This is a genomic window from Rhizobium mongolense USDA 1844 (assembly GCF_000419765.1).
Taxonomy (GTDB): domain Bacteria; phylum Pseudomonadota; class Alphaproteobacteria; order Rhizobiales; family Rhizobiaceae; genus Rhizobium; species Rhizobium mongolense.
On sequence record NZ_ATTQ01000003.1, the window covers coordinates 340,493 to 395,349 of the forward strand.

Sequence of the window (54,857 nt, forward strand, 5' to 3'; positions counted from 1 at the left end):
GTTCCAGCGATATAGAGGCGAATGCCCATGTGGGCGCTTGCCAGCAATCCCTTCAGCCGGAAGAGGAGCGTCGCAATCGTCGGCGCCGTCCAGAAGACATCTGTGCCAAGCTCGACTAGCGCTGTGTCATGGCCTTTGCCCTTCGACCCGCACGCGACATAGAGGATTTCGCTCCGTGACAGGATCGTTTCGTCGAGGGCCGGTTTCTGGTCGGTGAGCGCTGTCGCACCCTCACCCTCGAGCGCGAAGATATGCCGCTTGGCATGCGGCTCGATGGTCAGACCTTTGTAGACCGGACGGCTCTTGATGCCTGCAACGAGCATGGCGCGCTCCCTAACCCAAGGCGGTTCGCTTCTTCTTTTCCGGATCGTCAAAGGGAAGCGTATGCGCGCTGGCCATGGCCTTCACGCTCTTGCCGCGCACTTCGAGCTCCGTGCCATGAACAGCCTTGTCGACATCGAGGCGAGCGATCGCCATAGATTTCTTCGTCAGCGACGAATAGCTAGGGCATGTGATGATGCCGACTCGTTTGCCGTCGGCCCACACCTCATCGCCGAGATCAGCCGGGCCATCGGCATCGATCAGCATGCCGAAGATCTTGAATCGTTCCTTGCCTTTGAGGCGCGCGTGCTCCTCGGCACCGCGGAAGCCGGTCTTGCCGGGACTGACGGTAAAATCGAGGCCAAGTTCCCAGAGGCTGTCGCCGGGCGGCTGATCGGCAAAAGGATACATCTGCGAATTGTCATAGGGATAGAAGAGCAGATAGCTTTCGACTCGCAGCATGTCGAGCACGCTGAAGCAGCAGGGAACAATGCCCATTTCTTTGCCCTCTTCGACGATGCGGTCCCAGACCATGACGGCATCCTGGCCGCGCACGAAGATCTCGTAGCCGCGCTCACCGGTATAGCCGGTGCGCGAGATCATCACCGGAGCGCCGAAGAGCGTCCCTTGCACGTGATGGAAATATTTGAGGTCGCGGATACCAGGCACATATTTGGCGAGGTAGTCGACCGCCAAAGGTCCCTGGAGCGAGAGGTCATGCAGATCGTCGTCGAAGAGCACTGCACAATTGCGGCCCGCCGCCTGCTTGACGACCTCCTCGTGACCGGACCCGGAGCCATGCACCAGCATCCAGGAATTCGGGCCCGTGCGGTAGACGATGCAATCGTCGGTGAAATGACCGCGATCATTTAGCATCGTGGCATAGACCGAGCGTCCGGGATAGATCTTCGTCATGTCGCGGGTGGTGACGTAGTCAAGCACGGCGATGGCATGGGGGCCGACCAGATGCACCTTCTTCAAGCCGGAGACATCCATGATGCCGGCCTTGGTGCGGACGGCGACGTGCTCTTCCGACATGTCCTTCTCATAGGTCCAGGCGGTTCCCATTCCGCTCCAGTCCTCAAGCTTCGATCCGAGAGCGCGATGCCGATCCGCCAAGGCGGAGAAACGCCAAGATAAAGCCATTCTCGTTCCCTTTTATTTCTTCTACGGAATATTTGTTTCCTCACTATATTCGTCTTTTGCGTCGTGGCAAGCCTGCCTGAGCAGGGATTCCTTCAAATCTTCAGCGGCGTCTGCCCTACCGCGCGTGGGCGGCGATGACGATGTTGGCCATCAGCATGGCGATGGTCACCGGTCCGAGGTTGCCCGGAAGCGGGTGATGGTGCTTGCGACCATTGAGGGAATTTCTCGACGGCGAGGTCACCGACGAGCCGGGGCCTTCGCCCTTGTCCGGTGCGCCAACAGGGTTGGTGCCGGGCGTCGACAACCGCGGCGAACCGGCTTGACTCGTAGCTGCCAGGGCTTGCCGGGAGGATCGGATTTCGTTCGCGTTCGGAAAGGACCAGCGGGGCTTCGTGGTAAACTTGTAAGAATAATTTGTTCTTTTGGAGTAACCTATTCCGTCTTGCCACGCTGAGGATAACAGATGATTGAGAGGTAGCGGCTCGGCAGTTTGACCAGCACTTCCGGCCCGTGCGGCGCATCGGCGTCAAAGAACAGGCTGTCGCCCGGCTGCATCGGAAAAAGCTGGTCGCCGTGGCGATAGACGACTTCGCCTTCCAGCATGTAGAGAAATTCCATGCCCTCATGCTGAAATGTCGGGAAGACGTCGGAATCGGCCGTCAGCGTGATGAGATAGGGTTCGACGATGACGCCGCTGGAATTGTTGTCGATATGTCCGAGCAGATTATATTGATGTCCCGCCCGCGTGCCGCGCCGCTCGAGCTCGATGCCTTGGCCGGCTTTGACGAAGACGGCATTATGCGGCTCCTCGTAACGCCGGAAGAAGGCGGTGAGGGGCACGCCGAGGGCGCGGGAAAGCGATTGCAGCGTAGTGAGCGATGCCGAGATATTGCCGTTTTCGATCTTCGAGAGCATGCCGAGTGAGATGCCGGTTGCGGCGGCAAGATCGGTGACCGTGATGCCGAGCCTCTTGCGATAGGCGCGAACCTCGTGGCCGATGGCCATTTCGAGGTTGTTTTCCTTCGGTTCGCGGACAGCATGCGGATCCTGGGAAAGGGCGATCCGGTTCCCGTGCGGCTGCTCCGCTTGGCTCAATTTGTCATCGGGCTTGGCCTTCATGCATCGACCTTTCGCGTTTTCCTCTCCCCGGAAATCCTATCGCCGTAGTGAAATTTTCTCAACCGTGAAGAAAGTCAGGATCCTATGAGTCGGCGGCTAACTGCATCCCTTTAGAGCACTGCGGCCCCGCGTTCGTCCTCTACCGAACAATCAAAAACCTTCACGGTCCCGTTCGCGCTTCATTATGTGGAACCTCGGCAGATACTGCTGAGATGGTCCGCGATGGCGCTTTCATCGATGTTCAATGCGCTAGAGCGTCCAGTCCTCCCAACTTTGGACTTCGCCAGCTTTATCTTCGCGGCAAATCGTTTCCAGCGCCAGCGAGGCACGACTAGAGTGCCGTTGTTTATGCCGCAGGATTGCAAATTGGCGGGACGGCAGAGGGAAGCGCGCCTTTACCAGCAGACCTTGCGCCAAGAGGGGCGCGGCCACGGCTCCCGACACGACTGTCGCACAGATGCCCTCTCTTGCCGCCGATATTACCGCCTCATTCGACGGCAGCTCAAGCGCAACAGCCAGGTCTGCAAAGCTTATTCCGGCATTGGAAATCGCGGTCTCGAAAGCCGATCGGGTTCCGGACCCCTTTTCTCGCATGACCCATTTTGTGCCCGAAACCAGGTCCGCTGGTGCAACCGGTTTGCCAGTTGCCCAAGGATGGCGCGGACCGACGACAACAAGAAGTTCGTCCTCGGCGAGAGACTGAAAAGACAGCGCCGGCTCCTCGACGCCGCCTTCGACAAAACCGACTTCGGCCAATCCATCGACAACCGCCCTTGCCACCGTGGTCGTGTTGCCGATCATGAGCTTTAGGTCGATGCCCGGGTAGCGGATCTTGAACCGCATCAGCATCGCCGGTAGCCAATAGCTCGCGATCGTCTGGCTTGCAAAAACGACGAGTTCACCCTTTTGCAACCCGCCGAGATCGGACAAGACGAGGGCTGCGGCCCTTGCGCGGGCGAGCGTAGCTTTTGCCTCTCCGAGAAACACCCGACCTTCATGTGTGAGCTCTATGCGGCGTCCGACGCGATGGAAAAGTTCGACGCCATAGGAGGCCTCGAGATTGCGGATTGCCGAGCTGACGGCCGATGGCGTGAGGCCGATCACGAAGGCGGCCTTGGTCAGATGCTCGCGTTCCGCAACAGCGACGAAAATGGAAAGCTGCTCGAAAGTCATGATTCCATCCGTTCGATTTTCCCGAACGAACTCTACTGAACTATTCAATAGAAGTCGATGATCGAGTGTGTGACAGTGTAGCCATTCCGCAAGGTCCTACCGATGCTCACGTCAGCCTCACGCTCCCTATCGCTTCCTTCAGCCCTCCCAGGACTCGTCCTTTGTGCCGCGGTCGCACTCGCTGCGCATTTCGTTGAGCAACTGCAGATGATGATTTTCGGTTTGCATTGGATTGAGAGCCTCGTGTTTGCCATTCTGGTCGGCATTGCCGTTCGCTCCTCGGTCCGCCTGCCGCAGAGTTTCATTCCCGGCATCCAATTCGCCGCCAAGACGCTTCTCGAGATTGCGGTTGTGTTGCTGGGCGCGTCGCTCAGCGTGGCTGCAGTCCGGCAGGCTGGACTGCCGCTTGTCGGCGGAATTGCCATTCTGGTTGCTCTGTCCTTGGCAGGCAGCTTTCTCATAGGGCGCCTCTTGGGGCTCTCGGCCAGCCTGGCGACGTTGGTTGCTTGCGGCAACTCAATCTGCGGCAACTCTGCGATTGTCGCCGCAGCGCCCGTGATCGGCGCCAAACCGGACGACATCGCGGCCTCAATCGCCTTTACCGCGCTGCTTGGCGTCGCTGCAGTTCTAACGCTGCCAGTTCTTCACGTGCTCTTTGGTCTCACCGCCGTACAATATGGCGTTTTCGCAGGGCTGACGGCCTATGCGGTCCCGCAAGTATTGGCGGCCACGGTCTCTGCCGGAGCCGTCAGTACCCAGGTGGGCACGCTCGTCAAACTGATCCGCGTGATGATGCTCGGACCCGTCATCCTTCTGCTTGGCGCAGTTCATGGCCGCCGACTTGGCGACTCCGCAGTCAATCTTCGCCATATTCTCCCATGGTTCATCATCGGTTTTGCAGCCATGGCGGCGCTTCGCTCCCTGGATGCCATCCCGGCCACGCTGCTTTCCGGGATGTCGGCTGCCTCCACCGCCTTCACCGTCACCGCCATGGCCGCTTTGGGTCTCTCCGTCGATATTCGGTCCAGCGCCCAGACCGGCAGCCGGGTACTGGCGGTGGCGGCGCTGTCGCTGTTGGCGCTGGCGGCTCTTGGTCTTTGTCTGATTGGGTTGCTGAAAGTTGCCTGATCGAGGCAACATGCCCAAAATACATGCAAAGATTCCGGTTGCCTTCGAAACGATCAGCGGCTAGCCTGTATATACAGGTGGGGCGGAAACAAGATCGTTCATGCGGGTCATCTCTTCACAACAAGCTGCGGATCTTCTCGAAGACGGGATGACTGTCGCGGCTTCGGGTTTTGGAGGATGCTGCCATCCTGAGGCCATCACGGCCGCTGTCGAGGAACGCTTCCTCGCCTCTGGAAAGCCCCGCAACCTGACCCTTCTGTTTGCTGCCAGTACGGGCGATCGTCAGACGCGCGGCATGGGGCACTTTGGCTATGAAGGCCTGGTCGCCTGCGTGATTGCCGGGGGATGGCGCGGAACGCCGCGTCTTGGAAGGCTTGCGGTCGAGGGAAAGATCGAAGCGCATTGCTGGCCGCAGGGCGTCATCGCGCAGCTCTATCGGGCGATCGCCGCCGGTCAGCCCGGTGTGGTCACCCATATCGGGCTCGGCTCTTTCATAGATCCGCTTCATGACGGCGGTCGCATGAATGCGACGACGCCGCGTGCACTCGTCGAGCGTGTGTCGATGCGCGGCAAGGAATGGCTGCTTTATCCGTCGATACCACTCGACTGCGTGCTATTGCGCGGAACGACAGCCGACGAAGACGGTAACATCACCCTCGAGGACGAGGCCTTCCCACTCGACGTGCTCGCCATGGCACAAGCAGGCCGAAATTCCGGTGGTATCGTCATCGTGCAGGTCAAGCGGATTGCTGCGCGTGGCTCGCTGCAGCCGAACGATGTTCGTATCCCGGCAATGCTGGTCGATTATGTCGTCGTCTGCGAAGATCCGGCCCAGCACGGGATCAGCTTCGTCGAGACCGACAATATCGCCTATACAGGGCGCGTCCGGATGGCGGTGAGCCGCCTCCAGCCGGCGCCGCTGTCGGTCGATAAAATTATTCAGCGACGTGCCTTCCTGGAGCTGGCGCCGCTGAATTTTCCGACGATCAACCTCGGCATCGGCATTGCCGCCGGGATCGGCCGCATCGCGAGCGAAGAGGCATTCGGCGATTATACGGTGACGATCGAATCCGGCGTCATCGGCGGCGTGCCGGCCGAGGAATTGTCCTTTGGCGCCGCCATCAATCCGACCGCCATCGTCACGCAGGCATCGCAATTTGACTTTTACGATGGCGGTGGTCTCGATATCGCCTTTCTCGGTATGGCCGAAGTAGATAGACATGGCGCGGTCAACGTCAGCCGCTTCAATAACTCTATCGTCGGGGTCGGCGGATTCACCAATATCTCGCAGACGACCAAGCGTATTGTCTATCTCGGTACATTTTCGGCTGGTGGCGCGCAAATTACTGTCACCGACGGAAGGCTCGACATCGTGCAGGACGGAAGCCTTTGCAAGATTGTCGATGATGTCGACCAGATCAGTTCGAGCCCAGCCTTTGCGCTGGAGGGCCAGTCGCAGCTCGTCGTCACAGAGCGGGCTGTCTTTCGTGTGATCGAGGGACGCCTGACGTTGACGGAGTTTGCCCCTGGTATCGATCTTGCCGCGCATGTTCTCGACCGTCTCCCGAAGGGCGTCGCGGTGTCGGACCAACTCAGGCAAATGGATGCGCGCCTGTTTTCGATCCACCCGATGAAGGATTTTGTCCCATGAAAATCGATGGAGCAGCCATCATTGTCACGGGCTCGGCAACCGGCGTTGGGGCTGCATGCGTGAAGCAATTCGCTGGGGGCGGTGCCCGGGTGGTCGTCAACTACAGCCGCAGCAGAAAAGAGGCCGACGAGACCGGCGATATCTGCCGCAGTCTGGGCGCTCAGGTCGAGGTCGTCCAGGCCGACGTTGCCGATGACACGGCTTGCCGCCGGATGGTCGCGACCGCCGTCAATCGATGGGGGCGGCTCGACGCCTTGGTGAACAATGCCGCAATGACGGTCAAGTCCGATCCTTTCGATCTGGAGACGCTGTCGGCCGCAGATTTTCAGAACGTTTTCGGTGTCAATGTCATCGGCGCTTATCAGATGTGTCGGGCGGCGGTGCCCGCGATGCGTAACAGCGGCGGCGGTGCGATTGTCAATGTCTCATCCAACGTTGCCTTTACCGGAGGAGGCAGCTCGCTTGCCTATACGGCCTCCAAAGGCGCGCTCAATGCGCTGACCTTGGCCCTGGCGCGCACCTGCGGTCCCGATATCCGCGTGAACGCGGTTTGTCCCGGCATCATCGATACGCGCTGGATGCGCGACACACTCGGGCCAGATACCTATGAAGCCGTTGCCAAGCGATTTTCGGAAACCGCGCCGCTCGGCCGTGTCGCAACACCGGAAGAGGTTGCAGGAGCCATTGTCTGGCTTGTTCAGGGTGCGGACTTTGTCACCGGCGAACTGCTTTCCGTTGACGGCGGAATCCGCCTGTCAGGTGGCGTTCGCAAACCCGATACATCCGGGGGAGCCGCAAAGTGACGATTTCGGCTCAATCCATCCTCGACTTTGCAATCCCGAAAGCGACACAAGTGGTTAGCGCAAGGGATGCCATCCTTTACGCCCTGTCGGTTGGCTACGGCACCGATGCGCTTGACGATCAGGAATTGAAGTACGTCTATGAACGCGATCTCGTGACCGCGCCGACCCTTGCCAATATCGTGGCGCACCCCGGCCCATGGATGCAGCAGACGGGCGTCGACTGGACGCGTTTGGTGCACTCCGAACATCGCCTGACGATCCACCGGCCGGTTCCCGTCGATGTGCCCCTAATCTCTCGTTCACGCGTTTTGTCGGTGTTCGACCGGGGCGTTGAAAAAGGGATGTTTGTCAGCTTCGAGCGCCTGATCGCAACCGCTGACGGTGATCAGCCAGTTGCGACGATCGTCCAGACAAACGCGTGCCGGAGCGACGGTGGATGCGGATCGGCTGGATCTACGCCTGAACCGCTGTCCAAGGTGCCGGACAGACCGCCGGACTTCGAATTCAATGTCGACATCCCGCAAAACGCCGCTCTGCTTTACCGCCTGAACGGCGATCTCAATCTGATGCATGTCGACCCGCAGGCAGCCCGCAAGAGCGGCTTTGCCCGGCCGATCCTGCACGGGTTATGCAGCTTCGGCTATGCGGGTTACGCCATTGTCGCTGCGATCGATCCAAGCATGGCTACGGGGTTAAGCTCGATCGCAGCACGTTTCAGCGCGCCGATCTTTCCCGGTGAAACGATCACCTTGCAGATGTGGCGTAACGATGCCGAGGTCCGCTTCAGGGGCCTCGTTGCTCTACGAGGCGCTACCATTCTCGACAATGGCATCGCGAGGTTGTCATGACGAAAGCGGTCAAACCGACAGCCGGCGAGGCGCGCCACTATATACGGATCAAGGAGCAGATCCTGGCTGAGATCGCCGAGGGCAAGCTTCAGCCGGGAGACCGGGTATCCTCTGAAAGCGAACTCGTGGCGGCATTCGGGGTCAGCCGCATGACTGCGAACCGGGCGCTACGGGAGTTGATGTTCGAGGGTGTTCTCAAGCGGTCGGCCGGGATCGGAACGTTCGTGTCGCCAAAGCACCTCGACGTGGATCTCCTGCAAATCCGCAACATAGCCGACGAAATACTTGAACGGGGTCACAAGCATAAGGCGGCGATCGTCGCGGTCGGCTTGATGAAGGCGGATGCCAACGTTGCTGACGCGCTTGAACTGACCCTCGGCGCCGAAGTGATGCATTCGCTGATCGTGCATATGGAAAACGACCAACCCATCCAGGTCGAGGAGCGCTACGTCAATCCCTTGGTCGCGCCTGACTATTTGTCGACCGACTTCCACAGCATGACGCCGCACGAATATCTGACGAAGGTGGCTCCGATAACGGCGTTCGAACATATCGTTCAGGCCGTCAAACCGGATACGGCGGTGCGCAAATATCTTGGCCTGAAGAACGATTACCCTTGCCTGCGGGTCTTTAGAAGAACCTGGTCGGGTGAGGCCGTCGTGACTTGTGCGCTGTTGTATTATCCCGGCGCGCAATACCGGCTGGAAGCACGGTCCACCAAGGGTCCTCCTAAGCCCGTCGCCATTCTCGGAGAGAAAAAGTGAGCGCCATCAACTCTCCATCCATAACGTTCAGCGCGGCACCGCCGACGATCGAGGACATCGCAGCGGTGGCCCGTCGTCACGCAAGGATCGAGATATCCGCCGATGTTGAGGCCCGGATTGCGGCCGCACGAGCCGTCGTCGATCGCTATACGGAAAGCGATCTGCCGGTCTACGGCCTGACAACAGGCCTTGGAGCGGGTGTCGATACGCGACTTGCAACGGACGATCTGGTGGCGTTCCAGATGCGTGTGCCGCAAGCCCGCTCGGTCGGTGTCGGAAAGCCGCTTGCAAAGGAATCCGTGCGCGCAATGATGGCCGTTAGGGCAGTCGGCCTGGCGGCGGGCGGTTCCGGCGTTTCGCCGAGCGTCTTCCACGGTCTGGTCGCCGCCATCAATGCGGGTGTTCACCCTGTCGTCCCGTCACTGGGTTCGATCGGTGCAGCGGATTTAGCTCCGCTTGCTCATATGAGCCGGGGGCTTCTAGGCTTTGGCGATGTCGAGCTCGGCGGCGAAGTGCTGCCGGCCGGGATCGCTCTTGAAAAAGCGGGCCTGAAGCCGCTCGAACTGGCACCGAAAGACGGGCATGCGCTCGTCGTGGCCAACAGCCTCTCCATCGGCCTTGCCTGCTTGGCGCTCGAAGACATCGAGCGGCTCTTCGGTTGGTCTCTTAAGGCGATTGCCATTAACTTTGAAGCGTTCCGGGCCAATGTCAGCGCCTTCGACGATCGTGCTTTGGCTGCCAGACCGGCCTTTGGACAGCGCCGTGTCGCCTCTGAGCTCATGGAGATTCTTTCGGGCAGCTCCTTGCTTGCTGCCGATGCAGCAAGGCGTCTCCAGGACCCCTTGAGCTACCGCTGCGCCCCGCAGGTCTGGGGCGCATTGAGGCATGCGATAGATGAGGCAAGGCAGGCGACGGAAATCGAGCTCGTCAGTTCCTCCGACAATCCTGTTGTCATCGCATCTGAGGGTGTCATCCTTTCCCACGGCAATTTTGACATGACCGCTTTTGTGCTCGCCTGGGAAAGGCTGGGCCAAGCCATGGCGCATTGCGCGGCAGGTACCGCGTATCGGATCATGAAGATCATGTCGCCGGGCATGTCCGACCTCCCACGCTTCCTGACGCCAATGGGCCAGAGCCGCACCGGTTTTGCGACCGTGCAAAAGACTGTCTCGGCTATGGAAGCCGAAATTCGCCATCTGGCGATGCCGGTTTCGCTCTCGCCCATTCCTGTTGCCGATGGCGTCGAAGACCAGGCGTCGATGGCTCCGAGCGTTTTGGCAAAGGCACAGGCGATCGTCGAGCGCCTTCGTTATCTGGTGGCCATCGAACTGATCGCATCGGTACAGGCCGTCGAGCTGCGAGGCGTCTCAGGCGAATTGGGCAAGGGATCGGCAGAAGCCTATGCCTTTGTGCGCAACTATGTCCCCGCGCTTGAAGAGGATCGCGCGCAGGCGCCGGATTTTGCGACGATTGCCGCATTGATCGGGCTCGGCCCGCAATAAGCCCGGTTCGCCACTGCCACGGCAAGAAGGGCAGGGCGCCGAGTGGTCATGCTGACGGTCAATCTGGAGATGCCGTCAGTCCGTTCGTTGAAAAGTCAACCAGAGGGAATGATTATGAAAAATTGGACAAAAGGCATCCTTGTAGCAGGCATCATGGCCGTCGCCATGTTCCAGTCTGCATCCGCACAAACCATCAAGATCGGCAGCAAGAATTTCACCGAGCAGTATATTCTGGCCGAAATGTACGCCGCCGTTTTGGAAAATGCCGGTTTCACCGTCGAGCGCAAGATTAACCTCGGTGGCACGCTGATTGCTCATCAGGCATTGGTGGCAGGCGAGATCGATCTTTATCCGGAGTACACCGGCACGGCCCTGGCGTCTGTCGTCAAGGGTGAGATGTCGACCGACACCGACAAGGTCTACACGCAGGTCAGGGACTTCTACGCCAAGCAGTTCAACCTCACATGGCTAAAGCCAAGCGGCATCAACAATGGTTACGTCATTGTGGTCCGGCAGGAAACGGCGCAGGCCAACAATCTGAAGAGCCTGTCGGATCTCGCCAAGGTTTCCAAGACCCTGGTCTTCGGCGGCGGTGCTGAATTTCCAGATCGCGCCGATGGCCTGCCGGGCTTAAAGCGCGTCTACGACGCGGAGTTCAAGGAGTTCAAGCAGTTCGCCAAGCTCGGTCTTCGTTATGACGCGCTGGAACAAAAGGACATTGACGTCGCCAACGGCGCGGCGACCGACTGGCAGATCGGCTCGAAGAAGCTCGTGCCGCTGGCAGACGACAAAGGTCTGTTTCCGCCTTATTACGTGGCCCCTGTTGTCCGCCAGGACGTGCTGAAGGTCAATCCGAAGATTGCCGAACTCCTGGAAGCGGTCGGAGCCCATTTGGATAACGAGAAAATGCGGGTTCTCAATGCCAAGGTCGAGACCGATCACGAGGAATCCGAGGACGTGGCGGTAGACTTCCTCAAGGAAAACGGCCTGCTGCCGAAATAATTGTGACGCCCTGCGTGCGGGGTATCAATCCGGCCGCTGCCTGGCGCGGCCGCCCTTTCACAATACTTATTCGAAAATTCCTCCGTTCAGCAGCCGGACAGGAATGTGGAGAAGCGGAAATGCAGGAAATCTGGATCGACTATCTCAACGCCCTCGATGCCAAGTCTCTGGCGCTGACGAATGACGAGATTCTCGATGCGGTGTCGAAGGCGCTGGACGCACAGGGCAGGGGCGAAACCGTCATCGAGCCGCGTGTTCATCTTGTGCCGGAGAGCTCCGACAAAGGCCATTTCAACGTGCTTCGCGGCTATGTAAAAGCGCTGAACTATGCCGGCGTCAAAGTCGTCGGCGATTTCGTCGACAACTACAAGGTCGATCTGCCTTCAGAGCTTGCGGTCCTCAACCTGTTCGATCCGAACACGGGCGTGCCGAGGGCCGTCATCGATGCAACGGCAATCACCGACATGCGCACCGGCGCCGTGACCGCCCTTGGTGCAAAATATCTCGCCCGCAAGGGCAGCAAAATACTCGGGCATATTGGTGCCCGCGGAACCTCTTACTGGAATGTCCGCCTTCTCGATCATCTCTTCGACTTCGATGAGATCCGCGTACATTCGCGCCGCCCGGAAAGCCGCGATGCCTTCGCAACGCGGCTTGAGACGGATCTCGGCAAGAAGATCATCGTCACCGACAACTGGGAGGATTGCCTCAAGGGTGCCGACATCATGGTCGAGGCAAGCCGCCTACCGGAACCGGCGCCGCTATTCAAGACGGGATGGGTGAAGAAGGGAGCTTTCGTCGTGCCCTATGGCACGATGAGCGCGCTGGAATTCGATCTGACCGACATCATGGACAAGGTCGTCGTCGACGATTGGGGACAATGCGGCCCGGGCAAGCCTTTCGGAGCGCTTCGCCGTCACGTCGACGAGGGCAAGGTGACGGCCGACAATCTGCATGCCGAAATCGGCCAGATCATCTGCGGCATGAAACCCGGCCGGGAAAATGACGAGGAGACGATCCTGTTCTGGCACCGCGGCCTTAGCACGACGGACGTGGCGCTCGGCGCCGCTATGGTGAACAAGGCAAGAGACATGAACATCGGCCAGCGTCTGCGGTTCGCATAAACTGCCATGGTCATGTCCAAGCCAATCGCCTGTTCGAGAATGTATAATCTCAGTCCGCGCATTCGCGGGCTTTGGGACGCGCTGTTTGCGCTCGTCAGCGTGCATTCCGGAATCGAGCTCGAGATCATCGCTCACGCAGCGCCAGCACCCTTGTCGCAGTTATGGACAAGGCTGGATATGGGAGTGGTTTTGATGTGCGGCTATCCGTTTTCGCGCATGCCGGAGGGCGCAAGACCGACTGCCCTTGCCGCACCCGTCTCGAGCGAGGCATGGTCTTCTGACCAGCCGCTCTATGCCAGCCACATCCTCGTCGCCTCCACCGGGCCGGTAAACGCGGTGGCGGATCTCGCTGCGGCACGCTGGGGTTGGACCGTTCGCGATTCCCAATCGGGCTATCACGCGGCGCGTTCCTACCTCGCCGGCCAGTTCACGGGCAAGATGAAGCAGAGCGCGGCGGTCGGACCACTGCTCAACCCTTCAGGCATCGTTGCGGCGCTCAAGGATCGCAGGATCGAGGCGGGCGCGATCGACGCCTACGCCTTCCAATTGTTGTCGATGCATGAGCCCGACGCGATCGATGGTCTTCGCATTCTTGCGACGACCGATCCGCTTCCCGCTCCTCTACTGGTTGCCGCACAAACATTGCCCGGGGACATGGTCATGGCATTACGGCGCAGCCTCGTGACGTTGCATGAAACGCCCGACGGAACGGCGGTTCTGGGGGCACTCGGCCTCAGGCGATTTTCAGCGGTCGCGCCGTCGGCCTACGATGTTCTACCGCAGAGAGCCGACGCCGCCGATCGCAGATTGGGGATCACATGGTAGCCGGTGGCGAACGAGCGCCCGGACACGGAGGTCTCGACGATGAAATGGGTCCCTAAACACCTCGACCGGCTACTCGAAGCACTGCTGGAGCACCTGTATCTCGTTTTTTCCTCAGTTGCGATTGCCCTGGTGATCTCGCTGATCGTCGGGATATGGGCTGCAAGGCGGCCGCGGAGTTTTGCAGCTATCGTCGTCTTGACCGGTATCCTGTTCGCGGTGCCGAGCTTGGCGCTGTTTGCGCTTCTCATTCCCGTCATGGGTATCGGGGCGGCACCCGCTATTACCGGACTGGCCGCCTATTCGCTGATGATCCTGATCCGCAACATCGGCATGGGGTTCCAGGCTATTCCGCGCGACATACTAGAAGCCGCCGATGGCATGGGCTACGGCACGGCGCGCCGGATATGGGAAGTCGAGCTGCCGCTGGCGATGCCCCATATTGTCGGCGGCATCCGCATTGCCATGGTGACGGTAATCGGCATCGGTACCGTTGCCGCCTATATCAATGCCGGCGGCCTGGGCGTCATCATTTTCGAAGGCATCGATCAGCGATTTCCCGAAAAGATCATCGCAGGCGGGCTGCTGACGTCATTTCTGGCGCTCTTTGCCGACTATTTTTTTGCATCGTTCGAAAAGCTGCTGCGCCGTCGCAGTGGAGGTAAAGCAGCATGATCGTCATCGATGCATTCAGCTGGATCGTCAACAACTCCGGCGCCTTCATCAACGCTTTCAATCGCCATCTTCTGATGTGCGTCCTATCGCTCGGCATAGCCTTTGTCATTGCCGTGCCGCTCGGATTTTCCGTCGCACGGGCACCTCGCGCCGCCTTTGCGGTGGTCAATATTGCCGGCGCTCTGCGCTCTATACCGAGCCTTGCTATCCTGTCGGCGACGATGCCGTTTCTCGGCATCGGATTGTTGCCGTCGATGATCGCCCTCGTCGTCCTTGCCGTGCCGCCGCTGTTGTTGAACACGATCATCGGCATCCGCGAGATCGACACTTCCGTAATCGATGCAGCAAACGGAATGGGCATGAGCACCGGGCAGATGTTGCGGGAAATCGAACTTCCTCTGGCCGTTCCGTCGATTCTGTCAGGCGTCAGGACGAGTGCCATCCAAGTCATCGGCGGTGCGGCACTGGCCTCCTTCATTGGCGGGGGCGGACTTGGCGATTTCATCAATGCCGGCATTGCGATCATGAACATGCCGCGCCTTCTTGTTGGAGCGGTTCCGATAGCCCTGCTCGCAATCTTTGCGGAATTGGCGTTCAGCGCTCTGGAGCGCGTCTTCACTCAACGGCGCTAAGCGGCCGAAAACGGATATCAGTATGATTCATCTCGATCATGTTACGAAGACCTACGACGGAAGCGGCCAGCGTGCGGTCGACAATCTCGATCTCTTGATCGAGACCGGTACGACGGTTGCCATGATCGGTCCTTCGGGCTGCGGCAAGACCACGACCATGCGCATGATCAATCAATTGGAGACGCCCACGACGGGACGCGTGCTGGTCGATGGCAAAGATATTGCCCGCGTCGATCAGAAAGAGCTACGGCGCAGCATCGGTTATGTCATTCAGCAAGTTGGTCTGTTTCCGCATATGTCGATCGCACGCAATGTCGCAACCGTGCCGCGCCTTCTTGGCTGGGATAAGGCGCGCAGCGATCGCCGGGTTGACGAGCTCCTGGATCTTGTAGGCCTTGATCCGGCCATCATGCGGCAGCGCCTGCCACACGAATTGTCAGGCGGGCAGCGTCAGCGCGTCGGATTCGCGCGCGCGCTCGCCGCCGATCCCGCAATCATGCTGATGGACGAACCGTTCGGCGCGATCGATCCGATCACCCGCGTTCGACTTCAGGACGAATTCCGCGATATTCTCAAGAAGGTGAAGAAGACGGTGGTCCTTGTCACGCATGACCTCGACGAGGCAATCAAGATGGGTGATCGCATTGCGATCATGCGGGATGGCCGCCTCCTTCAATATGACACCCCGCAAGAGGTCCTTGCGCGTCCCGTCAACGAATTTGTCGAGAATTTCCTCGGCCCCGACCGAGCCATAAAAAGGTTGAGCTTGATCCCCGTATCGATGATCATGACCACACCGGAACCGTTCAAGGGGGACGGCGAGATCGCCGCTGATGCCACGGTTCACGACGCCCTGGCGCTCATCCTCTCCGGCGAGATGCCGGGCCTGCACGTCAGAGCCGCCGACGGAACGCTTGCGGGATATTTGTGTCGTGACACCTTGTTACGCGCCAATCGGCTCTAGTCTGCCGACATCCATGAACTTGTTTCACACTGTTGGCATGCATCGACGATTTCATTAAATCTTGGTGGTCGGTTCAACCCGAAGTTAATTTGAGGTTTCGCGCTCATTCACTTATCCATCGCCAGCCCTACAGCGTGGTAATTGCGGTCAATCACGACGACCCTTTGCGAAGGGCGAGCGTCGTGTTGATGTTCCGGTCCAGAACATGGCGCAATCTCATTGCCTCCGAGCTGCCTCCCGCCGGCATCCTGTCGTCGATGCAGGGCGTCGCCGGCATCGCGATGACGAATGCCGACAGGGGTCGGTCGGAGGCCGGCGCTGTGTGCGCCGGCGCGGAGTCCAGGCCTATAGCCATCGCCAGAATGGAGAATGCGAAAAGTGCGAGGCCGACGAAATAGTCGGATATAGGATGCCGAGTGCGCTCCAGATGCTCGTCCGGATAGTCCGGCTCTTGATCTCTGTCTCCGTCGTGCATGACAAACTCGCTTGGTTGGTTCCAGAGGATAGGTTCCGCAAGGAGGCTCTCATGCCGGCCGCAAACGCTTCCGATGACTGGACCACCTTGGCGTCTGGGCCATGGTCTCTGCCGCATCCGGCCAGGTTCCTCTATTTCGATCAAACGAACGGAATGGGGCTTGCCGTCCGGCTCAGCGACGGCAGCTGTTTGAATTCTTTCATACGCCGACGACGATCGACATCGTCGTCGAGGACGACGGCCCCGGCATTCCCGAAAACGCAACCGAACAGGTGTTCGCGCCCTTCTTTCGCCTCGAGCAGTCGCGCAGCCGCGAGACTGGCGGCGTCGGGCTGGGGCTTTCGATCGCCCGAGCCATCGTCCGCCACCACGGTGGAGACATCGTACTTTCCCAGAATCGGCCGGCGCAGAAGTGGCCCGGGTTGCGGGCGTCCGTGTCTCTGCCCAAGGTGATGTCTGGTTGAAGTCGATGAGTAAGGCAGCAGTTGCCGCCGAAGTTTACGCCAGTCGATGACTGTATCTTATTTTGACGTGTGCTACCCGCTGGCCTTACGCATGATAACGATCCGGTCCGCCATCGTCATCGGGAATGACGGGTCTTGAGTTCAAATCCGGGCAAGGCAATATCATGATCCTACGGCAGCTGAGAGCCGGTCACAGCGACGTAAAGTGCATAGAGCGAGCGGGTTGCCGCGATGAACAGCCGGTTGCGTTTGGGCCCGCCGAAGGTGAGGTTCGCGACGGTTTGCGGTACGCGGATCTTGCCGATCAGTTTGCCCGTCGGGTCGAAGCAATGCACGCCATCACCGGCGCTCGACCAGAGATTTCCGTTCACGTCTGTGCGGATGCCGTCTGGAATGCCGTTGTCGATGAGGCAGAAGACACGGCCGTTCGCGAGCCGTCTGCCATCGACCACGTCGAAAGCGCGGATGTGACGCGGTAGGCTTTCGTCATGGCTTGCTGCCGAATCCGCCACGTAGAGGATTGTCTCGTTGGGCGAGAAGGCAAGGCCGTTCGGCTGGATGAAATCCGTGACGACCGCCGCAAGCTCGCCGGTCGTCGGATCGAGCCGGTAGACGTTGCGGGTCGGTTGCTCCGGCTCCGCGCGATGGCCTTCGTAGTCTGACATGATGCCGTATGTGGGATCGGTGAACCAGATCGTGCCGTCGGACTTCACCACCACGTCGTTCGGCGAATTGAGCTGCGCGCCCTCGAAACGGTCGGCGAGTACGGTGATCGAGCCGTCGACCTCGGTGCGTGTGACGCGGCGCGTACCATGCTCACAGGAGATGAGCCGTCCCTGTCTGTCGCGCGTATGGCCGTTGGTGAAGTCGGACGGCTGCCGATAGACGGAGACGCCGCTCTCGGGTGTCCATCGCATCATGCGCTGGTTGGGAATGTCGCTCCACAGGAGTTGGTTCGCGTCGTTGAACCAGACGGGACCCTCCGCCCAGCGGCAGCCGGAATAGAGTTCGTCGAGACCGGCGCTCATCACGATCATCTGCCGGAAGCGCGGGTCGTGGATTTCGTAGATGTCGGCCTCGGCCATGGCGGTCTTTCCGTTTATCGCATGCCAGGCCGGCGACCGCCGGCGAGCATGATGACGCTGATGATGATGAGGCCGGTCATGATGAGGCGGATGCCCGCGCCGAGCCCGTAGGTGTTGAGCATGGAAACGACCAGGAACATGAAAAGCGATGCGCCCCAGATGCCTGGCACGTTGGAATCGCCGCCGGCGACCGCCGTGCCGCCGATGACGACGACGGCGATCGACGTCAGGAGATATTCCGAGCCCATGTTGAGCGCTGCGCCGCCGGAGAAGCAGGCGAGCAGATAGCCTGCGACCGATGCGAGCACGGCGCAGAACAGGTAGGTTACGAAGCGCGTGCCGTCGACCGGTATGCCCGCCATGCGCGCCGCCGGCATGCTCTGGCCGATCGCCGAGATCCAGCGCCCGTAGATCGTCTTCTCGAGCAGGAACCAGGCGAGGATCGAGATGAGGAGCGCGACGATCGCCACGTTCGGCGCGCCGAGCGTGTTCGACGTGGTGAACTCCGCAAGCACGCTCGGAGGCTTGATGCGCAATCCCCGATTCGTCCAGATCGCGGCGGACTGCACGATGAAGCTCATGGAAAGCGTCGCGATGATCGGCGGAATGCGCAGCGCCTTGATGAGCGCGTAATTGCAGAGGCCGACGACGAAGCCGATGACGATGACGACAAGAAGGCCAGGCAGGATCATGCCGTTTTCGACATTCATAAGCTTTAGCGCCACCGTGCCGGCAAGCGTCATGGTGGCGGGAACCGAGAGATCGATGTTGCCGGGACCGAGCGTGATGACGAACATCTGGCCGATTCCGACGATGACCGAGAAGGCCGCGAAGGTGAGCGCGGCCTGCGACAGGCCGAGCGTGCTGGCGCCGAGCGTCACCATGATCGTCAGGAACCACACGATAAAGGCGGCAAGCCACGACCAGATCCAGGGTTTGCCGGAAAGGCGCAGGAGGGGGATCATCGGCGTTTCTCCCGCTTCTCGAGGCGGTTCAGCATCAGGCGGAGCGCGAGCACAATGATCAGGATCGCGCCCTGAGCCCCGATCTGCCAGTCCGGCGAAATGCGCAGGAAGGACAGGAACGAGCCGGCGAGCGTCAGCGTCAGCGCGCCGATGACGGCACCGATAGGGGAGACTCGGCCGCCGATGAACTCGCCCCCACCGAGGATCACGCCGGCGATCGACAGCAGCGTGTAGCGCAGCGCGATATTAGCATCGGCTGAGGTGGTCAGGCCGACGAGGGCAATGCCAGCAAGAACCGCGAAAAAGCCGGCGAGACCATAGGCGGCGGCGCGCGCCCCGACAATCGACCAGCCGGCGCGCTCGACAGAGCGCTGGTTGCCGCCGATGCCGCGGATAAGCACGCCGAGCGAGGACCGCATGACGACGAGATGGGCGACGGCGGCGACGACGATGCTGGCGACGATAGCCATCGGCGCCAACGGGGGCTTGACGGTCATCAGCCAGCGCACCCAGTCGGGCGCCTGCCCGCCCGGTGACGGCAGCAGTAGTACGGCAAGGCCGCCCCAGACGAAGCTCATGCCGAGGGTCACGACAATGGACGGCAGGTTGCGCTGATGGATGACGACGCCGAGCCCCGCATAGGTCGCGATCGCGCCGGCAAGGATCAGAACGCCGGTCACGGGGGCATCCCGCAGAAAGGTCGCGGTTACGCAGGCGATGAAGCTGACGAAGGTGCCCATCGATAGATCGAGATCGTTCACGGCCATCACGAGCATCTGGGCGATCGTCGCGAGAGCGATGGGCACAGCCAGGTTGAACAGCAGGTTGAGCCCGACATAGCTCATGGCGCGGGGCTGCAGCCAGAAGACGGCGGCGAGCAGCATCGTCAGCGACAGGGCGGGAATGGCAAGACGCATGGCGTCGGACGAGAGCCGGAGCGTCATGCGGCGACCCCCTCGAAGGAGGCGGCGATAATGTTCGTCTCGTTGACGGCGTCGCCGGCGAGTTCGGCCGCGATACGGCCCTCGCGGAAGACGTAGACGCGGTCGCAGAGGCGGACCTCGTCCATCTCCGTCGAGTACCAGATGAAGGTGCGGCCGTGGGCCGCTTCCTCGCGGATGATCGCGTAGACCTCCTGCTTGGTCCCGATGTCGACGCCGCGCATCGGATCGTCCATCAGGACAATCGGAGCGCGCGTCGCAAGCGCGCGCGCGAAGAGTACCTTCTGCTGGTTGCCGCCGGAAAGCGACAGGATGCGGTTGTCCATATCGGGCGTGCGGATCTCGATCCGCCGCTTCCAGTCGGCGCCTTTCGTCGCCTCTTCGCTTGTGAGGATGTGGCCGCGCCGGGACAGGTCGCCGAGCGATGCGATGGAGAAGTTGCGCAGGATGCTCCACAGCTCGAAGACGCCGTTGAGGCGGCGGTCGCCGGCGACGAAGGTGACGAGTGGATCACGCTCGGGCAGCCAGTTGCCGGACTGGGAGGCATGCAGGGCGAGCAGGAGCTCGGTCTGCCCGTGGCCCGCCAGACCCGCCAGTCCAATGATCTCGCCCTTGCGCGCCATGAAGGGAAGACCCGCTGCCTGATGAGACAGAATGAGCGGAGCGGTGGACTGTTCGCGCGCCGAGCGCTGCCCGGTCTCCTCTTTCGCAACGGTGCCCATGGCTTCCACGACGCCATGATGGTCGAAGCCGTGCGCCGGACGTTCGGCGACAACGCGGCCGTCCTTCATGACGACGATGCGGTCGGAGGTTTCGAGGATCTCGTGCAGGATATGCGAGATGAAGATGACGGACCCGCCCGCGACAACGAAGCGGCGGACATGGTCGAGCATCTGGCGAGCAAGGCTTGCATCGAGCGACGAGGTCGGTTCGTCGAGGATCACTAGCCGCGGCGGAGTGCCGGCGTCGGAAAAGGCCATGGCGATCTCGACCATCTGCCGCTCGGCGATCGCGAGATCTCCCACGGTCCGAGTGCTATCAATGCCATGGCCGGGAAAGATGGTGTCGAGGCTCTTCTCAATGATTTTTGCGGCGCGCCTCCGCCAGCCAAAGCCACCGAGATCGCGATGCATGATGCGCGCGTTCTCGACGATGGAAAGGTTGGGGCAGAGCGAAAGTTCCTGGAAGACGCAGCGCACGCCGCGGGCACGTGCGACGTTGATGCCATAGCGCTCCAGCCGCTCGCCGTCGCTTGTGACGCTTCCTTCGTGCGGTGTGAGGCCGCCGTTGATCACGCTGACGATCGTGGACTTGCCAGCTCCATTATGTCCGACGAGCCCGACGCATTCGCCCGGCATGACATGGAGCGTCACGCCGTCGAGTGCCCTGACCGCGCCGAAGCTCACCTTGGCGCCATCGACCGCGATCACGGCCTTCAATACGTCATTCATACTGCCCGCCTGCTCGCAAAGAATGCCACGCGGCCATTTGCGGCCGCGCGGCAGTCGCCGGGAGATTTACTTTGCCGACTCGATGACCTTGATTGCATCTTCCTGCGTGTATTCGACGTTGGCGACGCCGCCGGCCTGGGTATTGGCGAGGTTCGTTTCGAGATTGTCCTGGTCGATGCGCAGGAAGGGCACGACGAGATCCTTCTTGACCTCCTTGCCGTCGAGGATCTGCTGGGCGACCCAGAAGGCGAGCGTGGAGACGCCCGGCGCAATGGATACGGACATGGTCTCGTAACCCTTCGCGTCCTTCTGCTCCTTCCACCACTTCAGTTCGTCTTCGCGGTTACCCATGACAATGATCGGCATCTTCCGGTCGGTCGCGGCAATCGCCTGGGCCGCGCCATAACCGTCGCCGCCCTGCGTCACCACGCCGACGATGTCGGGCAGGCTTGGCAGGATGCCGGCAACAGCCTTCTGCGCCACGTCCTGCGCCCAGTCTCCGTGAACGGAGCCGACTACCTTGAACTGCGGAAACTGCTTTGCGCCCTCGTGGATGCCCGCCGAGATCTCGTCGTCGACGAAGACACCGGCAAGGCCACGGATCTCGAGCAAGTTGCCGCCGTCTGGGAGTTTCTTCGACAAGTACTCCACCTGGCTGCGGCCCATTTCCTTGAAGTCGACGGCGATGCGCCAGGCACAGGGTTCGGTGACGATGCCGTCGAAGGAAACGACGGTGATGCCGGCGTCGCAGGCTTCCTTGACCGCGCCGTTTAGCGCCGTCGGCGAGGCGGCGTTCAGCACGATCGCGTCATAGCCCTGCAGGATCATGTTCTGGATCTGCGCGGCCTGTTCCGTCGCCTGGTTCTCGGCGGTGGTGAAAGCGTCGGCTGCGGCAACGACGCCAGTCTTCACGGCTTCGCCCGTCACCTTTCCCCAACTCGTCAGCATGGCTTGGCGCCACGAGTTGCCGGCATAGTTGTTGGACAGGGCGATCTTCTTTGCCGACGTCTCGGCAAAGGCGGAAACGGGCATCGCGGCGCAAGCTATAGCGGCCGATGCCAGAAGCATCTTACGGATTGTCATGTCTCTCTCCCTCATGATCGCGCCGGTCAGCGGATCGCTTCACTCCTGTCTGCCCAAAATGGGTTCGAGTGAAAATTGTTCTTGCACTGAGCATCCTCCTCTCAGTAAGGGCAGGATGCGGGAGATCGACCGGCCTGTATAGGGGCAAGGCGGCAAGTCGTTTGCGGGTTTTGCGCAACAAGCTGCGGGTTTCCGCAAGACGGCGGCGCTTCCGCGGGCGCTTACTGCGAAGCGATCGCGGCGGGTTGAGGAGCCTGCTGCCGTCTCGGGAGGAAATGACAATGCTGCATCTCGCACCCGCAGCCATGTTCGACCACTATCTCGGCATTTCCCGGCTGCTCGCCGGCCAGCTCGACTTCCGCTCGGCCATCCGTTCAGTCGCGGCCGAGGTCGCCCATATCATCCCGCACGATCATCTCGATGTCTGTGTGCTTCTTGAGGGCGGCAACTACCACACGGCCTACGAGACGGGCATCGAGACTGCCTGGGGCGACCTTGCCGGCGCGCCGGTGGTCAACAGCCCCATCCGCTCGCTGCTCTGGGGCGAGGTGGACTTTCTCCTGGCGGACGACGCCATGACGGACCCGCGTTTCCATTTCGAGGGCGCGTTCAAGCGGCCGATCGTCGAACAGTCGCTGAGGAGCCGCTTGCATGTACCGATGAAGGTGCAGGGCACGATCATCGCGGCGCTCTCCTGTTCGTCGCAAAGGGCAGATGTCTATACGATGGAGGATATCGAACGCGCCCGCATCATCGCCGACCTGCTGACGCCCTATTTCTTCGCGCTGCAGGCGGCCGAGCAGGCGCAGCGCTCCGCCATCGTGGAGGCTGAGGCCCGCGCCCGCGAGGAGGGGTTGCGACAAGGCGCGCTGAAGCTGACCGAAGCACTGGAGCAGGAACGCCAGCGGATCGGCATGGACCTGCACGACCAGACGCTCGCCGACCTGACGCGGCTCGCCCGCCGGATCGATCGGCTGTCGCGCAACGCCGAGGTGGCGCCCGAGGCGCTGGAGCCCGTCTCCCGGTCCCTCCAGCATTGCATGCAGGATCTGCGGCAAATCATCGAGCAGGCAAAACCCTCCGTGCTCCAGCTCTTCGGCCTCGCCCAAGCGATCGAGCATCATCTGGACCGATCGACCCGCGACACGGGATCGGGCATCGAATGGGGCCTCGTCGACGAGACGCACGGCGCGCTGGAGCGACTGGAACCGACTGTCAGCGTCGCGCTGTTCCGTATCGCGCAGGAGGCGATCAACAATGCGGTGCGCCATGCCGCCCCGCTGGCTGTCATGGTTCGGCTCGAGGTCGACGACGACCGGCTGTCGATCGAAATCTCCGACGACGGGAGCGGGCTCGCCAAGACGCGGGGACGGATCGGCGGAGGCATCGACAACATGAAGACCCGTGCGCGGCTCATCTCGGCGCGCTTCACGACCGGGCCTGGCCACAACAATCGCGGGGCTGTGGTGCGCGTCGTGCTGCCGCTCGTGCCGCACGACCCGGCGAGCGGGTCAAACTGAGGAGAAGGGCACGATGAAGGTTCTGATCGTCGAGGACGACCCGCTGCACCGGTCCTATCTGCACGAGGCGGTCAACGCGGCCCTGCCGGAATGCGACACGGTGATCGAGGCGGAAAACGGAACCGTCGGCGAGAAGCTCGCCCGCGACCACAAGTCGGCGCATATCGTCATGGACTTGCAGATGGCGAGCCGCAACGGCATCGAGGCGGCGCGCACGATCTGGAAGGAGCGGCCGGAGACCCGGATCCTGTTCTGGTCGAATTACTCGGACGAGGCCTATGTGCGCGGCGTCTCCCGCATCGTGCCGGATGGCGCCGCCTATGGCTATGTGCTCAAATCCGCCTCCGACGAGCGGCTGAAGCTTGCGCTACGGTCGATCTTCATCGAGAGCCAGTGCGTCATCGACCGCGAGGTGCGGGGCCTGCAACAGAAGAGCCTCGGCCAGACGAACGGCTTCACCGACTCCGAATACGAGATCCTCGTCGACATCGCGCTGGGCCTCACTGACCGGGCCATCGCCAAGCGTCGGGGCCTCTCGTTGCGCAGCGTGCAGAACCGCCTGCAGCAGCTCTACGACAAGCTGGACGTCTACCAGGCCGCCGGCGACGACCACGAGGACGGCCGCTTCAATCTCCGCGCCCGCGCCGTTGCGGTCGCTTTCCTGCGCAAACTCCTGAACTACAGCGCTCTGGAGCGGGCTGAGGCAGAGGTGCAGGAGTGGCTTGATGGATTGCATGAAAGCCCGCGCGACAGGCATCGCAGGCGGGTTCGAACCTGAACTCGCGCAGCGATCGATGGTTCGGACGAGTTTCGAGAAGAATTCGCGGCGACCCCGTTGCCGCTCGCGCCTGATTGAACTGTTGATCCAAGAGATACTATCCGGGCTCAAGCTGCCGATGTCACGACAGAGGCGAGAGGTCTGGCAGCATATTCGCGCTGTTAGTTCGAAAACGACCTCGAAGTGGCTTCGTTTCAAAGGATATCCGGTCCGCCGGACGACCCGCCCATCCAGAACGGCATTTCGGCTTGCTGGCCACGGCCGGTCTCCTTTGCGATCACGTCACGCGGCAGGTGCGAAGCCAAAAGGCCCGGTCCGGTGTCAAGCTCCTTCATCATCGCGCTGGGTGCGCAGATTGGAGACAACGCGCCGGTTCTGCACCTTGCACGAGCGCTCCGCGCAGTCGCGGACTTCGCGGTCCTTGCCGTAACCCTTGGCCCACATGCGCCTGGCGTCCACGCCCTTCGAGGCGAGATAGGCCATCACCACATCGGCGCGCTTCTGCGACAGCGCCACCATTTTGGACGCGGAACCGGAATCGTCGGCAAATCCCTGCAGCTTGACCAGCCAATTCGGGTTCTTGTTGAGCCAAGTGGCTTGGTTATCCAACGTCGCCATGGCGACGGAATCGAGCGTGGCGGAATCCTGCGTGAAGTAGATCCGTCGGCCGGCATTGAGGATGAAATCTTCTTCGCTGCCAGCCGTGATGTTCTCGAAACCTGGCGCGGGATCGTTGGTCTGACCGGTCATCGGGGCCGCGGCAGGTTCTTCCATGGAGGCGATATTGGTGGTGGTGCAGGCGGCGAGCACCAAGAGCATGGCCGCGGCAACAACGCTCCTCGTGTATCCGATCGTTGAAGACATCTGGATGATATTCCTTATTGGACCGGGGCTATTTCGCCAACCTGAACGGCATTTTCAGCCTGGTCGGCAATATGCGGCAGAACCTGCACAGCGGTGCCGACGGGGCAACGCTGGTAAAGATCGATGGCGTCTTCGTTGAACATGCGGATACAGCCGCTGGAGGCATCCTTGCCGATGCTTCCCGGCTCCAGCGTGCCGTGGAAGCGATAACCGGTGTCCACGCCGTCGCGAAGCAGGTACATGGCGCGGGGGCCGAGTGGATTCTTCGGTGAGCCTCCCCCCACGAATTCGGGCAGTTCGGGATGGCGCTTGCGCATCTCCGGCGGCGGCGTCCAGCGCGGCCAAAGTGATTTGCGATCAATCGTGGCGCGGCCAAACCATTTGAAGCCCTCGCGGCCGACGCCGACGCCGTAGCGGATGGCTGTCTTGTTCTCCATGATCAAGTAGAGAAAATGGTGCCTTGTATCGACAACAACGGTGCCGATCGGCTCGCTGCTGAAATATTTGACAACCTGGCGGTGCCACCGCTTATCGATCTTGGCGAAGTTGGTCCTTCGGAACGTTACGCCATTGTCGACGGCGGTGCCGGCAAAATAGGAAGACGCCTGGGCGAATGCCGGTTTTTGGACCGCGCCGGTGCCAAGTAAAGCCAAACCACCAAGTAACACATCCCTGCGTGTCCACACCATCGGCAATATCCCCCTCAAAGCCAAACAGCGAAGTGTCAGTAAATCAGATTTTGAATTGGCCACAACAGAAAATTCCGGTTCCTGCTGAAAGACCGTGGTCGAGTTACGGCTGTTCTGCATCTGTTTCGTTTGGCGTTACTTAGGAGGTTGCAACCAACAAACGCAAGGATCACTTTAACGGATAGATAGTTGTCAGCGGGCGTGACGCTGCGTCGAAAAATACTGTCGTGTTTGGGAAGGCCATCCGCGCCTGTTCGGCTGCGCGTCGCCCGGATAAAATCCGAGTACAGATTTTCACGGTCACCGTCTTGCCGCTGATATCAGCGCTCGCAGGTGCCTTAGACCTTCGGTAAGCGGTTTCAGCTGCGCCGTTGCGACGTCGAGCTCGTCAATATCCTAGACGAAGATGTCCTCGGCACTCACAGATTTTCGGATCGGCTCGCCGTCGCGTTCCGATGGAGAAGGCGAATTCAGGCTGCCCTTGACGACCGAAAAGTGAATCCCCATCTGCGGGCTAACCCGTTGGTCCGGGCCCCTCTGGCGAGAGCCTCGGCACTCTTGCGATGTCGGACCGTTTTCCGACAACCCAGTGCCGATAGGGGATTACCTTTGGATCTCTCGTTCTTGCTTGTCGAGTGGCTGGGAACGCCGCTCTGGATGTGGTCGAGCTTTTTCGCCCTCGTCATCGCCATTCTGTCGTTCGACCTCGGTATTCTCCATAAGCAGAACAAGGAGATCGGCGTCCGTGAAAGCGTAAAGCTTTCCGCTCTCTATATCGCGCTGGGCGTTGCGTTCGGCGGCTGGGTGTGGTGGCATCTCGGCTCCGACGCCGGCCTTGCCTATATGACGGGCTTTGTCGTAGAAAAGACCTTAGCGCTCGACAACGTGTTCGTCATCGCTCTGATCTTTTCCTTCTTTGCCGTGCCGCGCATCTATCAGCACCGTGTGCTTTTCTGGGGCATTCTTGGTGTCATCGTGTTGCGTGCCATCATGATCGGCGTTGGCGCGACGCTGGTCGCCGAATTCGCCTGGGTTCTTTATATCTTCGCCGCGTTCCTGATCGTGACGGGCATCAAGATGCTCGTCATCAAGGATGCCGAGCCCGACGTCTCGAAGAACGTGCTCGTCCGCTTCATGCGCAACCGCTTCAACGTCACCGACGAACATCACGGCGAGCGTTTCTTCGTCAGAAAGGCAAATTCCAAGACGGGTAAGATGACCTGGTTCATCACGCCGCTCTTCATGGCGCTCGTGATGGTCGAGGTGGCCGATGTCATCTTCGCCGTGGATTCGGTCCCTGCGATTTTCGCAATCACAACGGATCCGTTCATCGTCTACACCTCGAACATCTTCGCGATCCTCGGTCTTAGAGCCCTCTATTTCGCCCTCGCGGCGATGATCCATCGCTTCCGTTATCTGAAGCCTGCGCTTGCCGTCGTCCTGATCTTCATCGGCTCGAAAATCTTCGTCGCCGATCTTCTCGGTCTTGAAAAGTTCCCGGCCGCGCTGTCGCTCGGCATCACCTTCGCCATCATCGTCGCCGGGGTGGTCTGGAGCCTCCTCAAGACGCGGAACCAGCAGCAGCTTGCATGATCGGCGCTGCTCATAGGAACACCGTTAGCTACCGAACAGGAAGGAAACAGATATGTTCTCGGATTTCATCGGCTGGATTTTTGCCGTTCTCGTCGTCGATCCGCTGCAGGCTCAGATAGTGGAACAAGCCGAGCGCGCGAAGCTTCCCGTGGAGATCGTTCGTCAGTCCCAGTCCTGCCTCGCCTCCCAGAGCCCGCAGCTGATCGAGCGTGCCGCCGGCGACTACGGCTGGGCGGCGGCTACTGTCGTCAACATTGCGATCGGCCGTACATCGCCGGCGGAGCTTCTCGATAGCCAAGACCCGCAATGTGCAGCCCTCCTTCGCGTTTTGGGGGGTGCCGGCAAGGATGCGTAATGCGCGGTTCGGGTTTGAAATGGCTTGAGTAAGATGTTCGAACAAGACGAGCACAAACAGTCGCGCGCAGTAGCCTCCGCGCGACTGAGGAAGATGCTGGAACTCGCCAGGGCGAAAGGCGGCCTCTCCATTGGCGAGGCTTTGGAATCCATGGGATCGGCCGGCATCGCTTTCACGGTCCTGTTTCTGGCAATCCCGGCCCTGACGCCGATACCTGGCCCGTTCGGCATGGTGTTCGGCACGACGCTTGCTCTGGTCTCGCTCCAGATTAGCGCGGGTCGTCGGACGGTGTGGTTGCCTGCCCTCGTCAGAAACCGTCAGGTTACGTTTGCGACGTTTGATCTTATCGTCCGTCACGCGATTCCGATGATCGCAAGGGTTGAGAAAGTCGTGCGCGCCGATCGGATGGAGGTCCTCACCGGGCCGACGGCGCAGGCCTTGCTCGGCCTCCCCATCTTCCTGCTCGCCGTGGTGATTGCCCTGCCGATCCCCTTTGGCAACGTGCTGCCGGTGTTGTCGCTGGTGATCCTTTCAGTTGCCATGATGGAGGGCGACGGCCTCGTCACTCTGATTGGGCTGCTGCTCGCATCGGCGACGATCGTCACAACCGCGGTTCTGCTCAACTTGATGGCGTCCATGGTCTTTGCGGCGTAAAGGCCCCGCCTGGGGAGTGTCGACCTTAAACGTCCTCAAGAGCCGTGGTCGCCTGCAGACAGCCCCGTTCTTATCTACTCCACCGGCGGTGCCCGAAGCACGGCGCAGCGCAGCGAAACAAAATCGGGCCAGTTCGCCATGATCGGGTCCTCCCGGACTTGCCATCAACAAGCTTGCGTCCTTGGGCGTCCCGGCGGGATTAAACACGCAAGGCCGCTTCGAGGGCAGATCGCGGATGCGCAGCACAAGCCGATATCCGAGCATGGCGCTGATGCCGGCGAAGAGATGATCGGTGAAGGCGGACGAGCTGAAGCGGCTGGCGCGTGCCTTGCGATGGGACTATCGCGTCGTAGCATTAGCGCGCGATCTTGCGATCGCTTCCGCGCTCGCGTCGGCCGCTACGACGCTGTCCCGTCGCGTAAGCCCTCATTCGAAGCCGAAGCTGATCGTCGCCGATGGGCCGGTCTCCGTGGTAGACACTTCACTTCGCATGTCGATCGTCAACCTCTTTCGCGGTGTGCGGAATTGGGCATTCATGCGCTGGCGCCGAGTATTGATCCTGCCTGCCCAAAATCGCCATGCAAGAACGGTTACAAAGCCGACGGTTAGGCCTAAATACTCTGACATCTTCATCGATCCCGAACTCAGATGCTACTCTCACTCCGCAATGTCAGAAAATCCTATTTGACCGCAGAAGGACCTCTTGAGATCCTGAAAGGCATCGAATTCGATCTCAATGCTGGCGAAAGCGTCGCGTTGACTGGGGAGTCCGGAAGCGGAAAGAGCACCCTGCTTCACCTTGTTGGCGGGCTTGACTATCCCGATGTCGGGCAGATCCTTTCAGCGGGCCGAGATATTGCCGCTCTGGATGATCGGGAAAGGGCCCAGTATCGACGTTCGGCGGTCGGGTTGGTGTTTCAGCAGTTCAACCTGATTCCGTCGCTCGATGTCGCGGCCAACATTTCCTTTCATGCAAAGCTTGCTGGCCGGCACAATCCTGCCTGGGAGCGGCAGCTCGTGGAAAATCTTGGCATCGAGGCACTTCTCGCCCGATACCCCGAGCAGCTTTCCGCCGGCCAGCAGCAGAGGGTGGCGATCGGCAGAACGCTTGCCGCGCGGCCGCCCCTGGTTCTCGCCGACGAACCGACCGGCAATCTCGACGAAGCGACCGGCGACGCGGTGCTCGGCATTATGCTGGCGTTGACGAAGAGTGCAGACGCTGCGCTGCTGATGGTGACGCATTCTTCGAGGCTGGCACAGATGCTCGACCGCAGCGTTCATCTCAGCGGCGGAAAGATCGCCTGATGATGTGGACCGCCGCAACGGCTCTCGTTTCGCATTGGCAGCGTCGGCCTCTTCAGCTTGCTACACTTATCCTCGGTCTTTCGTTAGCAACCGCGCTTTGGTCGGGTGTCCAGGCGATCAACGCAGAGGCACGGGCGAGTTATGCGCGGGCAGCCTCCGTGCTCGACCAGAACGAACTGACGCAACTCGTGCCGAGTAACGGCCATTCCGTTCCCCTAAGCACGTATTCCAGATTGAGAAGGGCAGGCTGGAATGTCTCCCCCATTGTCGAAGGCGACCATCGCTTCGGAAATGTCCGTGTGCGCCTTATCGGCGGTGATCCGTTGACGATGCCAGCGCAGGCGCGGGGCTTTAAAACCGAAAAGTGGAATGGCCTGGCTGCCTTCATGGCGGATCGGGGTACCCTCGTGGTTTCCAAGGCGACCGCCCTGAGGCTCGAGGGGCAAACGCAGATGCAGATCGAGGTGTCGCCGGATCTGCCGGACGGAGCAGCGTTCACCGATATCGCCGTCGCCGAGCAGGTTCTCGAAAGGCACGGTGAGTTGAGCCGTCTCGTCGTTGCGCCGGAACAGCGACCGAATCTGCCTTCACTTGACATTCTCGCACCCGAGGTCGCATTAAAGCCACCGGGCGACCGGCCAGATGTCGCCCAGCTCACCGACAGCTTCCACCTCAACCTCACGGCATTCGGTTTCCTCGCGTTTGCCGTCGGTCTGTTCATCGTCTACGCGACGGTCGGCCTGGCGTTCGAGCAGCGCAGAGCGACCTTTCGGACCTTGCGCTCTCTCGGGCTTTCCATGTCGACGCTGAACCTCCTGCTGATGACGGAGCTTCTGACTCTGGCCTTCCTTTCCGGGCTTATCGGCGTCGTGATCGGATATTTCGTGGCCTCCCTGTTGCTCCCCGGTGTGGCGGCAACCCTTAAGGGGCTGTATGGAGCGAGCGTCCCGGGTACGCTGACCATCCGGCCGGAATGGTGGGCAACGGGGCTGGGGATAGCGATCGGCGGAACGATCGTGTCGTCGGCCCAAAGCCTCTGGCGGGTCCGGCGCATGCCGTTGCTGGCTGCAGCGCAGCCTCGTGCCTGGGCCCGTGCGACGGCAATCGGTATCCGACTGCAGCTTTTGGGCGGGTTGGCTCTGCTGATCACATCGGCCACCTTGGCGAGTGTCGGACACGGGCTGATCGCAGGTTTCGCGGTCCTGGCTTGCCTCTTGCTCGGAGCGGCACTGATGCTGCCGGGCATGCTGTCGGCGTTTCTTGCCATCATGCAGAGAAACTCGACACGCGTCCTCGTCACGTGGTTCTGGGCCGATACGCGGCAACAGCTGCCCGGGCTTAGACTGGCCCTCATGGCGCTGCTGCTGGCGCTCGCCGCCAATGTCGGTGTCGGCACGATGGTCTCCAGCTTCCGCCTGACTTTCATCGGCTGGCTCGACCAACGGCTGGCGGCCGAACTTTACGTCACGGCGCGAGAGGAGAACGAAGCGATGCGCTTGCGGACATGGCTGCTGGACCATTCGACGTCGGTTCTTCCCATCTGGAGCGTCGAGGGTGAGGTGCTCGGAGACAGGCTGCAGATCTTCGGCGCGGCAGCAGGCGATCCGACCTATCGCAACACCTGGCCGCTCCTGTCGGGCACGATCAATGTCTGGGACCAGGTCGCCGCAGGGCAAGGGGCGCTCGTCAACGAGCAGCTCTGGCGTCGCAAGGGGCTCGCAATTGGCGATAGTCTGGTCTTGCCCGGCGAATGGAAACTCCCGATCGTTGGGGTCTATTCCGACTACGGCAATCCAAAAGGACAGGTCATCGTCGGCGTCGAAGCCCTGACGGCACATTACACTGACGTTCCAAAGCTGAGGTATGGCGTGCGTGTTCCGCCGGCCGACGCCCCGGCGCTGAAGGAACGCCTGACGACCGAATTCGGTCTGCCTTCTGAAAACATCATCGACCAGGCTTCCCTGAAGCGGCAATCTCAGGCGGTCTTCGACCAGACGTTTGCCGTGACCGGAATGCTCAATCTCTTCACCCTCGGCGTTGCAGGTTTTGCGATGTTCTCCAGCCTGCTGACCTTGTCGGGCATTCGGCTGCCGCAGCTCGCACCTGTCTGGGCGATGGGAATCAGGCGGCGCGATCTTGCCCTGCTCGAAGTGCTGCGCACTCTGGCACTGTGGCTCGCGACCTTCGTTGCCGCGGTCCCTGTCGGCCTTGCGCTTGCCTGGGTGCTGCTGTCGATTGTCAATGTCGAGGCTTTCGGCTGGCGGCTGCCGTTGCGGATTTTTCCGATGGACTGGCTCGTCCTAGGGTTGGTGGCGCTGGCTGCGGCGGTCATGTCGGTCTTTATTCCACTCCGACGGCTGGCGACGGTCGCGCCATCGGATTTGCTGAGGGTGTTTGCCAATGAACGCTAGAGGTCTTCTGGCCGCCGTTGTTTCCGTAGCCACGGCAATCTCCGTTCCTGCCGCCGCTATTTCGCAAGGGTTTGCAGGACTGGGCTCGACCGCCGAGGGCTTCGCTGTTCCACGCCCCGGCATACAACTCCGCTTTCCGGCAGATCACGGCCCCCATCCTGAATTCCGCATCGAATGGTGGTACATTACTGCAAACCTTGAGAGTGAGGACGGGACGCAGTACGGCGTACAATGGACGCTTTTCCGCGCCGCCCTGGCGCCGAAGACCGAGGGCGGCTGGTCCGATCCTCAAGTCTGGATGGGCCATGCCGCGATCACCGCGAAAGATCGGCATCTCTTGGCTGAAAAACTCGCCCGCGGAGGGGTCGGCCAAGCAGGTGTCGTGGCCGTACCCTTTTCTGCCTGGATCGATGATTGGGAAATGAAAGGCCTGCCCAAACCGGGCGCCGACCAGCTAGACAAGGTTAGCCTGCACGCAACCGGAAAAGATTTCGCCTACACGCTCGAACTCTCGGCCAGCGCTCCTCTCGTGCTGCAGGGAGACCAAGGCTATTCGGTGAAGTCGGCCGAAAGGCAGGCGAGCTACTATTACTCGCAGCCGTTCTACGAGGTGTCGGGTTCTCTCGACATTGCCGGTAAGATCGTTCGGGTCAGCGGCAAGGCATGGCTTGATCGGGAATGGTCTTCGCAGCCCCTCGCCAAGGATCAGACCGGATGGGATTGGTTTTCGCTTCATCTGGATTCCGGCGAAAAGGTCATGGCGTTTCGGCTCCGCGACGGCCGCGGCGGCTACACGTCGGCGAACTGGATTTCGTCGGATGGCAAGCCTACCCCTCTGCCGCCTGGATCTCTGCAGATAGCCCCTTTGCGAACAGCACGCGTCGGCGACCGGGATGTCCCGGTTGCATGGCGCGTCCAGATCCCCGAGCGCGGCTTCGACATCACGACTAGCCCTTTGAACGACCATGCGTGGATGGCGACTACCACGCCCTATTGGGAAGGTCCAATTTCATTCAACGGAAGTGCCGGGGGGCATGGCTATCTGGAAATGACGGGATACTAACGATGATCGGCCGCGATATGCGCGGCCGAACTTTATGTCGCGCCTCAGGCCGGAGACGTCGAGATAGCGTTGAAGAGCCCCACCTACCAGGCGACGGGTTCGAAGCGTTCATCTGCACATTCAGCCCCGCTGAATGCAATTGCGCAAGTCTCGCGGTGTTCCACTCGGCTGTGAGCGCATTCGCGCACCGGATCTCTTACCTTCGTCCAACTTGCCTCAGCTCACAGAAGGGTAGCGAGGAGGATGCCGCTGCAAATTAACAAGGCGATGCCGCTCAGCAGATTGAGGGTCGCTGCCTGGAAAACTGCCCTTGAGAGGCTCCGGCTGAAGAACCGGACCAAGAGCGTCAACGCAGCAAAGTAGCACACATTAACTACCTGAAAAATCGCGCCCAACGCATAGAACCCCAGTAAGGTCGGCTGGTGGCCGAGCGGTAGAAATGCGGGAAAGAAGCCTGCGAAAAATATAATCGGTTTGGGATTGGAAAGCGTCAGCGCAATTCCCTTGGCAAATTGGCGCCGAGGCGGAACAACCTGACCGTGATTTTCCATGCTGCCCTGGGAAGTCAACGCCTGCCTGATCAGCCCTATTCCGATGTAGGCTACATAAGCTGATCCAAAGACCTTGATTGCATCAATTAGAAAAGGCCATTGGGCGACGAGGGCCGCAAAACCGAGGCCTGCACATGTAATAAGGACTATGTCACCAACGACAATTCCCGCAATGCCTCCGGCGGCGGCGGCCATGCCCCGTCCGGCCTGTCCCATCACAAAAAAGGTTGCTGGGCCTGGCACGAGGATTACGAGGCTAGAGGCAAGCACGAACGAAGCGATCGTTTCCATTGCGAACATGCTGGGCCTACCGTCCGTGCTCGAGGTGTGCGGCAATAACACCGGGCAACCATTGGGAAACATCTGGCGCTCTGTAGCCTAGAGAGACAGCCCTGGCGCTCGACATCGCGTAGTCGGCGGGGAAGTCATATGGACTGAGTACTGCGGCGCGGCTAATCCCGGTCATGGACTCCGATTGAGCCTCTCTTCCCATGACTGATGCGACGGCTTGATGGATATCCAGAGCCGTCAACGTGCCGTTCGCGCATGCATTGATCGCACCAGTAAAGGTCTGCTGCCCAGCCCAGTAAAGAAAATCGGCAATTCCGGCGGGATTGAAAAACGAACTCTTGCCGTTGTTGATCGAATAAAAGAGCGGCCGGCCGCTGGATACCCGATCAACATAGTTTCGAAGCCGGCCGGTGAAATCGTCCGGCCCAGACAGAATATGCCCTATCCGAACGCTGACGACCGGCAGTATGCCGGACTGATGAAACCAAACCTCAGCAGCGCGTTTGGCTTCCCCATAGAGGCTTTCGGAGTATGCCTCGTCGTGCCAGGGAAAATCGGGATTTGTACGCTCGTTGCTTAGATCGATGAGATCTTCGTCGAACGGAGCTCTTTTGGCCCAGAGCAAATGTGCATAGACCTCGATGGTCGACGCCATGATGTAACGGCCCACTCTCCCGGCGAAGACAGATTCCGATATCCGAGCGTCGAGCGGACTGTAGCACATCTGGTCGAAGATGACGTCATAGTCTCCTCTTCCAGCAAAGGCACGCTCCATGGCAACTTTGTCGCGCCGGTCGACCGTGACACGGCTAACGGCAGACCCGAAGTCGTCCGAAGTGATCCCTCGGGTCGCCACGGTTACGTTGAGGCCAGCTTCGAGAAGCCGCCTTACCAACAGCCGGCCGAAAAAGCGGGTTCCGCCAATGACTAAGGCATTTTTTTGCATGGTGATTGTAGCTCCTGGATGAACCCTTGAATCCCATGCATCTATTGACTGCGCAACCGACAAATACTAAGCTGATGAATTAGAATTTCTATGTCATTATGGACTGACAAATGCGCAGCCTTGGGGGACTTATTGACTTCGAATGCGCCGCGCGCTGGCAGAGCTTCAAGCTTGCGTCGCTTGAACTTCATAAGACACCGGCTGCCGTGAGCCAGCAGATCAAGACTCTTGAACAAACTCTGGGCTTCCCCCTGTTCGAGCGGCACGCGCGCGGTGTGACGATTACCGATAAGGGCAAAGAACTTGCCGAGACTGTTGCCAAGGCAGTTCTGCTGCTCGACCAGAAAATAAGCGACCTTGCTGATGGCGGCGTCGACCGGGTGCTACGGGTTTCGACGACTCATTCATTCGCAATGAAATGGCTCATCCCAAGACTTCCGCGCTTCAACCTCGCCCATCCAGAGGTCGACTTTAGGCTGGAGGCGACAGATGAGCCGGTACCGCTAAACTCGGGCAAATGTGACGTCGTGGTCCGACATGCAAGGTATGAACCGCATGCGGCAGACGACTTGACGTTCCCGGATCGCTTCGTGATGGTCGCGAGCCCAAGCCTTCTTGAAAGGTCGGGGCGCCCGGACCTCTTGATCGATGACATAGATGGCCTTCCAATAATCTATGAAGGTTCAACGCACCCTTGGATGCTGTTGCTGGAAGCGCGAGGCATGCTCGGGAAGACATTGTCTTTCACCCGAGCCTTTAGCCATGCCGGGTTGCTCGTCCAGGCGGCGGTTTCGGGTGACGGGGTGGCACTGGTATCTGCAGCGATCGCGTCTGATGACATTTTGGCGGGCAGACTTGTTATGGCTGCCGATCTGTTCGTTCCGTCGTCCTACTGCTACAGGGTGCTGACTGCCTCCTCTAGTGCGACTAAGATCCAGGTGAAGCATTTCCGATCATGGATCGCCGAAGAAATGAGGCGATGCACTTAACCATGAGTCCGTTGCTCTACGAGTTCCCCAGATTCGTCATCACTGCTGTAATGGGCGAAAGAACATGGCTGACCAAAAGGATCCACCGCCACTACACTCGACTTTCGCCAGTGCCTGCTCGCATGAGAAAAATGCACGGAAGTTTGACCCCTTTCGGCGCACAACATTGACCCTGGCGGAGGCAGGGTATCTCATTTCTTCGATTGCTGAATTTAGCGGGCTGTTGGGGTCAATGTTCAATGCACACGGTGGGGTCAAACTTCTATGCGCCGAAAGACACTCGTCAATTATGCCTTCGCGGCGGAGCCGTCATTCAGGCGTTTCTGAACGCTCGAAAGCACCTCGTCGAACGTGGGCGGAGTTTCGTCAGGGGGGCACTTTTTGGTCATTTCCGTCATAGCGGGCAGAACCTTCGCCACTCTCCGCCACTATTCCACCGCCATGACGCAAAGGTAGGCTGGATTGCGGAACGTCCAGAAGCGGCAAAAATTATCTTTTGTTAATTACAGGTCTCGCTGACAAGGTTCTATCCTGTCTCGCTGCAGGTCGAGAACCGCCGGCGATGAGTGACCACCGCGACACGACGGAACTGGACGGCACTGCAGACGGGAGGATGAAAAGACAATCGTCCTCCACATTCGGGAGATGCAAAATGCGCTCTTTGATTGTTAAGACGGCGCTCACCGCCATCCTTATATCTGTCCCACTAGCAACCGCCTTCGCTGCGTCCCATGCTTCCCGTGCTTCACACGGTGCGCACGCCGGCGAGCATGATCGTCGCGATCATTGGGCTCGGACCGAGCCAGGCGACGATGACCCGCTTGTGGATCCAATGCCGATGTTCATCCCCGACAGCCGATTGGACACCATACTTGCTGAGATCCGTGCCGCCGACGGCCGTATCGCGGCTGACAGGGGCCGAAGGCTGCTCAGCGCCGCTGAAGTTCGTGATCTCCGTTCGGAAGAAGCCGCGATTCACAGGCAAGCCATCCAGATGGCTCTGAGCGACGGCACGATATCCGCGTTTCATTATCACGTGATAGAGCATCAGATCGCCAATCTCGATGGAGCGATTTCACGCGAGGCCCGCCACGCCTGACCGCTATCATCGCGCACCTGAAAAGCCGCTGCTCTGGGCGGCTTTTCTCTTCCTTATAAGTGTTTTGAACTGGCAAGATCAGATGCGGCAGGCGCCGATCGTGGCCGCGCTATTTCTTTTTCTGTTTCTGCAGGACGTCCAGATCGTTGTCTCGTATCTCAGCGGGGCAACTTTTGGTGCTAAGCCAATGTTCGGCCCCGAAAGCCGTTTGAATGCAGCGGAAAGTCGAGGCTGAATGCCAACGGCAAAAAGCTTGATGCCTGGTGATCTGCGGGACCCTGGGATGCAGCTAGCGGCCAATTTTTGCAAGCCGCGGCGACCGCTTAGTTCTGGGTCTTGGCTGCCAATCGCTTGAGTGGGCTGAACTGGCCGAAATTCGCATCGGTGTCTGAGAGATTCTTCGTGACAGAGGATCGTTGCAACAATATACAGTCAATGCCGATGAAGAAGGACATTGTGATATTTCGATGAAAGACTGGCGACCCGACCTCAGCCGCAGCAACAAGCCCCGCTACATGGCCATCGCCGACCTTATCGAGATGGATTTGCGCAGCGGTCGTCTGGCGATCGGTGATCGTCTGCCGCCGCAGCGCGAGTTGGCGAAACATCTGGATATCGATTTCACCACCGTCGCGCGTGGTTATGCCGAGGCGCAGAAGCGCGGACTGGTGGATTCGCACGTTGGCCGCGGCACGTTCGTCACCGGCGGGGCCGACAAGGAGCGCCGGGACTTCGGGTCCGACACCGCCCCCGATCCGCGCCGTATGTCGGCGATCGACCTTTCGATGAATATGCCGCCGGAGCCAACCGATCCGGAATTGATCATGCGGATGCGCGAGGGAATCTCGACGGTGGCTTCCAGCCTTATCCCGCTTCTGCGCTATCAAGGATTTGGCGGCTCGGGCATGGACAAGGCGGCCGCCGCCGCTTGGCTCAGCCGTCGCGGCCTTGTTCCGTCGCAGGAGCGTATTTTCGTGACGCCCGGCGCTCACCCGGCGCTGCTGGCGATTTGCGGCCTGCTGGCAAAGCCCTCTGAAACCATCCTGTCGGAACGCATCACCTATCCCGGCATCCGCTCGATTGCGGCGCAACTGCGCATCAATCTTTCGGGTTTGCCGATGGACGCTGATGGCATTTTGCCGGCGGCCTTTGCCGAAGCCTGCGAGAAATTGAAACCCAAGGGCATTTACCTCAACCCGACCCTGCAGAACCCGCTTACCCTGACTATCCCAGAGCGGCGGCGCGAAGAGATTTCCGCGGTGGCGCGCAAATATCACGTCCCGATCATCGAAGACGACGCCTATGGCTTCATTCCGCTGCATGCGCCGCCGCCGTTTGCAGCAATGGCCCCGGACCTCACCTGGCATATCGGCGGCTTGGCGAAATGCATCGGCGCCGGGCTCCGGCTGGCCTATGTCGTCGCACCGGATACCAAGGCGATCTGGCCCTTCGTCAGTGCCATGCGTGCCAACAATGTCATGGCGTCGCCGCTCAACATGGCGCTTGCCACACGGTGGATCGAGGATGGCACCGCCGATGTCATGCTTCGATTCATCCGCAAGGAGGCAGCGGCACGCCAGGAACTGGTCGCAGCCATCCTTCCGCCCGGTAGCTATCGTGGCGATCCCATCAGCTTCAACATCTGGCTGCCGCTGACGAACGGCTGGACGCGGTCGACCTTCGGCAGCCACATGCGCGCCTCGGGCATTGGCGTCGTCGCCAGCGATGCGTTCACGGTCGAAGGTCAGGCGCTGGAAGCGGTGCGCGTCTGCCTTGGAGGCCCTATCGAGCGCGAAAAGCTGCGGGGTAGTCTCGAATTCATGGGGCACGCACTTGAAGGCTCGCCTGAACTCGCGGCGTCCTTCTTCTAGATTGGTCCGCATGTCAATGGATCCGAGGTGAGAGCTCCGCGGCAATATGCCATATCGCACCAATTGGAAAAATGTACCTATATTGAATGCAGTCAATGAATTCATTCAATACGTGCATACCTGCATGTACTGTATAAGGATCTTTCGTCATGCAAACGGAGTGGCCACCAATTCCACCGACGACCACCGGGCTCAAAGGACGATGCCCGCGCTGTGGCCAGGGGCACATTTTCAACGGCTTCCTGAAAATTAGGCCCGAATGCGAAGTCTGCGGCCTCGACTACGGTTTCGCCGATCCGGCGGATGGTCCGGCCTTTTTTGTCATCTGCTTCGCTTGCGTGCCAAGTGTCCTGCTCGGCGTGTGGCTCGAAGTCCAGTATAGCGCGCCCTTGTGGGTTCATTTGCTGGTCACCGGTCCCTTCATGCTGGCTACTTGTATCCCGCCCTTGCGGCCGCTGAAGGGATGGTTGGTCGCCAGCCAATATTTCTACAAGGCGGAAGAGGGCAAGCTAGCCCGCACCTCTCCTGCGTCGAAAGAGGATTAAGTCCCGTTCCCGCCACCTACGCAAAACCGGCTCAAGCTCTGGGCAGCCGGGCAACACTGGATTCGGAACCGCGATGAGGCTACTTGAGAGCAACGCACGCGTTCCATAAATCGGCGGCGTTACTCAGCTCAATTCAGATCGCTGCCCGTGGTTCGAATACGCTCAAGGCGAGCGCGGGAGCGTCAGCTGCTTCGCCGATCTTCTTACACGAGCCTTTGCGCCGCGTCTCAGCGTGAGCTATCCAGGGCGCGCTCATGTTGACTCCGTCTTTCACTCAGCTCAAAAGAACTCTTGCCTACAGAGGGGAGATAACTGATGGCTGACGAGAACAACACGGGCTCCATTGCCGAAGTCGCAGAGACGGATGCAACGGCAAAAGTGCCGGCGCCTAAAAAGCCGCGCGCACCACGGGGCCAGAAGGCATCTGCCGGAGCAACGGTAGCTGCATCACTTGCGAAGACCGCGCAGCTGCCGAGTGGTCGCACGAAGCGTGGTAAAGGAGCCGGGCAGGCAAAGCTGACGCCCCAAGAAACGCAAATCACTGGCAAGAGCACGACCAAGGACGCCATCAAGGACATCGGTAGAAAGCAGGCGCCAAAGCAAACCGCGCAAACAGCCAAGGCGCCGCTACCAGCTCTCGATGCGTTGGGAGATCTAACTCAGCTTGAAGAAGAGAATAAAAGGCTCCGCAAAACCCTGGCAGATAAGCTTCGCGCGGAAAATACCGATCTGCGCAAGCGGCTCGGGCTCGTCTAATCGACTAGGATGGGGGCGATTGGGCGATCGACGGTAGAGAAACTCGCCGGCCTCAATCGCGAGCCCGGATCTAAAGCTGCGGCAACGCCCTGCTGCGGATTGCTCGAGGTTGAAGCACTATGAAAACACCATGGAAATTCCTTGCTCAGTTAGCGTCGCGAAGACGGCCGACAGAAACACCAGAGAATTCGGTTGGGGATGATGCCGATACCGAGGCGAGCGAAAGCGGCGTACGACGCGCGTCGGCACTTTCGTCAGACTCAACGGAAGTATCCGGTCGTCCTGACCACATTGAGCCTGCTGTTGATCTAGTGGCAACGACGACTTCAGATGAACCCGACAGCGATCTCGATGTTCCCCAGGCAATCTCGCCGCCAAACGATGGTGAAGAGGTCCAGAGGCCCACTCGTCATGAGATTAGCCGACCCGGTGCCAATGCGCATGCGTTGGTGCCGGAAAGCAAGCCAAGAAAAAAATCTCTACGAACATTGCGGCCAAAGCGGCCGGAACGCCCGAAGAAAACCCGCGCCGACATGGTTTCGGGGAACACTGCCATCCCAAATAGCAATCAAAGTGCGCAATCCTCGTCCCCTCGAGAAGCCTTCTTCGATGAGGTGGCAAGCCTGGACGAGGAGATCAGGCAACTGAGAAGCCAATTGGCGCAAAAGCTGCATTTGCAGAATGTTCAGCTTGTAAGGATGCTTGAACGATTCGACGGATCGTGAGCCTACATACCCCTGGCGGTTGCCCGGACAAACCGGCTGTCCTGGATGGCAGAGATATCACGACGTCCACGCTCCGAGAGGATCACTCCAACATCTCCGCATAGCTGTCGCGGCAGTGGCTTGCAGAAGGCGCTCTGCGCTGGCGGGCGGTGCCGGAGAGCGCCTTCCTTCACGCAGCGGCATCGCAATAATCACGCGGTCGGTTGTCGCTGGCCGATGATCGGTCCGATGCAGGCTGCAAGCGTGAGCGCTACGGCCGCAAAAGATGCCCATGCCTCCGGCGCTCTCATGCTCCAGAGGGTTAGGCCGCTCAAGAGACACCAGAGGAGGGGGATCGGAAGGAGCAGAGGCAAGAACTTGCTGCGGGCGAGAAGCAGAAAGCCCAACGTTCCGATCGTTGTCGGATCGGGCGCGACGCCAAAGATCTCGGACGAGGTCCAGACCCGTCCCTGCAGCGGCGCAAGCAGAGGCTGCCCGGCGAGCGCGAAGGCGAGGAGCGCAAATCCCGTCCAGGCGGCGGCTCCGCGCGGGCAAAAGACAAGACCGTTAAGCAGCGTGCCGATGACGAAGAGCAGTAGGGCCTCAACGGCAAATGCGGGTGCGACGTAGGCGGCGGTCCAGTTTATGGTCGCGTAACGGTTCCATAGAAAAGACCATCCGACGAGGGCCCAAAGGATCGCGAGAACGAGCGCGACGAAGCGCCCGGAAGCAGAAGACTGTCGCACGATAAGGGCAACCGTGGCAAAGCCGGAAGCCAGTGTGAGCGCCTGTAGCGGCCAGAGGATCGCATTGTGCAATTCGAACATCCGCCAGTAGACGCGTGGCGAAAAGAGCAGAAAATCCTCAAGACTGTAGGTCCACCATTCCGACATCAAAGATCCTGCACATAGGCTACCATGCGCTCGCGAGTGGTGGCGTCTGGCAAGGGGCCCGTCGCCGCCGCGACGTTCTCACGCACATGGTCGACACGGATCGTTGCTGGGATCGCGACGGTGACGGCCGGATGGGAGAGAATGAACTTCAGGAGGAACTGAGCCCAACTCGATGCACCTAGTTCGGCCGCCCATTCGGGCATAGGTTCGCCGTCGAGCCGACTAGTCAGCGCGCCTTGCCGGAAGGGCCGGTTGATGATCACGGCAATTCCACGTTCCGCCGCCAGCGGCAGGATCCGCTCTTCCGCCTCGCGATCGATGATATTATAGGAGAGTTGCACAAAATCGATGGCTTCGTGCCGCATGATCTGTTCAAGAAGATCATGACGGCGCCCTTCGGAGGTCGTAATCCCGACATAGCGCACGGAGCCAGCCGCCTTCATTGCGAACAGGGTTTGCAGATGCGCCTCCCAGGCAAGGAGGTTGTGGACCTGAATGAGGTCGAAGCGCGGCACATCCCAGAGACGGCGGGATTGCTCGATCTGGCTTGGACCGTCAGCTCCCGAGGACGTCCAGACCTTCTCCGCCGAAAAAAGCGCCGCCGGCTGCCCGAGCTTTTGCAGGCCATGGCCGACGACTGGCTGCGATGACCCGTACATGGGCGAAGAGTCGATCATGCGTCCGCCAGCCTCGAAGAAGGCTGCCATGACGTCCGCGCATTCGTCCCTAAGCGTTGGATCGTCGCCGACATTGAAGGTGATCCAAGTCCCAAGTCCGACGGCCGGAATCGCCTCGCCCGTCGAAGGGATGCGGCGCGCGACAGGCCGCTGATCCTGGGAATGTGCCAAGAGCGGCGGGAAATTTATTGCGGCCATCACAGCTAGGGAGGCCTGCACCAGCATTCGACGTGTCGTCAGCATACGGTCTCCGTGATATCGGCGGCAACTGGCGAACCCGATGAGGCGATGGCCGATCTCGATCGTCTCGGGCTGCTACCGCGATTTTAGAACGTTGCCGAGGGTCTGCAAAGCGTCGACCGCAGCCGATAATAGAGTGACGCCCACCGGCAGTCGTTGTGGACTTCGCCGAGCAACGGCTTTCAGCAACTCTATGGCGGAATGGAATGTCGCGAGGCGCACGTCGTATCATCTCGGACGCGGGGCGCGGACGCATGCGCCCTCGTTGGGACGCGAAACCGAGCCGGTGCAAACGAGCCGCCCGACACGCTGCCAAATCTCGCCTATGCCCATCGCCCAGGAGCTTGTCTTCAGAAAGCACCGTCTCAAGAGTTGGCCAAGGTTGTGGCCGAGTTCCCGTTCCAGCGGTGTCGGAGTGAACCGAAGGCCCGCCGAACCGGGCCTTCGAGCTGAAGCTGGTGAGGGGCATTGATTTCCGGTTTGGATTAGGGGTTGCGTGAAACAAGGGCAATCTGCGTCGCGTGAGGTAACTTCGCTCTTAAATGATGCGCGATTGACTCCGACGACCTTTGTGCGACTGTGCGCGAACCGGAATCACTTGCCAGAAAATGTCCGCAACCATGACACCCGAACGATTTTCCGAATGCCTCCTGCATATCCGTTGGACGCCGATCAACATTGCGTCCGCGCTTCAATGCGAGTTGTCATGGATCGAGGCGCTTGAAGCGGGAAACGAGGAAATTCCAGAGGGTCTTGCAGCTTGGTTGGAGACGCTGGCGCAAGCACACGAAACTCTGCCGCCACCAAAGACATATCGCGGCAAGAGGTCTCAGTTATAAGCAGGGCGCCGGAAGGGAACGGTCCGCGCTTGATCAATGGCTTTCACGCGCTCCCCGTCAATGAGGTGTTGGCGGAGCAGGTCGCAGGAGTCAAACGATGCGGCTGGATTCGGGCGTACGGGTGAAGTTCCCGCAAAAGCGAGGCCGGGACCTCTACGTCTTCAGCGGTTTCCGTGGTCGTCGATACGCAGACCTTTGCCGGAGGAGAGCAGGGGCTTCTTTCATCTGATGATAACCGAATGAGAGGCGAAGGCTTCAAGCAAGCTGGTCGCCTTTCTTCCTGCGATGGCGGAAACTTCGCCACAGGTGGCGTCTTTTCGGATCGTGATCGACTTCGTCGTTGCGGACCAAACGGGGGCACGACCGGAGATTGCTGCCTCAGGTCTCTTGCTGCATTTCCCGACGTTCCAAGGGTCGCGGAACAAAAAGGCAGGCTGGAACGATCAATACGGCAGTCACCAGCATGACCAAGAAGGTAGAATGTAGTGCATGCTGAAGGACGAGCCGGAGCTCTTCTGCACTAGTGACGACGGCACCCGTGCCATTCAAAAGCGCCCGAAGTTGCTCCGGCGTTATCGCCTGGCCGCTGGCGGTGTGCGCCAGGCCATATGTCAGTACTGCACCGAGCACGGCTGCGCCGAGCGTGCTACCGAGATTGCGCGAGAAGACGTTCGAGGCGGTAGCACTGCCGCGTTCAGACCAGTTCACGCTTTCCTGAGTGAGGATCAAGGCACAGATGTTGAGCAATCCCATGCCGAAACCCATCACCAATGAACCGGCGCCAGCCAGGACAGCCGAACTCGAGGGCGTCAGCAGAACCAGCAGGCACGTGCCCGCCGGAATGCAGACGCTGCCGGCGATCATGATGGATCGCAAACCGAAGCGGGCAAACTGGCGGGATGCGATCGTTGCACCGCAGGGCCAACCCAGCAGCAACATGGTCAATGCGAAACCTGCCACGAGAGGCGAGCGGTTGAGAACCGTCTGCACGTACATCGGAAGGAAGGTCGTCAGACCCATGATCGACATACTTGCGAAAAAGACCGCCAGATTTGCGAACGCTATCGGCCGTTTCAGCCACAGGTCCGGAGCGACCATGGGCGCTTCGGCACGACGCTCCTGCCAGATGAAAGCGGCCAGAGTGACGATAAAGACGACGAGGGCAGCGATGGCTTGCCCGGAAACGGCACTTTCCATTTCCGTCAAAGCAATCATCAGTGAGGAAATCGAAATGGCGAAAAGTGCAGCGCCGAGCACATCGACAGCGACCATTCGGCTCCGCTTCTCCTCGTGCAAAAACAGTATGAACCCCAATGCGGCGAGAAGTCCGACTGGCACGTTGATCCAGAATACCCAGGCCCATGGGAGATTGTGAATGATCATGCTGCCGAGGAGCGGGCCGACGACGGCCGACAGCGCCCACACGCTTGCGAGGTAGCCTTGGACCTTGCCGCGCTGGTTTCCGGGAAAAAGATCGGCAACTACCGTCATGGCGACGGGCTGAATCGATCCTGCACCGATACCCTGGAGCAGCCGAAAAGCAATCATCGACGGCATCGACCATGCGAAGCCGGCAAGCACGGATGCGAACAGGAACAATCCGATACCCAGGAGGATCATCGGTTTGCGGCCATAAATATCCGCGAGTTTGCCGAATACAACGGTTGTCGCCGTCTGCGTCAGCAGGAATGACGAGAACACCCAGGAATAGAGGTTGATCTGCCCCAGCTGGGCGGCGATTTGCGGCATCGCCGTCGAAACGATCGTTGCTTCGATGGCAATCATCGCCATGCTTGCCATGATCGCGACCACAACGAGCCCGCGATGGGAAGTTTTTTGAGACATAGATGGCTCTTCAGAAAAAAAGGGGGGGCCGTGAGGGGCGGCAGCGATGACGGGCTATTGCATGAGGACCTAACTACTCCTCAGGTCCCTCGCGTCAAGCAACGATTTGAGTGCTACCCCAGGCTGCCCGGCAATATCTATTCCTGCCGATCATCAGCGCTTGTTCGCGGGCAAGTAGAGACGTGTTGGACTCAAATTGCGATGGAATCAGAGAGTTGCTGACCAAAATCAGGTAGGAAAGCACCACGGATCGCAAGTTGAATCGCCGGATTCGACTGAGCAGACTGACGTCAGCTTGGAGATGCGTCTTAAGCGCGCGGATGACCGAACAAAGCGAAACTCCTCGACATTATTCCGTCCATGCGCGTTACCGATCAATCACTCGCGGTGGATTGGATCAATCCAGCGGACCTCTTCCGGCTTTTCGACCGGTTCGATATCAAGGTTGACGACCACCGGTTCCTGGCCCGAGCGGACGAGGACGCATTCCAGGGTCTCGTCCCGACTGGCGTTGATTTCTTGATGGGGAACGAATGGCGGTACGTAGATGAAATCGCCAGGACCAGCTTCAGCCGTATACTGAAGCTCCTCTCCCCACCGCATCCGGGCTTTGCCCTTGACCACGTAGATGATGCTTTCGAGATCGCCATGATGGTGAGCGCCGGTCTTGGCATTGGCATGGATCGTCACGGTGCCGGCCCAGATCTTCTCCGCTCCGGCGCGCGCCTTGCTGACGGCGGTAGCGCGGTTCATGCCAGGTGTCTGTGCCGTATTCGGATCGAGCGAATTGCCGGGAATGACCTTGACGCCATTCTCGCGCCAATGATCTTGCGCATGGTGGTGCTGGTCGTCGTCGTGATTGTGGTCGTGAGTCACTCTATTCTCGATTCTCGTCTGTTTTGGGATCTGGTTTGCTCGATCAGGCGGCCGCCCATACGTTGAGTTGCGAACAGCGTCGATGACATCGGCAGGCTCGGTGCGGACCAGCCAGTCGGGTCTGACATCCGATCGATTACAATGGTCGCCTGCATCGGCAGTTCCCAGGGCCGGTGGTACACCTTCACCTCGCCGATAGGAGAACCACTGGCGATCGAAGACCGCTTCGATGGTTCGTTGAGAGTGTAGAGGATACCGAAGCGGTGACCAAGCCTATTGTCCGTATCGCTGGCGTTCGGAAAATCGAACTTGTGGCGATCGCCAATCTCGACCGACGTTAATCAGTTTGAATGGTTCGACGGTGTCGCCGGCCTTGACGACACCGCCGCGGTTGCTCGTGTCGACCAGCACTTGACGCTGATCGACATTGATCTTCAGTTTATCGGGCGCCATCTGCAGCGTCGGCAGCTCACGTCTTACCGAAATCGAGGCGGCGCGGCACTATGGCAACCGCTTCGTGACCGCCCGCGGGATCACGCTCGGGGAGTCGAAGCCGCCGCTCTCCGCATATTCCAGACGGATCGCGGATCGTCGTCACCCTCGTCTGCGACGGCCTCGACCTCGGCATCACCCGCCGGCACATGATCTGACCGAGAGACTAGCAGGAACTAGTCCGCCCGGCATCCGCTCGTGCGGCTCCATTGGAGCTTGCAGGAGTGGACTGCCGTTCCTATCTCAATTGCGGGAGCGTAAGAGGAGTGAAAGAATGGCCCCGTCATCAGTTGAACCTTCCTGTTACGAAATCGAGATATTTCCGCCGCAACGACGCAGGCCGTCGCAGAGCTCCTTTATCTGTCTGTGTTGCCAGCGCAGCCTCCGAAGCCAGCTCATGGACCCGGACGGCTGCGGAATCTGCGACGATTGCCTGAGCCCTGGCTTGCTTCCTGAACGCCCTTCGGCAGTTCACAGGACGATGTTCTCCGAGAAGGCCGCCCTATCATGTGTAGGGGTGGCGAGAACAACTAAAAGATGATGCGCGCATCATGAAAAACTAATAGTTGACGACGCGGCTTAGGTCAGTTATATGACTGATTGTCGAATTTTGCTTGCTAGCTTGGTTATCGCGCGATTGGCACCGCGGCCTGAACGAACTTCCTTTCAAAAATCGCTATCCCGTCCGCATCGCGTTGGCGCTGTGGTTCTTCAATATTGCTATGAAAGGGTTCATCATGACCACTGGCACAGTTAAATGGTTCAATTCCACCAAGGGCTTCGGCTTCATTCAGCCGGACAACGGCGGCGCTGACGCCTTCGTTCACATCTCTGCCGTCGAGCGTGCCGGAATGCGCGAACTCGTCGAGGGCCAGAAGATTGGTTTCGATCTCGAGCGCGACAGCAAGTCGGGCAAGATGTCGGCCTGCAATCTTCAGAACGCTTAAATCGATGTCTGCTTTCCTTTGACCACGGATGTACTGGCACTGCCGGAAGCAGGTTATCAATTCGGGGCCAGGCGATTTGCCTGGCCTTTTTGCATTCGCTCGCGCGTCGAGCCTGCCCTATCGGAGCCAAGATGACAGAGACCTACAGCAAATCTCGCCAACAGGCGGAGATCGCCTTCGGTAGTATCCAGACGCAGTTTTTCGCAAAGAACAAGGCGGTCGAAGAGCTCGACTCCGTTGCCCAGTCCCGAGAGGCGAAGACCTTACGGCTTCGTGAGGCACGCCTTGCAAGGGAACTCAATGACCGCGTGTTGGGAACCTCCGCCCTGCTTGCAAAACGCCCCAAGGCCAGATGACCGCTATCACACCCCATTTGGATGAAGAATGGAAGAACGCCAGAAATAACGAGCCTTCAGACCGGCGCGCCGAGGCTGCGGTGGTCAAGTCAGCTCAGCTTAACGCGTACCGTGTCGCAAAGACTGTGGCCGAGCCCGATCGCTGGCAAGGCAAGCCGAGCGCCCGTGTCCTGAACGTGAAGCACCCTGGAGATGCACTTGTGCGGTTGAAGGGGCACCAACGGCATTGGCCAGAGGGGTGCTGACAGTTCACTCACACCAAAGGAAGCTTCAATGGTACCAGATACGAAGGAACTTCAGTCGATCAATACGGCCTGGCAGATCGCTATCCAGGAAATTCTGCGCATGGTTATCAGAGACATGTATCACGGCGGCGGCGAGGCATCATTCAAAACGCATATCAAGCGTATCGAAGAGGCAGCCGTGGACAGCATTTACACGGACCTGAGGCTGCGGGGGACAGATGAATGGACGGAAGTCCTGGTCAAGGAAAGGGCGAGTAATTTCGTTACGACCCTGCTGACCTCGTTTACATACGATCGGGCATGAGAACAGCTGCTGGCGATCTCCAGCCGGCTCTGCCGTGAGCAGTCGCGGAGCAAACGAGCTGATGTCATCTTCTTCGGCCGCGCCGGCCACGCGGCCTGTGAGCTGCTTCTGAAATTGTCTGCAACGATCGTCGGTCAGGCGGATGTGGATGTGGAAGTGGAAAGCAGGGCTTGCCGATCGTCGCACAATGCCCATGGCGCATCTGTTCCGCTTTGACGATCATGGGATTGGGCAATGTCCGGACCCGGCTCCATCGTCAGCATGGATTAACGGGCCTTGTACTTCGCGTCGAGTTCTTCCATGGCTTTGACATTTCCGGCAGACCGACCGTTCTCGTCGAAGGTATGGGCAAGAAACGCATCAGCGATCGACTTTGCAAGCTCCGTTCCGATGACGCGGGCTCCCATCGTGATGATCTGCGCATTATTGGAAAGCGCGGCGCGCTCGGCAGAATAGGTGTCGTGCGTCAGGGCAGCGCGGATGCCCGGAACCTTGTTGGCCGAGATGCAGACGCCGATGCCGGTGCCGCAAACGAGGATCGCCTTGTGGTAGGTGCCGTCGATGACGCCCGAGGCCACGCGGTCCGAGAGGTTGGCGTAGAAAGGATCGGCACCGGCGCTCGTGCGCGAGACTTCGTGTACTTCGAAGCGGTCTTTTAGATGGTCGGCCAGAACTTTGGCGAGGCCCTCGCCGGCGCTGTCTCCTGCAATGGCAAGCTTCATGGTTCTTTCTCCTCAGAGTTTGGCGGCGCATTTTGCCAGGATGTCGAGGTAGCCTTCGACATTCCAGGCCGAACGGCCGATGAAGAGCCCGTCGATATGCGGGCTGACGATCAGTTCGTCGCAGTTCTGTGGGTTGACTGACCCGCCATAAAGGCAGGGGATCTTCCGGCCGAGCACAGCTTCGGCAACGGCGATTATTTCAGACTGGTGGGCATCTGCGTAATCCGCAGTCGCCGGAATGCCCTTTTCGCCGATCGCCCAGACGGGCTCGTAGGCCAGCAGGATCTCGGCGCTCTTCTGGGCGCTCGAAAGTTTCGAAAGTGCGCCACGAACCTGGGCCGCTAGGATGTCGGCAGCCTTCCCGCTTTCACGGTCGGAGAGCGTCTCGCCAATGCAGATCAACGGAATGAGACCGTGGCGAACGGCTGCTTCGGTCTTCAGGCCAACTGTCTCGTCGGTCTCTCCAAAATGTTCGCGCCGCTCCGAATGGCCGAGCTCGACGAGATCGAGTTCGCAGTCCTTCAGCATCACCGCCGAGACTTCGCCCGTCCACGCCCCCTCATCGGCCCAGTGCATGTTCTGCGCACCGACCTTCACGGACGTCTTGGCAAGCAGTGTCTTGACCTCGCGTACCGCCGTGAAGGGCGGAATCACGAAGCGCTGGATGCGCGGGTCGCGCGCGGCATCCGCGGCTTCGAGGCCACGCGCGAAATGCTGAGCTTGCGCAAGCGTCTTGTTCATCTTCCAGCTGGTGCCAATCCAGAAGCGCGGTTTTTCGGTCATGTCGGATCCTGCGTTGATGCGATGGTGAGCGTAATGCCCGCCTGCTCGAATTCCTCCAGGAAAGCAGCATCCGGTGCGACGTCGGTTATAACGGCGTCGAAGTCGGCGAGATCCGCCATGACGTGCAGTGCGGTGTGGCCAATGCGCTGGTGGTTGACCAGGAGGCAGGTCCTGGCCGACGACGCGATCATCGCCCGCTTGGCGCGCACGACGTTGTCGTCCATATGGTAGGCGAGCCTGCCGCGGACGGCCGGCGTCGAAATGAAGGCGATGTCGGCCCTCAGTCGCGACAGTGCCTCTTCGGTGACGACGCCGAGATAGGCGTTGAACTTCGCCGAATAGATGCCCCCGAGCGCGATCAGCGTGATGCCGCTTTCGCCCTTCAGCCGCTCCATGATCGCCGCGTTGTTGGTGATCACCGTCAGTGGACGCTTCTGCAGCAACATTTCCCCGAGTACGGCCGCCATTGAGCCGTCGTTTACCATCACGGTCATTCCCGGCTCCACCAGTTCCAGCGCGGTCTGCGCCATTGCGAGCTTGGCCTCGGTGCCCTGGCGCTCGCGAATGCGAAAGTCGCTTTCGAACTGCATTCCGGCATCGATGGTCGCGCCCCCCCGAACCTTGCGCAGGACACCCGCCTGCTCGAGATCGTCGAGATCGCGATGGATCGTCATCTTCGACACGGCGAAGCGATCGGCAAGGTCGTCGAGATCGACGGTCTTGTTTTCGACGAGCAGGTTGACGATCAACTGCTGCCGTTCTTCCCGTCTCATCCCCGTTCTCCGCCCTCGTTCTGATTCAAAATAACGATTATCTCGTGATAATCAACAAGAATTGTGTTATTTTGCGATGAAAGCTTGTTGTCTTGATATGCTACTCCAACAGGGCCTGCGCGGTTCGCTCGTCCGTTATAAGCCCGAAAAGGCGGCGGCTGTTGAGAATTGCCCGGATGGCCGGCACCTTCGCCTGTCCGCCCGCCAGCGCCACAAGCCGCTCCCTCGTGGTTTTAGGGAATGACGCGGAAAGCGTGCGCGCTGTTAGCGTCGTCTCAAGGATGTGGCCGTCGGCGTCGAAAAAGTGCCCGAGGATTTCGCCGACGCCGCCTGCGGCGGCAATGTCCTCCATTTCACGGGGCTCAACCACGCCGGACAAAACAAGCTGCGCCTCTGCATCGACAGTTCCCAGGCCAACGAGCTTCAGATCGGCATTGTTGGCCAGATCGAAGACTTCTTTGACGGCACGCTGCGCCTTCAACACTTCACGGTCCTCGCCGGTATTGGCGAAGAATGGAACCGGCATGACATAGGCATGGGTACCCGTCTTTTCGGCGATGCGGTGCATCACGTCATAGGGATTGGCGCCGTAGTTTCGTGTCAGGCCGCCAAGCAACGAGACGAAGCGCAGGCCCTTCGCGTTCACCCTTGGCATATACTGGACGGCGGCGGAAAGCGTGCGGCCGTGACCAAGGCCGATGACCGTATTGTCGCCGCGCTCGATCTCGCGCTTGAGATAGCCGGCGCCCGCATGGCCGAGCGCGCGAAGCGGCAACCCTTCCTCGCCGAGATCGGGTGCGACCTCGCAATATTGGAGCCCGAACCGTTCGGAAAGCCGCATCTCCAGCTCGACGCATTCGACGATATCCCCGTCGATGGTGACTTTGACGACGCCATCGGCAACCGCTCTCGCGATCAGGCGATGCGCCTTTACCGATGGCACGCCGAGGCGCCGGGCGACGTCGGACTGCGTTAGCCCGCCCGCATAGTGAAGCCAGGCAGCACGCACGGCTAGCGTATTATCGGCGTCCGTCATCACGGTTCCCTTTCGTATGTCACAGGTGGCGATTTCGCCGTATCGCAATGCTGCCTTTTAAAGATGCCCGCCTTAGATGTTCAAGTCGGCGACGCCTGTGTCGATATGCGGCGCCCAGAAGGCGACGCTTTCGGCGATCTGCGGGATGACCTGACGATCGTTGGGCTCGCGTTCCTTGAAGGAGAGTTCCAGGCAAATTTCATTGTCCTTCGCCCCACCTTCGGCAAGTGCCTGAAGCAGAGGCGCGGGCTGGATGCGGCCCTTAGCGTTGAATTCTGCAGTAAAGGGCCGGTGTCCGCCCTTGTCCATCAGGCTCTGCTTGATGTGGATGATCGGCGATACCGGCGGGACGGCGCGTGCCCAGGCATAGGGGTTGTAGTCGTCGGGGTTGGCGGAGGTGATGTCGCCATGATCGATATCCGCCATCATCCACATCGGGATGGCCAATCCGGCGGCTGCCAGCCGCTTCTGCAGCGACAGGCATGCGGCAACCGTCTCGCCGAACTCGCGGCCGATGCTCATCGGCTCCCAGAAGATGTAGGAAAGGCCTGAAGCGCGTGCGTGGTCGGCTATCTGTGCCCAGCAGTCGATCGCGATCTTGACCAGTTCCTCGCGTCTGACCGGATCGTCGAAGTCCTTGTAGGTGAAGATTGCAAACTGCGTTCCGACGGAGTGGCCGCCGAGATCGGCGGTGATGTCGGCAAAAGTCTTGAACCAGTCGATGTAATAGCGGCGCACATCGGCATCTGGATGTCCGAAGTGGTTGAGGCGACCATAAGGTCCCGTCATGCCTGATGTGACCCGCACACCCGTGCGCTTCAGCGCGGCGTTCATCGTGCGCGCCAGGCGGCGGATCACGGGCGCCTGCCAGCTTGGATTGATGAACTCGTGGGTCAGCTGGAGGTCGCGGATCCTCAAGTCTCGCGCGACCGTCTCGATGAGGTCGTCGGGGTCTGCGAAGCGATTCACAAGTGGATTGGTATTGAGCGAAAGGGTCAGCGGCATGGCAATATCCTTCACGCTGCGGCAAGGCGGATTGAAGCAAACCACTCGCCAAAGGCTGCACGTTCCGCTTCGCTCAGATGCAGGTAATGCTTGGTGCGGCGGTAGAGGATGTCTTCGGCCGTCGCGGCCCATTCCGTCGCAACGAGATAGCGGGCCTCGGCCTCATAAAGCTGCCCGCCGAAATGCCGCCCGAGCCCTTGGATGCCGGTCGCACCCGCAATCACATTCTTCGTGCGGGCGCCATAGAGACGGCCGTAGTGATGCACGAGCTTGCGCGGCATCCATGGATAGGCATCGCGCAGGCTGTTGGCGAAGGTCTCGTAGTCGGCATTCGGAATTTCGCCGCCGGGCAACGGCGCCTTCTCCGTCCAGTCTCCGCTCATATTCGGAAAAATATGCTTGAGACGTTGCATGCCCCGTTCGGCAAGCTCACGGAATGTGGTGATCTTACCACCGAAGACGTTGAGTAGAGGAGCGCCGCCCGTCTCGTCGAGATCGAAGACATAGTCGCGGGTAACGGCGGACGGATTGCCCTTGCCGTCGTCGAAAAGTGGACGAACGCCGGAGAAGCTATGCAGCACATCCTCCCGGCGTAGCTTCTCCTTGAAGTAGCGATTGACCGCCTTCAAAAGATAATCGATTTCCGCATCGTCGGCGGACACATCCTCGGCGCGGCCTTCATAGGCGATATCGGTCGTCCCGATCAGCGCCTTGTCGCCCTCATAGGGGTTGATGAAAATGACGCGCTTGTCGTGGTTCTGGACCAGATAGGCATTGGAGCCGGCCCAGAACTTCGGCACGATGATATGGCTACCCTTCACGAGACGGACGTTGCGGTCGGAGTTCGAGCCGGTGACACGATTGATAATGTCCATCACCCAGGGGCCGGCGCAGTTGACGAGACATTTTGCACGGAAGGTTCGCGTCTCTCCCGTGAGACTGTTTTTCGTCGTGACGATCCAGCTGCCGCTCTCACGACGCGCCGAGACGGCTGCCGATCGAGTGAGAATAGTAGCGCCTTTTTCCGCCGCGCTGACCGCATTCAGGACCACGAGGCGGGCGTCATCGACCCAGCAATCGGAATATTCGAAGCCGCGCGTGTATTGATCGAGGATCGGGGTTCCCTCCGGATCACGCAGCAGATTGAGCGTGCGTGTCCCCGGCAGCTTTTTGCGGCCGCCAAGGTGATCGTAAAGGAAAAGGCCGAGCCGCACGAGCCACGCCGGACGATCCTGCGGGCTGTGCGGCAGGACGAAGCGCATCGGCCAGATGATATGAGGCGCGGCATTGAGCAACACTTCACGCTCGATCAGCGCCTCGCGCACCAGGCGGAATTCGTAGTATTCGAGATAACGCAGACCGCCATGCACCAGCTTGCCCGAACGAGACGAGGTTCCCTGTGCCAGATCGTCCTTATCGCACAGCGCGACTTTCAGGCCGCGGCCCGCAGCATCGCGTGCGATTCCCGCACCATTGATTCCTCCGCCGATAACGAAGAGATCCAGGAGGTCGGGTTCAGTCATGTCATGCTCCTTCGATGCTTGCTGCATCAAACCTTGATTTACTCGTCTACCGGCGATGTCGTTGCGGCTCGGGCGAGCTTGCCCCAGGCAGGCGCCATTGCCTGGCGCACATCGGTGTAGGCGGAAAATAGCCGGTCGAACCGGGCAGCTTCGTTTACGTCCGGAATCTCCGCGTCGCC

Annotated in this window: 58 protein-coding genes and 4 pseudogenes (2 of these 62 running past the window's edge); 32 read left to right on the plus strand and 30 right to left on the minus strand. The window is 60.0% G+C overall.

Annotation, left to right across the window (positions count from 1 at the left end; genetic code table 11):
• From A3C3_RS0107320 to A3C3_RS0107340, 5 genes are all read right to left on the minus strand, one after another.
• Positions 1–323, minus strand: partial view of a dimethylamine monooxygenase subunit DmmA family protein gene (locus A3C3_RS0107320; protein WP_022713954.1) — the 5' portion only. Its footprint begins 283 nt before the window's first position; 323 of the gene's 606 nt are visible here — the first part of the coding sequence; its start codon is at positions 321–323; its stop codon lies off the left edge, out of view.
• A 10-nt stretch (positions 324–333) separates the two neighbouring features.
• Positions 334–1,467: an aminomethyl transferase family protein gene (locus A3C3_RS0107325; protein ID WP_022713955.1), complete on the minus strand. Its 1,134-nt coding sequence runs from the start codon at positions 1,465–1,467 to the stop codon at positions 334–336.
• Positions 1,468–1,582: 115 nt separating this feature from the next.
• Complete coding sequence (locus A3C3_RS0107330; RefSeq protein ID WP_022713956.1) at positions 1,583–1,771, minus strand: hypothetical protein; 189 nt, start codon at positions 1,769–1,771, stop codon at positions 1,583–1,585.
• A 128-nt stretch (positions 1,772–1,899) separates the two neighbouring features.
• Positions 1,900–2,586: a helix-turn-helix domain-containing protein gene (locus A3C3_RS0107335; RefSeq protein ID WP_022713957.1), complete on the minus strand. Its 687-nt coding sequence runs from the start codon at positions 2,584–2,586 to the stop codon at positions 1,900–1,902.
• 249 nt (positions 2,587–2,835) lie between these two features.
• Positions 2,836–3,759: a LysR family transcriptional regulator gene (locus A3C3_RS0107340; RefSeq protein ID WP_022713958.1), complete on the minus strand. Its 924-nt coding sequence runs from the start codon at positions 3,757–3,759 to the stop codon at positions 2,836–2,838.
• 102 nt (positions 3,760–3,861) lie between these two features.
• Here A3C3_RS0107340 and A3C3_RS0107345 point away from each other — a divergent pair, with 102 nt between their 5' ends.
• The 12 genes from A3C3_RS0107345 to A3C3_RS0107400 all read left to right on the plus strand — a co-directional run bounded on the left by A3C3_RS0107345 (position 3,862) and on the right by A3C3_RS0107400 (position 15,674).
• Positions 3,862–4,887, plus strand: coding sequence for a YeiH family protein (locus A3C3_RS0107345; protein ID WP_022713959.1), 1,026 nt, complete (start codon positions 3,862–3,864; stop codon positions 4,885–4,887).
• 100 nt (positions 4,888–4,987) lie between these two features.
• Complete coding sequence (locus A3C3_RS0107350) at positions 4,988–6,538, plus strand: acyl CoA:acetate/3-ketoacid CoA transferase (RefSeq protein ID WP_022713960.1); 1,551 nt, start codon at positions 4,988–4,990, stop codon at positions 6,536–6,538.
• Positions 6,535–7,341: an SDR family NAD(P)-dependent oxidoreductase gene (locus A3C3_RS0107355; protein ID WP_022713961.1), complete on the plus strand. Its 807-nt coding sequence runs from the start codon at positions 6,535–6,537 to the stop codon at positions 7,339–7,341. Before A3C3_RS0107350 ends, A3C3_RS0107355 begins: the two co-directional genes overlap by 4 nt.
• Complete coding sequence (locus A3C3_RS0107360; RefSeq protein ID WP_022713962.1) at positions 7,338–8,189, plus strand: MaoC/PaaZ C-terminal domain-containing protein; 852 nt, start codon at positions 7,338–7,340, stop codon at positions 8,187–8,189. Before A3C3_RS0107355 ends, A3C3_RS0107360 begins: the two co-directional genes overlap by 4 nt.
• Positions 8,186–8,953, plus strand: a complete 768-nt coding sequence (gene hutC / locus A3C3_RS0107365; RefSeq protein WP_022713963.1) for a histidine utilization transcriptional repressor HutC — start codon at positions 8,186–8,188, stop codon at positions 8,951–8,953. The genes A3C3_RS0107360 and hutC overlap by 4 nt, the downstream gene beginning before the upstream one ends.
• Positions 8,950–10,455 carry an HAL/PAL/TAL family ammonia-lyase gene (locus A3C3_RS0107370; protein ID WP_022713964.1) on the plus strand — a complete coding sequence of 502 codons (1,506 nt, stop codon included), beginning with the start codon at positions 8,950–8,952 and terminating at the stop codon, positions 10,453–10,455. The genes hutC and A3C3_RS0107370 overlap by 4 nt, the downstream gene beginning before the upstream one ends.
• 69 nt (positions 10,456–10,524) lie before the next feature.
• Positions 10,525–11,457, plus strand: coding sequence for a glycine betaine ABC transporter substrate-binding protein (locus A3C3_RS0107375; RefSeq protein ID WP_028739467.1), 933 nt, complete (start codon positions 10,525–10,527; stop codon positions 11,455–11,457).
• 119 nt (positions 11,458–11,576) lie between these two features.
• The gene (locus tag A3C3_RS0107380; RefSeq protein WP_022713966.1) at positions 11,577–12,581 is read left to right on the plus strand and encodes an ornithine cyclodeaminase family protein; all 1,005 of its coding nucleotides are present in this window, start codon (positions 11,577–11,579) and stop codon (positions 12,579–12,581) included.
• 6 nt (positions 12,582–12,587) lie between these two features.
• The gene (locus A3C3_RS0107385) at positions 12,588–13,406 is read left to right on the plus strand and encodes a phosphate/phosphite/phosphonate ABC transporter substrate-binding protein (protein WP_022713967.1); all 819 of its coding nucleotides are present in this window, start codon (positions 12,588–12,590) and stop codon (positions 13,404–13,406) included.
• A gap of 39 nt (positions 13,407–13,445) precedes the next feature.
• Positions 13,446–14,078, plus strand: coding sequence for an ABC transporter permease (locus A3C3_RS0107390; RefSeq protein WP_028739468.1), 633 nt, complete (start codon positions 13,446–13,448; stop codon positions 14,076–14,078).
• On the plus strand, positions 14,075–14,710 hold the full coding sequence (locus A3C3_RS0107395) for an ABC transporter permease (RefSeq protein WP_022713969.1): 636 nt from the start codon (positions 14,075–14,077) through the stop codon (positions 14,708–14,710). The genes A3C3_RS0107390 and A3C3_RS0107395 overlap by 4 nt, the downstream gene beginning before the upstream one ends.
• 22 nt (positions 14,711–14,732) lie before the next feature.
• The gene (locus A3C3_RS0107400; RefSeq protein WP_022713970.1) at positions 14,733–15,674 is read left to right on the plus strand and encodes an ABC transporter ATP-binding protein; all 942 of its coding nucleotides are present in this window, start codon (positions 14,733–14,735) and stop codon (positions 15,672–15,674) included.
• A 151-nt stretch (positions 15,675–15,825) separates the two neighbouring features.
• Here the strand turns inward: A3C3_RS0107400 and A3C3_RS0107405 are convergent, their stop codons facing one another.
• Positions 15,826–16,149, minus strand: coding sequence for a hypothetical protein (locus tag A3C3_RS0107405; RefSeq protein ID WP_022713971.1), 324 nt, complete (start codon positions 16,147–16,149; stop codon positions 15,826–15,828).
• Positions 16,150–16,352: 203 nt separating this feature from the next.
• On the opposite strand from A3C3_RS0107405, the pseudogene A3C3_RS0107410 reads away from it, so the two are divergent.
• Positions 16,353–16,613: pseudogene (locus A3C3_RS0107410) on the plus strand (ATP-binding protein); the annotation flags it as partial.
• A 170-nt stretch (positions 16,614–16,783) separates the two neighbouring features.
• On the opposite strand, the gene A3C3_RS0107415 reads toward A3C3_RS0107410, so the two are convergent.
• From A3C3_RS0107415 to A3C3_RS0107435, 5 genes are all read right to left on the minus strand, one after another.
• Positions 16,784–17,698 carry an SMP-30/gluconolactonase/LRE family protein gene (locus tag A3C3_RS0107415; RefSeq protein ID WP_022713973.1) on the minus strand — a complete coding sequence of 305 codons (915 nt, stop codon included), beginning with the start codon at positions 17,696–17,698 and terminating at the stop codon, positions 16,784–16,786.
• 14 nt (positions 17,699–17,712) lie between these two features.
• The gene (locus A3C3_RS0107420) at positions 17,713–18,663 is read right to left on the minus strand and encodes an ABC transporter permease (protein ID WP_022713974.1); all 951 of its coding nucleotides are present in this window, start codon (positions 18,661–18,663) and stop codon (positions 17,713–17,715) included.
• Positions 18,660–19,607, minus strand: coding sequence for an ABC transporter permease (locus A3C3_RS0107425; protein WP_022713975.1), 948 nt, complete (start codon positions 19,605–19,607; stop codon positions 18,660–18,662). Before A3C3_RS0107425 ends, A3C3_RS0107420 begins: the two co-directional genes overlap by 4 nt.
• A complete protein-coding gene (locus tag A3C3_RS0107430; protein ID WP_022713976.1) occupies positions 19,604–21,055 on the minus strand; it encodes a sugar ABC transporter ATP-binding protein in 1,452 nt (483 codons plus the stop codon). Before A3C3_RS0107430 ends, A3C3_RS0107425 begins: the two co-directional genes overlap by 4 nt.
• 66 nt (positions 21,056–21,121) lie before the next feature.
• Positions 21,122–22,138 (minus strand): ABC transporter substrate-binding protein, encoded by a 1,017-nt coding sequence (locus tag A3C3_RS0107435; protein ID WP_022713977.1) that lies wholly within the window; start codon positions 22,136–22,138, stop codon positions 21,122–21,124.
• 281 nt (positions 22,139–22,419) lie between these two features.
• Here A3C3_RS0107435 and A3C3_RS0107440 point away from each other — a divergent pair, with 281 nt between their 5' ends.
• Complete coding sequence (locus A3C3_RS0107440) at positions 22,420–23,658, plus strand: GAF domain-containing sensor histidine kinase (protein ID WP_022713978.1); 1,239 nt, start codon at positions 22,420–22,422, stop codon at positions 23,656–23,658.
• Between the two features lie 13 nt (positions 23,659–23,671).
• Positions 23,672–24,436: a response regulator transcription factor gene (locus A3C3_RS37960; protein ID WP_022713979.1), complete on the plus strand. Its 765-nt coding sequence runs from the start codon at positions 23,672–23,674 to the stop codon at positions 24,434–24,436.
• Positions 24,437–24,630: 194 nt separating this feature from the next.
• Here the strand turns inward: A3C3_RS37960 and A3C3_RS45065 are convergent, their stop codons facing one another.
• From A3C3_RS45065 to A3C3_RS0107460, 3 genes are read right to left on the minus strand one after another with little or no spacing between them, the layout of a single operon-like run.
• Entirely contained in the window at positions 24,631–24,774 is a 144-nt protein-coding gene (locus tag A3C3_RS45065) for a hypothetical protein (RefSeq protein ID WP_022713980.1), read from the minus strand.
• Positions 24,758–25,300, minus strand: coding sequence for an OmpA family protein (locus A3C3_RS0107455; protein ID WP_022713981.1), 543 nt, complete (start codon positions 25,298–25,300; stop codon positions 24,758–24,760). The genes A3C3_RS45065 and A3C3_RS0107455 overlap by 17 nt, the downstream gene beginning before the upstream one ends.
• 14 nt (positions 25,301–25,314) lie before the next feature.
• The gene (locus tag A3C3_RS0107460; RefSeq protein WP_022713982.1) at positions 25,315–25,989 is read right to left on the minus strand and encodes a L,D-transpeptidase; all 675 of its coding nucleotides are present in this window, start codon (positions 25,987–25,989) and stop codon (positions 25,315–25,317) included.
• Positions 25,990–26,598: 609 nt separating this feature from the next.
• Between A3C3_RS0107460 and A3C3_RS0107470 the strand changes: the two genes are divergently transcribed.
• From A3C3_RS0107470 to A3C3_RS0107480, 3 genes are read left to right on the plus strand one after another with little or no spacing between them, the layout of a single operon-like run.
• On the plus strand, positions 26,599–27,582 hold the full coding sequence (locus A3C3_RS0107470) for a TerC family protein (RefSeq protein ID WP_022713984.1): 984 nt from the start codon (positions 26,599–26,601) through the stop codon (positions 27,580–27,582).
• Between the two features lie 52 nt (positions 27,583–27,634).
• Positions 27,635–27,937: a hypothetical protein gene (locus tag A3C3_RS0107475; RefSeq protein WP_022713985.1), complete on the plus strand. Its 303-nt coding sequence runs from the start codon at positions 27,635–27,637 to the stop codon at positions 27,935–27,937.
• Between the two features lie 33 nt (positions 27,938–27,970).
• Positions 27,971–28,591 (plus strand): exopolysaccharide biosynthesis protein, encoded by a 621-nt coding sequence (locus A3C3_RS0107480; RefSeq protein ID WP_022713986.1) that lies wholly within the window; start codon positions 27,971–27,973, stop codon positions 28,589–28,591.
• 103 nt (positions 28,592–28,694) lie between these two features.
• Here A3C3_RS0107480 and A3C3_RS46785 read toward each other — a convergent pair.
• Positions 28,695–28,924: pseudogene (locus tag A3C3_RS46785) on the minus strand (Tn3 family transposase); the annotation flags it as partial.
• A gap of 100 nt (positions 28,925–29,024) precedes the next feature.
• Here A3C3_RS46785 and A3C3_RS46790 point away from each other — a divergent pair.
• The 4 genes and pseudogenes from A3C3_RS46790 to A3C3_RS0107500 all read left to right on the plus strand — a co-directional run.
• A pseudogene (locus tag A3C3_RS46790) lies at positions 29,025–29,117 on the plus strand (ABC transporter ATP-binding protein); the annotation flags it as partial.
• A 122-nt stretch (positions 29,118–29,239) separates the two neighbouring features.
• Positions 29,240–29,896 carry an ABC transporter ATP-binding protein gene (locus tag A3C3_RS0107490; protein ID WP_022713988.1) on the plus strand — a complete coding sequence of 219 codons (657 nt, stop codon included), beginning with the start codon at positions 29,240–29,242 and terminating at the stop codon, positions 29,894–29,896.
• Positions 29,896–32,307, plus strand: a complete 2,412-nt coding sequence (locus A3C3_RS0107495; RefSeq protein ID WP_022713989.1) for an ABC transporter permease — start codon at positions 29,896–29,898, stop codon at positions 32,305–32,307. Before A3C3_RS0107490 ends, A3C3_RS0107495 begins: the two co-directional genes overlap by 1 nt.
• Positions 32,297–33,370, plus strand: coding sequence for a lipocalin-like domain-containing protein (locus A3C3_RS0107500; RefSeq protein ID WP_022713990.1), 1,074 nt, complete (start codon positions 32,297–32,299; stop codon positions 33,368–33,370). Before A3C3_RS0107495 ends, A3C3_RS0107500 begins: the two co-directional genes overlap by 11 nt.
• Positions 33,371–33,591: 221 nt before the next feature.
• Here the strand turns inward: A3C3_RS0107500 and A3C3_RS0107505 are convergent, their stop codons facing one another.
• Positions 33,592–34,212, minus strand: coding sequence for a LysE family translocator (locus tag A3C3_RS0107505; RefSeq protein ID WP_167521926.1), 621 nt, complete (start codon positions 34,210–34,212; stop codon positions 33,592–33,594).
• A gap of 16 nt (positions 34,213–34,228) precedes the next feature.
• Positions 34,229–35,158, minus strand: coding sequence for an NAD-dependent epimerase/dehydratase family protein (locus A3C3_RS0107510; RefSeq protein WP_022713992.1), 930 nt, complete (start codon positions 35,156–35,158; stop codon positions 34,229–34,231).
• 110 nt (positions 35,159–35,268) lie between these two features.
• Here A3C3_RS0107510 and A3C3_RS0107515 point away from each other — a divergent pair, with 110 nt between their 5' ends.
• The gene (locus A3C3_RS0107515; protein WP_028739469.1) at positions 35,269–36,147 is read left to right on the plus strand and encodes a LysR substrate-binding domain-containing protein; all 879 of its coding nucleotides are present in this window, start codon (positions 35,269–35,271) and stop codon (positions 36,145–36,147) included.
• 745 nt (positions 36,148–36,892) lie between these two features.
• Here A3C3_RS0107515 and A3C3_RS0107525 read toward each other — a convergent pair.
• Positions 36,893–37,195 carry a hypothetical protein gene (locus A3C3_RS0107525; RefSeq protein ID WP_022713994.1) on the minus strand — a complete coding sequence of 101 codons (303 nt, stop codon included), beginning with the start codon at positions 37,193–37,195 and terminating at the stop codon, positions 36,893–36,895.
• Positions 37,196–37,713: 518 nt separating this feature from the next.
• Between A3C3_RS0107525 and A3C3_RS0107540 the strand changes: the two genes are divergently transcribed.
• The 4 genes from A3C3_RS0107540 to A3C3_RS45070 all read left to right on the plus strand — a co-directional run bounded on the left by A3C3_RS0107540 (position 37,714) and on the right by A3C3_RS45070 (position 41,143).
• A complete protein-coding gene (locus tag A3C3_RS0107540; RefSeq protein ID WP_022713997.1) occupies positions 37,714–39,117 on the plus strand; it encodes an aminotransferase-like domain-containing protein in 1,404 nt (467 codons plus the stop codon).
• A 149-nt stretch (positions 39,118–39,266) separates the two neighbouring features.
• Positions 39,267–39,662, plus strand: coding sequence for a DUF983 domain-containing protein (locus A3C3_RS0107545; protein WP_022713998.1), 396 nt, complete (start codon positions 39,267–39,269; stop codon positions 39,660–39,662).
• Between the two features lie 315 nt (positions 39,663–39,977).
• The gene (locus tag A3C3_RS0107550) at positions 39,978–40,418 is read left to right on the plus strand and encodes a hypothetical protein (protein ID WP_022713999.1); all 441 of its coding nucleotides are present in this window, start codon (positions 39,978–39,980) and stop codon (positions 40,416–40,418) included.
• Between the two features lie 119 nt (positions 40,419–40,537).
• Positions 40,538–41,143 (plus strand): hypothetical protein, encoded by a 606-nt coding sequence (locus A3C3_RS45070; RefSeq protein WP_033419604.1) that lies wholly within the window; start codon positions 40,538–40,540, stop codon positions 41,141–41,143.
• A 191-nt stretch (positions 41,144–41,334) separates the two neighbouring features.
• Here the strand turns inward: A3C3_RS45070 and A3C3_RS0107560 are convergent, their stop codons facing one another.
• On the minus strand, positions 41,335–42,015 hold the full coding sequence (locus A3C3_RS0107560; RefSeq protein ID WP_022714001.1) for a DUF6064 family protein: 681 nt from the start codon (positions 42,013–42,015) through the stop codon (positions 41,335–41,337).
• Entirely contained in the window at positions 42,015–42,935 is a 921-nt protein-coding gene (locus A3C3_RS0107565) for an aldo/keto reductase (protein WP_022714002.1), read from the minus strand. The genes A3C3_RS0107560 and A3C3_RS0107565 overlap by 1 nt, the downstream gene beginning before the upstream one ends.
• 416 nt (positions 42,936–43,351) lie before the next feature.
• On the opposite strand from A3C3_RS0107565, the pseudogene A3C3_RS45970 reads away from it, so the two are divergent.
• Positions 43,352–43,429 (plus strand): annotated as a pseudogene (locus tag A3C3_RS45970) (LysR substrate-binding domain-containing protein); the annotation flags it as partial.
• Between the two features lie 123 nt (positions 43,430–43,552).
• On the plus strand, positions 43,553–43,771 hold the full coding sequence (locus tag A3C3_RS46795) for a hypothetical protein (RefSeq protein ID WP_084796922.1): 219 nt from the start codon (positions 43,553–43,555) through the stop codon (positions 43,769–43,771).
• 378 nt (positions 43,772–44,149) lie between these two features.
• Here A3C3_RS46795 and A3C3_RS0107570 read toward each other — a convergent pair whose 3' ends face one another.
• The 3 genes from A3C3_RS0107570 to A3C3_RS45075 all read right to left on the minus strand — a co-directional run bounded on the left by A3C3_RS0107570 (position 44,150) and on the right by A3C3_RS45075 (position 46,945).
• Positions 44,150–45,616 carry an MFS transporter gene (locus A3C3_RS0107570; RefSeq protein ID WP_022714003.1) on the minus strand — a complete coding sequence of 489 codons (1,467 nt, stop codon included), beginning with the start codon at positions 45,614–45,616 and terminating at the stop codon, positions 44,150–44,152.
• Between the two features lie 378 nt (positions 45,617–45,994).
• On the minus strand, positions 45,995–46,492 hold the full coding sequence (locus A3C3_RS0107575; RefSeq protein WP_022714004.1) for a cupin domain-containing protein: 498 nt from the start codon (positions 46,490–46,492) through the stop codon (positions 45,995–45,997).
• 273 nt (positions 46,493–46,765) lie between these two features.
• The gene (locus A3C3_RS45075) at positions 46,766–46,945 is read right to left on the minus strand and encodes a hypothetical protein (RefSeq protein WP_156890775.1); all 180 of its coding nucleotides are present in this window, start codon (positions 46,943–46,945) and stop codon (positions 46,766–46,768) included.
• 776 nt (positions 46,946–47,721) lie between these two features.
• On the opposite strand from A3C3_RS45075, the gene A3C3_RS0107585 reads away from it, so the two are divergent.
• The 3 genes from A3C3_RS0107585 (at position 47,722) to A3C3_RS0107600 (ending at position 48,836) form a co-directional block, all read left to right on the plus strand.
• Positions 47,722–47,931, plus strand: coding sequence for a cold-shock protein (locus A3C3_RS0107585; protein WP_028739470.1), 210 nt, complete (start codon positions 47,722–47,724; stop codon positions 47,929–47,931).
• A gap of 131 nt (positions 47,932–48,062) precedes the next feature.
• Positions 48,063–48,287, plus strand: a complete 225-nt coding sequence (locus A3C3_RS0107590; protein ID WP_022714007.1) for a hypothetical protein — start codon at positions 48,063–48,065, stop codon at positions 48,285–48,287.
• 273 nt (positions 48,288–48,560) lie between these two features.
• Positions 48,561–48,836 carry a hypothetical protein gene (locus A3C3_RS0107600; RefSeq protein WP_022714009.1) on the plus strand — a complete coding sequence of 92 codons (276 nt, stop codon included), beginning with the start codon at positions 48,561–48,563 and terminating at the stop codon, positions 48,834–48,836.
• Positions 48,837–49,102: 266 nt separating this feature from the next.
• Here A3C3_RS0107600 and derI read toward each other — a convergent pair whose 3' ends face one another.
• The 7 genes from derI to A3C3_RS0107635 all read right to left on the minus strand — a co-directional run.
• Complete coding sequence (derI, locus tag A3C3_RS0107605) at positions 49,103–49,558, minus strand: D-erythrulose-4-phosphate isomerase (protein ID WP_022714010.1); 456 nt, start codon at positions 49,556–49,558, stop codon at positions 49,103–49,105.
• Between the two features lie 12 nt (positions 49,559–49,570).
• On the minus strand, positions 49,571–50,341 hold the full coding sequence (locus tag A3C3_RS0107610) for a triose-phosphate isomerase (RefSeq protein WP_022714011.1): 771 nt from the start codon (positions 50,339–50,341) through the stop codon (positions 49,571–49,573).
• A complete protein-coding gene (locus tag A3C3_RS0107615; protein WP_022714012.1) occupies positions 50,338–51,114 on the minus strand; it encodes a DeoR/GlpR family DNA-binding transcription regulator in 777 nt (258 codons plus the stop codon). The genes A3C3_RS0107610 and A3C3_RS0107615 overlap by 4 nt, the downstream gene beginning before the upstream one ends.
• A gap of 100 nt (positions 51,115–51,214) precedes the next feature.
• Entirely contained in the window at positions 51,215–52,150 is a 936-nt protein-coding gene (locus A3C3_RS0107620) for a sugar-binding transcriptional regulator (RefSeq protein WP_022714013.1), read from the minus strand.
• A 72-nt stretch (positions 52,151–52,222) separates the two neighbouring features.
• Positions 52,223–53,155: a sugar phosphate isomerase/epimerase family protein gene (locus tag A3C3_RS0107625; RefSeq protein ID WP_028739471.1), complete on the minus strand. Its 933-nt coding sequence runs from the start codon at positions 53,153–53,155 to the stop codon at positions 52,223–52,225.
• An 11-nt stretch (positions 53,156–53,166) separates the two neighbouring features.
• A complete protein-coding gene (locus tag A3C3_RS0107630; protein ID WP_028739472.1) occupies positions 53,167–54,678 on the minus strand; it encodes a glycerol-3-phosphate dehydrogenase in 1,512 nt (503 codons plus the stop codon).
• A 38-nt stretch (positions 54,679–54,716) separates the two neighbouring features.
• Positions 54,717–54,857: the 3' portion of an FGGY-family carbohydrate kinase gene (locus A3C3_RS0107635; RefSeq protein WP_022714016.1), read on the minus strand. Its footprint extends 1,434 nt past the window's final position; the window shows 141 of its 1,575 coding nt (coding positions 1,435–1,575); its start codon lies beyond the right edge, outside the window — the gene reads right to left on this strand; the stop codon is at positions 54,717–54,719.

Excerpts from the sequence above, each read along its gene's own strand:
- A3C3_RS0107325 (WP_022713955.1), bottom strand. The coding sequence starts at position 1,467 with ATGGCTTTATCTTGGCGTTTCTCCGCCTTGGCGGATCGGCATCGCGCT.
- A3C3_RS0107335 (WP_022713957.1), bottom strand. The coding sequence starts at position 2,586 with ATGAAGGCCAAGCCCGATGACAAATTGAGCCAAGCGGAGCAGCCGCAC.
- A3C3_RS0107340 (WP_022713958.1), bottom strand. The coding sequence starts at position 3,759 with ATGACTTTCGAGCAGCTTTCCATTTTCGTCGCTGTTGCGGAACGCGAG.
- A3C3_RS0107345 (WP_022713959.1), top strand. The coding sequence starts at position 3,862 with ATGCTCACGTCAGCCTCACGCTCCCTATCGCTTCCTTCAGCCCTCCCA.
- A3C3_RS0107350 (WP_022713960.1), top strand. The coding sequence starts at position 4,988 with ATGCGGGTCATCTCTTCACAACAAGCTGCGGATCTTCTCGAAGACGGG.
- A3C3_RS0107355 (WP_022713961.1), top strand. The coding sequence starts at position 6,535 with ATGAAAATCGATGGAGCAGCCATCATTGTCACGGGCTCGGCAACCGGC.
- hutC (WP_022713963.1), top strand. The coding sequence starts at position 8,186 with ATGACGAAAGCGGTCAAACCGACAGCCGGCGAGGCGCGCCACTATATA.
- A3C3_RS0107375 (WP_028739467.1), top strand. The coding sequence starts at position 10,525 with ATGCCGTCAGTCCGTTCGTTGAAAAGTCAACCAGAGGGAATGATTATG.
- A3C3_RS0107380 (WP_022713966.1), top strand. The coding sequence starts at position 11,577 with ATGCAGGAAATCTGGATCGACTATCTCAACGCCCTCGATGCCAAGTCT.
- A3C3_RS0107385 (WP_022713967.1), top strand. The coding sequence starts at position 12,588 with ATGGTCATGTCCAAGCCAATCGCCTGTTCGAGAATGTATAATCTCAGT.
- A3C3_RS0107390 (WP_028739468.1), top strand. The coding sequence starts at position 13,446 with ATGAAATGGGTCCCTAAACACCTCGACCGGCTACTCGAAGCACTGCTG.
- A3C3_RS0107395 (WP_022713969.1), top strand. The coding sequence starts at position 14,075 with ATGATCGTCATCGATGCATTCAGCTGGATCGTCAACAACTCCGGCGCC.
- A3C3_RS0107400 (WP_022713970.1), top strand. The coding sequence starts at position 14,733 with ATGATTCATCTCGATCATGTTACGAAGACCTACGACGGAAGCGGCCAG.
- A3C3_RS0107405 (WP_022713971.1), bottom strand. The coding sequence starts at position 16,149 with ATGCACGACGGAGACAGAGATCAAGAGCCGGACTATCCGGACGAGCAT.
- A3C3_RS0107415 (WP_022713973.1), bottom strand. The coding sequence starts at position 17,698 with ATGGCCGAGGCCGACATCTACGAAATCCACGACCCGCGCTTCCGGCAG.
- A3C3_RS0107420 (WP_022713974.1), bottom strand. The coding sequence starts at position 18,663 with ATGATCCCCCTCCTGCGCCTTTCCGGCAAACCCTGGATCTGGTCGTGG.
- A3C3_RS0107425 (WP_022713975.1), bottom strand. The coding sequence starts at position 19,607 with ATGACGCTCCGGCTCTCGTCCGACGCCATGCGTCTTGCCATTCCCGCC.
- A3C3_RS0107430 (WP_022713976.1), bottom strand. The coding sequence starts at position 21,055 with ATGAATGACGTATTGAAGGCCGTGATCGCGGTCGATGGCGCCAAGGTG.
- A3C3_RS0107435 (WP_022713977.1), bottom strand. The coding sequence starts at position 22,138 with ATGACAATCCGTAAGATGCTTCTGGCATCGGCCGCTATAGCTTGCGCC.
- A3C3_RS0107440 (WP_022713978.1), top strand. The coding sequence starts at position 22,420 with ATGCTGCATCTCGCACCCGCAGCCATGTTCGACCACTATCTCGGCATT.
- A3C3_RS37960 (WP_022713979.1), top strand. The coding sequence starts at position 23,672 with ATGAAGGTTCTGATCGTCGAGGACGACCCGCTGCACCGGTCCTATCTG.
- A3C3_RS45065 (WP_022713980.1), bottom strand. The coding sequence starts at position 24,774 with ATGATGAAGGAGCTTGACACCGGACCGGGCCTTTTGGCTTCGCACCTG.
- A3C3_RS0107455 (WP_022713981.1), bottom strand. The coding sequence starts at position 25,300 with ATGTCTTCAACGATCGGATACACGAGGAGCGTTGTTGCCGCGGCCATG.
- A3C3_RS0107460 (WP_022713982.1), bottom strand. The coding sequence starts at position 25,989 with ATGGTGTGGACACGCAGGGATGTGTTACTTGGTGGTTTGGCTTTACTT.
- A3C3_RS0107475 (WP_022713985.1), top strand. The coding sequence starts at position 27,635 with ATGTTCTCGGATTTCATCGGCTGGATTTTTGCCGTTCTCGTCGTCGAT.
- A3C3_RS0107480 (WP_022713986.1), top strand. The coding sequence starts at position 27,971 with ATGTTCGAACAAGACGAGCACAAACAGTCGCGCGCAGTAGCCTCCGCG.
- A3C3_RS0107490 (WP_022713988.1), top strand. The coding sequence starts at position 29,240 with ATGCTACTCTCACTCCGCAATGTCAGAAAATCCTATTTGACCGCAGAA.
- A3C3_RS0107495 (WP_022713989.1), top strand. The coding sequence starts at position 29,896 with ATGATGTGGACCGCCGCAACGGCTCTCGTTTCGCATTGGCAGCGTCGG.
- A3C3_RS0107500 (WP_022713990.1), top strand. The coding sequence starts at position 32,297 with ATGAACGCTAGAGGTCTTCTGGCCGCCGTTGTTTCCGTAGCCACGGCA.
- A3C3_RS0107505 (WP_167521926.1), bottom strand. The coding sequence starts at position 34,212 with ATGGAAACGATCGCTTCGTTCGTGCTTGCCTCTAGCCTCGTAATCCTC.
- A3C3_RS0107510 (WP_022713992.1), bottom strand. The coding sequence starts at position 35,158 with ATGCAAAAAAATGCCTTAGTCATTGGCGGAACCCGCTTTTTCGGCCGG.
- A3C3_RS0107515 (WP_028739469.1), top strand. The coding sequence starts at position 35,269 with ATGCGCAGCCTTGGGGGACTTATTGACTTCGAATGCGCCGCGCGCTGG.
- A3C3_RS0107525 (WP_022713994.1), bottom strand. The coding sequence starts at position 37,195 with ATGCTCTATCACGTGATAATGAAACGCGGATATCGTGCCGTCGCTCAG.
- A3C3_RS0107540 (WP_022713997.1), top strand. The coding sequence starts at position 37,714 with ATGAAAGACTGGCGACCCGACCTCAGCCGCAGCAACAAGCCCCGCTAC.
- A3C3_RS0107545 (WP_022713998.1), top strand. The coding sequence starts at position 39,267 with ATGCAAACGGAGTGGCCACCAATTCCACCGACGACCACCGGGCTCAAA.
- A3C3_RS0107550 (WP_022713999.1), top strand. The coding sequence starts at position 39,978 with ATGGCTGACGAGAACAACACGGGCTCCATTGCCGAAGTCGCAGAGACG.
- A3C3_RS45070 (WP_033419604.1), top strand. The coding sequence starts at position 40,538 with ATGAAAACACCATGGAAATTCCTTGCTCAGTTAGCGTCGCGAAGACGG.
- A3C3_RS0107560 (WP_022714001.1), bottom strand. The coding sequence starts at position 42,015 with ATGTCGGAATGGTGGACCTACAGTCTTGAGGATTTTCTGCTCTTTTCG.
- A3C3_RS0107565 (WP_022714002.1), bottom strand. The coding sequence starts at position 42,935 with ATGCTGACGACACGTCGAATGCTGGTGCAGGCCTCCCTAGCTGTGATG.
- A3C3_RS46795 (WP_084796922.1), top strand. The coding sequence starts at position 43,553 with ATGACACCCGAACGATTTTCCGAATGCCTCCTGCATATCCGTTGGACG.
- A3C3_RS0107570 (WP_022714003.1), bottom strand. The coding sequence starts at position 45,616 with ATGTCTCAAAAAACTTCCCATCGCGGGCTCGTTGTGGTCGCGATCATG.
- A3C3_RS45075 (WP_156890775.1), bottom strand. The coding sequence starts at position 46,945 with ATGGCGCCCGATAAACTGAAGATCAATGTCGATCAGCGTCAAGTGCTG.
- A3C3_RS0107585 (WP_028739470.1), top strand. The coding sequence starts at position 47,722 with ATGACCACTGGCACAGTTAAATGGTTCAATTCCACCAAGGGCTTCGGC.
- A3C3_RS0107590 (WP_022714007.1), top strand. The coding sequence starts at position 48,063 with ATGACAGAGACCTACAGCAAATCTCGCCAACAGGCGGAGATCGCCTTC.
- A3C3_RS0107600 (WP_022714009.1), top strand. The coding sequence starts at position 48,561 with ATGGTACCAGATACGAAGGAACTTCAGTCGATCAATACGGCCTGGCAG.
- derI (WP_022714010.1), bottom strand. The coding sequence starts at position 49,558 with ATGAAGCTTGCCATTGCAGGAGACAGCGCCGGCGAGGGCCTCGCCAAA.
- A3C3_RS0107610 (WP_022714011.1), bottom strand. The coding sequence starts at position 50,341 with ATGACCGAAAAACCGCGCTTCTGGATTGGCACCAGCTGGAAGATGAAC.
- A3C3_RS0107615 (WP_022714012.1), bottom strand. The coding sequence starts at position 51,114 with ATGAGACGGGAAGAACGGCAGCAGTTGATCGTCAACCTGCTCGTCGAA.
- A3C3_RS0107620 (WP_022714013.1), bottom strand. The coding sequence starts at position 52,150 with ATGACGGACGCCGATAATACGCTAGCCGTGCGTGCTGCCTGGCTTCAC.
- A3C3_RS0107625 (WP_028739471.1), bottom strand. The coding sequence starts at position 53,155 with ATGCCGCTGACCCTTTCGCTCAATACCAATCCACTTGTGAATCGCTTC.
- A3C3_RS0107630 (WP_028739472.1), bottom strand. The coding sequence starts at position 54,678 with ATGACTGAACCCGACCTCCTGGATCTCTTCGTTATCGGCGGAGGAATC.